At 59.8% G+C, this 54,766-nt stretch carries 60 protein-coding genes and 1 riboswitch (2 of these 61 only partly in view); of the genes, 23 read left to right on the forward strand and 37 right to left on the reverse strand.

The window, feature by feature from the left end; all coding sequences use genetic code 11:
• Positions 1-353 carry the 5' portion of a DUF2059 domain-containing protein gene (locus K5D32_RS05240; protein WP_221577489.1) on the reverse strand. It extends 175 nt beyond the left edge of the window, so 353 of the gene's 528 nt are visible here — the first part of the coding sequence; it begins with the start codon at positions 351-353; the stop codon falls past the left edge of the window.
• A 180-nt stretch (positions 354-533) separates the two neighbouring features.
• On the opposite strand from K5D32_RS05240, the gene K5D32_RS05245 reads away from it, so the two are divergent.
• Together K5D32_RS05245 and K5D32_RS05250 are read left to right on the forward strand one after the other, a co-directional pair.
• On the forward strand, positions 534-1,928 hold the full coding sequence (locus tag K5D32_RS05245) for a class II fumarate hydratase (RefSeq protein ID WP_200992624.1): 1,395 nt from the start codon (positions 534-536) through the stop codon (positions 1,926-1,928).
• Positions 1,921-2,535 carry an NAD(P)H-dependent oxidoreductase gene (locus tag K5D32_RS05250; RefSeq protein ID WP_221599417.1) on the forward strand — a complete coding sequence of 205 codons (615 nt, stop codon included), beginning with the start codon at positions 1,921-1,923 and terminating at the stop codon, positions 2,533-2,535. The genes K5D32_RS05245 and K5D32_RS05250 overlap by 8 nt, the downstream gene beginning before the upstream one ends.
• Before the next feature lie 46 nt (positions 2,536-2,581).
• Here K5D32_RS05250 and K5D32_RS05255 read toward each other — a convergent pair whose 3' ends face one another.
• Positions 2,582-3,541 (reverse strand): DMT family transporter, encoded by a 960-nt coding sequence (locus K5D32_RS05255; RefSeq protein ID WP_221599418.1) that lies wholly within the window; start codon positions 3,539-3,541, stop codon positions 2,582-2,584.
• Positions 3,542-3,638: 97 nt separating this feature from the next.
• Positions 3,639-4,235 carry a tRNA-uridine aminocarboxypropyltransferase gene (locus K5D32_RS05260; protein ID WP_221592661.1) on the reverse strand — a complete coding sequence of 199 codons (597 nt, stop codon included), beginning with the start codon at positions 4,233-4,235 and terminating at the stop codon, positions 3,639-3,641.
• Positions 4,236-4,415: 180 nt separating this feature from the next.
• Here K5D32_RS05260 and K5D32_RS05265 point away from each other — a divergent pair, with 180 nt between their 5' ends.
• Entirely contained in the window at positions 4,416-4,673 is a 258-nt protein-coding gene (locus K5D32_RS05265; protein ID WP_221592660.1) for a hypothetical protein, read from the forward strand.
• A gap of 100 nt (positions 4,674-4,773) precedes the next feature.
• On the opposite strand, the gene K5D32_RS26105 is transcribed toward K5D32_RS05265, so the two are convergent.
• Positions 4,774-4,896, reverse strand: a complete 123-nt coding sequence (locus K5D32_RS26105) for a PA1414 family protein (RefSeq protein WP_256327101.1) — start codon at positions 4,894-4,896, stop codon at positions 4,774-4,776.
• 184 nt (positions 4,897-5,080) lie between these two features.
• Entirely contained in the window at positions 5,081-6,445 is a 1,365-nt protein-coding gene (gene rmuC, locus K5D32_RS05270) for a DNA recombination protein RmuC (RefSeq protein WP_221599487.1), read from the reverse strand.
• 1,019 nt (positions 6,446-7,464) lie between these two features.
• Here rmuC and K5D32_RS05275 point away from each other — a divergent pair.
• From K5D32_RS05275 to K5D32_RS05285, 3 genes are all read left to right on the forward strand, one after another.
• Positions 7,465-7,689 carry a hypothetical protein gene (locus K5D32_RS05275; protein ID WP_221599488.1) on the forward strand — a complete coding sequence of 75 codons (225 nt, stop codon included), beginning with the start codon at positions 7,465-7,467 and terminating at the stop codon, positions 7,687-7,689.
• 251 nt (positions 7,690-7,940) lie between these two features.
• Entirely contained in the window at positions 7,941-8,426 is a 486-nt protein-coding gene (locus K5D32_RS05280; RefSeq protein ID WP_221577484.1) for a hypothetical protein, read from the forward strand.
• A 146-nt stretch (positions 8,427-8,572) separates the two neighbouring features.
• Positions 8,573-9,856, forward strand: a complete 1,284-nt coding sequence (locus K5D32_RS05285) for an OmpP1/FadL family transporter (RefSeq protein WP_221599419.1) — start codon at positions 8,573-8,575, stop codon at positions 9,854-9,856.
• An 87-nt stretch (positions 9,857-9,943) separates the two neighbouring features.
• Here K5D32_RS05285 and K5D32_RS05290 read toward each other — a convergent pair whose 3' ends face one another.
• From K5D32_RS05290 to cobO, 13 genes are all read right to left on the reverse strand, one after another.
• Positions 9,944-10,495, reverse strand: coding sequence for a glutathione peroxidase (locus tag K5D32_RS05290; RefSeq protein ID WP_221577482.1), 552 nt, complete (start codon positions 10,493-10,495; stop codon positions 9,944-9,946).
• A gap of 57 nt (positions 10,496-10,552) precedes the next feature.
• Entirely contained in the window at positions 10,553-10,675 is a 123-nt protein-coding gene (locus tag K5D32_RS25890; RefSeq protein WP_260407263.1) for a hypothetical protein, read from the reverse strand.
• Positions 10,672-11,880: an MFS transporter gene (locus K5D32_RS05295; protein WP_221577481.1), complete on the reverse strand. Its 1,209-nt coding sequence runs from the start codon at positions 11,878-11,880 to the stop codon at positions 10,672-10,674. Before K5D32_RS05295 ends, K5D32_RS25890 begins: the two co-directional genes overlap by 4 nt.
• A gap of 137 nt (positions 11,881-12,017) precedes the next feature.
• Positions 12,018-12,782 carry an adenosylcobinamide-GDP ribazoletransferase gene (locus K5D32_RS05300; protein ID WP_221599420.1) on the reverse strand — a complete coding sequence of 255 codons (765 nt, stop codon included), beginning with the start codon at positions 12,780-12,782 and terminating at the stop codon, positions 12,018-12,020.
• A gap of 1 nt (position 12,783) precedes the next feature.
• Complete coding sequence (cobC, locus tag K5D32_RS05305; protein WP_221599421.1) at positions 12,784-13,356, reverse strand: alpha-ribazole phosphatase family protein; 573 nt, start codon at positions 13,354-13,356, stop codon at positions 12,784-12,786.
• Positions 13,353-14,405, reverse strand: a complete 1,053-nt coding sequence (gene cobT / locus K5D32_RS05310) for a nicotinate-nucleotide--dimethylbenzimidazole phosphoribosyltransferase (protein WP_221577478.1) — start codon at positions 14,403-14,405, stop codon at positions 13,353-13,355. The genes cobC and cobT overlap by 4 nt, the downstream gene beginning before the upstream one ends.
• Positions 14,402-14,923, reverse strand: a complete 522-nt coding sequence (gene cobU, locus K5D32_RS05315; protein WP_221599422.1) for a bifunctional adenosylcobinamide kinase/adenosylcobinamide-phosphate guanylyltransferase — start codon at positions 14,921-14,923, stop codon at positions 14,402-14,404. The genes cobT and cobU overlap by 4 nt, the downstream gene beginning before the upstream one ends.
• A 1-nt stretch (position 14,924) precedes the next feature.
• A complete protein-coding gene (locus K5D32_RS05320) occupies positions 14,925-16,385 on the reverse strand; it encodes a cobyric acid synthase (RefSeq protein WP_221599423.1) in 1,461 nt (486 codons plus the stop codon).
• A complete protein-coding gene (gene cobD / locus K5D32_RS05325; protein ID WP_221599424.1) occupies positions 16,382-17,383 on the reverse strand; it encodes a threonine-phosphate decarboxylase CobD in 1,002 nt (333 codons plus the stop codon). The genes K5D32_RS05320 and cobD overlap by 4 nt, the downstream gene beginning before the upstream one ends.
• Positions 17,376-18,284: an adenosylcobinamide-phosphate synthase CbiB gene (cbiB, locus tag K5D32_RS05330; protein WP_221577474.1), complete on the reverse strand. Its 909-nt coding sequence runs from the start codon at positions 18,282-18,284 to the stop codon at positions 17,376-17,378. Before cbiB ends, cobD begins: the two co-directional genes overlap by 8 nt.
• On the reverse strand, positions 18,281-18,931 hold the full coding sequence (gene bluB / locus K5D32_RS05335) for a 5,6-dimethylbenzimidazole synthase (protein WP_221577473.1): 651 nt from the start codon (positions 18,929-18,931) through the stop codon (positions 18,281-18,283). Before bluB ends, cbiB begins: the two co-directional genes overlap by 4 nt.
• Positions 18,928-20,223, reverse strand: a complete 1,296-nt coding sequence (locus K5D32_RS05340) for a cobyrinate a,c-diamide synthase (protein WP_221599425.1) — start codon at positions 20,221-20,223, stop codon at positions 18,928-18,930. Before K5D32_RS05340 ends, bluB begins: the two co-directional genes overlap by 4 nt.
• A 10-nt stretch (positions 20,224-20,233) precedes the next feature.
• Positions 20,234-20,845 (reverse strand): cob(I)yrinic acid a,c-diamide adenosyltransferase, encoded by a 612-nt coding sequence (gene cobO, locus K5D32_RS05345; RefSeq protein WP_221599426.1) that lies wholly within the window; start codon positions 20,843-20,845, stop codon positions 20,234-20,236.
• A 91-nt stretch (positions 20,846-20,936) separates the two neighbouring features.
• A riboswitch (cobalamin riboswitch) is annotated at positions 20,937-21,159 on the reverse strand.
• 104 nt (positions 21,160-21,263) lie between these two features.
• Here cobO and K5D32_RS05350 point away from each other — a divergent pair.
• Positions 21,264-22,583: a sorbosone dehydrogenase family protein gene (locus K5D32_RS05350; protein ID WP_221599427.1), complete on the forward strand. Its 1,320-nt coding sequence runs from the start codon at positions 21,264-21,266 to the stop codon at positions 22,581-22,583.
• 107 nt (positions 22,584-22,690) lie between these two features.
• On the opposite strand, the gene K5D32_RS05355 is transcribed toward K5D32_RS05350, so the two are convergent.
• The 6 genes from K5D32_RS05355 to K5D32_RS05380 form a co-directional block, all read right to left on the reverse strand.
• Positions 22,691-23,239 carry a C40 family peptidase gene (locus K5D32_RS05355; protein WP_200992642.1) on the reverse strand — a complete coding sequence of 183 codons (549 nt, stop codon included), beginning with the start codon at positions 23,237-23,239 and terminating at the stop codon, positions 22,691-22,693.
• Between the two features lie 84 nt (positions 23,240-23,323).
• Positions 23,324-24,001, reverse strand: coding sequence for a C40 family peptidase (locus tag K5D32_RS05360; RefSeq protein WP_025261328.1), 678 nt, complete (start codon positions 23,999-24,001; stop codon positions 23,324-23,326).
• Between the two features lie 75 nt (positions 24,002-24,076).
• A complete protein-coding gene (locus tag K5D32_RS05365; RefSeq protein ID WP_221592653.1) occupies positions 24,077-24,841 on the reverse strand; it encodes an NAD-dependent deacylase in 765 nt (254 codons plus the stop codon).
• The gene (gene hda / locus K5D32_RS05370; protein WP_025261330.1) at positions 24,835-25,539 is read right to left on the reverse strand and encodes a DnaA regulatory inactivator Hda; all 705 of its coding nucleotides are present in this window, start codon (positions 25,537-25,539) and stop codon (positions 24,835-24,837) included. The genes K5D32_RS05365 and hda overlap by 7 nt, the downstream gene beginning before the upstream one ends.
• Positions 25,540-25,744: 205 nt before the next feature.
• Positions 25,745-26,818, reverse strand: coding sequence for an AI-2E family transporter (locus tag K5D32_RS05375; RefSeq protein WP_221577467.1), 1,074 nt, complete (start codon positions 26,816-26,818; stop codon positions 25,745-25,747).
• A gap of 49 nt (positions 26,819-26,867) precedes the next feature.
• A complete protein-coding gene (locus K5D32_RS05380) occupies positions 26,868-27,944 on the reverse strand; it encodes a DUF2066 domain-containing protein (RefSeq protein ID WP_221577466.1) in 1,077 nt (358 codons plus the stop codon).
• Positions 27,945-28,283: 339 nt separating this feature from the next.
• Here K5D32_RS05380 and purM point away from each other — a divergent pair, with 339 nt between their 5' ends.
• From purM to K5D32_RS05400, 4 genes are all read left to right on the forward strand, one after another.
• Positions 28,284-29,342 (forward strand): phosphoribosylformylglycinamidine cyclo-ligase, encoded by a 1,059-nt coding sequence (gene purM / locus K5D32_RS05385; RefSeq protein WP_025261333.1) that lies wholly within the window; start codon positions 28,284-28,286, stop codon positions 29,340-29,342.
• A complete protein-coding gene (gene purN, locus K5D32_RS05390) occupies positions 29,342-29,992 on the forward strand; it encodes a phosphoribosylglycinamide formyltransferase (protein ID WP_198727062.1) in 651 nt (216 codons plus the stop codon). Before purM ends, purN begins: the two co-directional genes overlap by 1 nt.
• An 8-nt stretch (positions 29,993-30,000) precedes the next feature.
• Entirely contained in the window at positions 30,001-30,714 is a 714-nt protein-coding gene (locus K5D32_RS05395; protein WP_221577464.1) for a DUF3108 domain-containing protein, read from the forward strand.
• Between the two features lie 242 nt (positions 30,715-30,956).
• Positions 30,957-31,136, forward strand: a complete 180-nt coding sequence (locus K5D32_RS05400; RefSeq protein WP_025261336.1) for a hypothetical protein — start codon at positions 30,957-30,959, stop codon at positions 31,134-31,136.
• A gap of 58 nt (positions 31,137-31,194) precedes the next feature.
• Here the strand turns inward: K5D32_RS05400 and K5D32_RS05405 are convergent, their stop codons facing one another.
• The 5 genes from K5D32_RS05405 to cysM form a co-directional block, all read right to left on the reverse strand.
• Positions 31,195-31,734: a DUF2058 domain-containing protein gene (locus K5D32_RS05405; RefSeq protein WP_221577463.1), complete on the reverse strand. Its 540-nt coding sequence runs from the start codon at positions 31,732-31,734 to the stop codon at positions 31,195-31,197.
• A 30-nt stretch (positions 31,735-31,764) separates the two neighbouring features.
• Complete coding sequence (gene mazG / locus K5D32_RS05410) at positions 31,765-32,598, reverse strand: nucleoside triphosphate pyrophosphohydrolase (protein ID WP_221599428.1); 834 nt, start codon at positions 32,596-32,598, stop codon at positions 31,765-31,767.
• A 119-nt stretch (positions 32,599-32,717) separates the two neighbouring features.
• Complete coding sequence (relA, locus tag K5D32_RS05415; RefSeq protein WP_221599429.1) at positions 32,718-34,958, reverse strand: GTP diphosphokinase; 2,241 nt, start codon at positions 34,956-34,958, stop codon at positions 32,718-32,720.
• Positions 34,959-35,116: 158 nt separating this feature from the next.
• Entirely contained in the window at positions 35,117-36,472 is a 1,356-nt protein-coding gene (rlmD, locus tag K5D32_RS05420; RefSeq protein ID WP_221599430.1) for a 23S rRNA (uracil(1939)-C(5))-methyltransferase RlmD, read from the reverse strand.
• Positions 36,472-37,374: a cysteine synthase CysM gene (gene cysM / locus K5D32_RS05425; protein WP_198727074.1), complete on the reverse strand. Its 903-nt coding sequence runs from the start codon at positions 37,372-37,374 to the stop codon at positions 36,472-36,474. Before cysM ends, rlmD begins: the two co-directional genes overlap by 1 nt.
• A gap of 242 nt (positions 37,375-37,616) precedes the next feature.
• Here cysM and K5D32_RS05430 point away from each other — a divergent pair, with 242 nt between their 5' ends.
• The 4 genes from K5D32_RS05430 to K5D32_RS05445 all read left to right on the forward strand — a co-directional run bounded on the left by K5D32_RS05430 (position 37,617) and on the right by K5D32_RS05445 (position 42,328).
• Positions 37,617-40,370 carry a response regulator gene (locus K5D32_RS05430; protein WP_221599431.1) on the forward strand — a complete coding sequence of 918 codons (2,754 nt, stop codon included), beginning with the start codon at positions 37,617-37,619 and terminating at the stop codon, positions 40,368-40,370.
• A gap of 97 nt (positions 40,371-40,467) precedes the next feature.
• Positions 40,468-41,463: a 2-hydroxyacid dehydrogenase gene (locus tag K5D32_RS05435; protein WP_221599432.1), complete on the forward strand. Its 996-nt coding sequence runs from the start codon at positions 40,468-40,470 to the stop codon at positions 41,461-41,463.
• A 26-nt stretch (positions 41,464-41,489) separates the two neighbouring features.
• The gene (locus tag K5D32_RS05440) at positions 41,490-41,927 is read left to right on the forward strand and encodes a hypothetical protein (protein ID WP_117181085.1); all 438 of its coding nucleotides are present in this window, start codon (positions 41,490-41,492) and stop codon (positions 41,925-41,927) included.
• Complete coding sequence (locus K5D32_RS05445; RefSeq protein WP_221577457.1) at positions 41,924-42,328, forward strand: META domain-containing protein; 405 nt, start codon at positions 41,924-41,926, stop codon at positions 42,326-42,328. Before K5D32_RS05440 ends, K5D32_RS05445 begins: the two co-directional genes overlap by 4 nt.
• A 61-nt stretch (positions 42,329-42,389) precedes the next feature.
• Here K5D32_RS05445 and K5D32_RS05450 read toward each other — a convergent pair whose 3' ends face one another.
• The gene (locus K5D32_RS05450; protein WP_221577456.1) at positions 42,390-42,857 is read right to left on the reverse strand and encodes a TlpA disulfide reductase family protein; all 468 of its coding nucleotides are present in this window, start codon (positions 42,855-42,857) and stop codon (positions 42,390-42,392) included.
• Between the two features lie 118 nt (positions 42,858-42,975).
• Here K5D32_RS05450 and arsC point away from each other — a divergent pair, with 118 nt between their 5' ends.
• The 4 genes from arsC (at position 42,976) to K5D32_RS05470 (ending at position 45,071) form a co-directional block, all read left to right on the forward strand.
• Positions 42,976-43,329 carry an arsenate reductase (glutaredoxin) gene (gene arsC / locus K5D32_RS05455; protein WP_221599433.1) on the forward strand — a complete coding sequence of 118 codons (354 nt, stop codon included), beginning with the start codon at positions 42,976-42,978 and terminating at the stop codon, positions 43,327-43,329.
• A complete protein-coding gene (gene wrbA, locus K5D32_RS05460) occupies positions 43,326-43,931 on the forward strand; it encodes an NAD(P)H:quinone oxidoreductase (RefSeq protein ID WP_221577454.1) in 606 nt (201 codons plus the stop codon). The genes arsC and wrbA overlap by 4 nt, the downstream gene beginning before the upstream one ends.
• Positions 43,924-44,322, forward strand: a complete 399-nt coding sequence (locus K5D32_RS05465) for a DUF2069 domain-containing protein (protein WP_221599434.1) — start codon at positions 43,924-43,926, stop codon at positions 44,320-44,322. Before wrbA ends, K5D32_RS05465 begins: the two co-directional genes overlap by 8 nt.
• Before the next feature lie 77 nt (positions 44,323-44,399).
• Positions 44,400-45,071 carry a DNA-3-methyladenine glycosylase I gene (locus tag K5D32_RS05470; RefSeq protein WP_221592647.1) on the forward strand — a complete coding sequence of 224 codons (672 nt, stop codon included), beginning with the start codon at positions 44,400-44,402 and terminating at the stop codon, positions 45,069-45,071.
• A gap of 7 nt (positions 45,072-45,078) precedes the next feature.
• Here the strand turns inward: K5D32_RS05470 and ttcA are convergent, their stop codons facing one another.
• Entirely contained in the window at positions 45,079-45,903 is an 825-nt protein-coding gene (gene ttcA, locus K5D32_RS05475) for a tRNA 2-thiocytidine(32) synthetase TtcA (protein ID WP_025261351.1), read from the reverse strand.
• Positions 45,904-46,129: 226 nt separating this feature from the next.
• Between ttcA and K5D32_RS05480 the strand changes: the two genes are divergently transcribed.
• A complete protein-coding gene (locus K5D32_RS05480) occupies positions 46,130-46,729 on the forward strand; it encodes a Yip1 family protein (protein WP_221599435.1) in 600 nt (199 codons plus the stop codon).
• A 122-nt stretch (positions 46,730-46,851) separates the two neighbouring features.
• Complete coding sequence (locus tag K5D32_RS05485; RefSeq protein WP_221577542.1) at positions 46,852-47,346, forward strand: SprT family zinc-dependent metalloprotease; 495 nt, start codon at positions 46,852-46,854, stop codon at positions 47,344-47,346.
• A gap of 69 nt (positions 47,347-47,415) precedes the next feature.
• Here K5D32_RS05485 and K5D32_RS05490 read toward each other — a convergent pair whose 3' ends face one another.
• The 4 genes from K5D32_RS05490 to K5D32_RS05505 form a co-directional block, all read right to left on the reverse strand.
• Complete coding sequence (locus K5D32_RS05490) at positions 47,416-48,759, reverse strand: dicarboxylate/amino acid:cation symporter (protein ID WP_221577450.1); 1,344 nt, start codon at positions 48,757-48,759, stop codon at positions 47,416-47,418.
• Positions 48,760-49,171: 412 nt separating this feature from the next.
• On the reverse strand, positions 49,172-50,515 hold the full coding sequence (locus K5D32_RS05495; protein ID WP_221592645.1) for an ATP-binding protein: 1,344 nt from the start codon (positions 50,513-50,515) through the stop codon (positions 49,172-49,174).
• A complete protein-coding gene (locus K5D32_RS05500) occupies positions 50,512-51,189 on the reverse strand; it encodes a response regulator (protein WP_221599436.1) in 678 nt (225 codons plus the stop codon). Before K5D32_RS05500 ends, K5D32_RS05495 begins: the two co-directional genes overlap by 4 nt.
• 10 nt (positions 51,190-51,199) lie before the next feature.
• Positions 51,200-51,550, reverse strand: a complete 351-nt coding sequence (locus K5D32_RS05505) for a hypothetical protein (RefSeq protein WP_221592643.1) — start codon at positions 51,548-51,550, stop codon at positions 51,200-51,202.
• A gap of 172 nt (positions 51,551-51,722) precedes the next feature.
• Here K5D32_RS05505 and K5D32_RS05510 point away from each other — a divergent pair, with 172 nt between their 5' ends.
• Positions 51,723-52,511 carry a dienelactone hydrolase family protein gene (locus tag K5D32_RS05510; RefSeq protein ID WP_221577447.1) on the forward strand — a complete coding sequence of 263 codons (789 nt, stop codon included), beginning with the start codon at positions 51,723-51,725 and terminating at the stop codon, positions 52,509-52,511.
• Between the two features lie 73 nt (positions 52,512-52,584).
• The gene (locus K5D32_RS05515) at positions 52,585-53,310 is read left to right on the forward strand and encodes a 4'-phosphopantetheinyl transferase (RefSeq protein ID WP_221599489.1); all 726 of its coding nucleotides are present in this window, start codon (positions 52,585-52,587) and stop codon (positions 53,308-53,310) included.
• 1 nt (position 53,311) lies between these two features.
• Here K5D32_RS05515 and fhuF read toward each other — a convergent pair whose 3' ends face one another.
• Complete coding sequence (fhuF, locus tag K5D32_RS05520; protein ID WP_221599490.1) at positions 53,312-54,037, reverse strand: siderophore-iron reductase FhuF; 726 nt, start codon at positions 54,035-54,037, stop codon at positions 53,312-53,314.
• A protein-coding gene (locus tag K5D32_RS05525; RefSeq protein ID WP_221577446.1) for an ATP-binding protein crosses the window boundary here: on the reverse strand, positions 53,995-54,766 show its end. It continues 839 nt past the right edge of the window; only the last 772 of its 1,611 coding nucleotides appear in the window; the start codon falls outside the window, past its right edge; its stop codon occupies positions 53,995-53,997. The genes fhuF and K5D32_RS05525 overlap by 43 nt, the downstream gene beginning before the upstream one ends.

Here is a 54,766-nt window from a genome sequence, read left to right on the forward strand (position 1 = left end):
GACTGGTAGAACACGACCAGATCCTTCAACTCGCTTTCGGTGAAGTTGGCGGTGTAGAGCTTGACCATGTCCGGCTTGAGCTTGTTCCAGCCGATTGCCTGATCAACAGCGGCGTTGGCCTTGGCCTGATAGGTTTCCAGCAGGGCCTTTTTCGATGCAGGGGCCTTGGTTTCAGCGAAACGCTGGGCAAACATCTGCTGGACCTGCGCGTATACCGGAGCACCCAGCTTGTCAGCGTTGGCAAGCTTGAGGAAGGTTTCGGCACTGGCATTGTGGCTGGCGGTGTCGGCGAGAACCTGACCGCTGGCACAAACCAGGGCTACCGCAGTACAGATGGCACGAAGACGGGTCATCGAATTTCCTTAATCTGACAAACGAGGCATGACCTCAAGGCCGACCATTCTGCGCTTATGTTCGCTTTTGGCTCAACCCCCGCTTAACTCAGTGGTTGAAAACCCGCTAACACAGACCGTATGGGAACCCTGAAGAATTAAAGGCACCTAACCCTTACGCACCTTAAAGGAGTAAGACCAGTGAGCCGTACAGAAACTGACAGCATTGGCCCGATAGAAGTCCCTGAAGACGCTTACTGGGGTGCACAGACCCAACGGTCGCTGATCAACTTTGCGATTGGCGACCAGTCCATGCCGCTTGCCGTGCTGCATGCCCTGACCCTGATCAAGAAAGCCGCCGCCCGGGTCAATGATCGCAATGGCGACCTGCCTGCCGATATCGCCCGGCTCATCGAGCAGGCCGCCAACGAAGTGCTCGACGGTCAACATGACGCCCAGTTTCCGCTGGTGGTCTGGCAGACCGGCAGCGGCACGCAAAGCAACATGAACGTCAACGAAGTGATTGCCGGACGCGCCAACGAACTGGCTGGCCAGGGCCGTGGCGGCAAGAGCCCGGTGCATCCCAACGATCACGTCAACCGCTCACAGAGTTCCAATGACTGCTTCCCGACAGCCATGCACATCGCGGCGGCACAAGCGGTCAAGGAGCAATTGCTGCCCGCAATCGCCGAGCTGTCCAATGGCCTTGCCGAGCAGTCGGCACGGCACATCAAACTGGTGAAAACCGGCCGCACCCACATGATGGATGCCACACCGATCACCTTCGGCCAGGAGCTTTCGGGCTTCGTTGCGCAACTGGATTACGCCCAGAAAGCCATTCGCGCCACCTTGCCTGCGGTCTTCGAACTGGCTCAGGGCGGCACCGCCGTGGGCACCGGGCTGAATGCTCCCAAAGGCTTCGCCGAGGCCGTGGCTGCGGAACTGGCGGCCCTGTCAGGACTGCCGTTCGTCACGGCACCCAACAAGTTCGCCGCGCTGGCGGGCCATGAACCACTCACAGCCTTGTCAGGGGCGCTCAAGACCCTGGCCGTGGCCTTGATGAAAATCGCCAATGACCTGCGCCTGCTGGGCTCCGGCCCACGCGCCGGGCTGGCAGAAGTCCGGCTGCCAGCCAACGAACCGGGAAGCTCGATCATGCCGGGCAAAGTCAACCCGACCCAATGCGAGGCGCTGTCGATGCTGGCCTGCCAGGTCATGGGCAACGACGTAACCATCGGTTTCGCCGCCAGCCAGGGCCATCTGCAACTGAACGTGTACAAGCCGGTCATCATTCATAACCTGCTGCAGTCGATCCGGCTGCTGGCCGACGGATGCCGCAACTTCAACGAGCACTGCATCGCCGGCCTGGAACCCGATGCCGCAAAAATGGCCGAACACCTGGAGCGAGGCCTGATGCTGGTCACCGCTCTCAACCCCCATATCGGTTACGACAAGTCGGCGCAGATCGCCAAGAAAGCCTACAGCGAAGGGCTGACCTTGCGTGAAGCCGCCCTTGCCCTGGGCTATCTCACCGACGAGCAGTTCGACGCCTGGGTCCGACCGGAAAAAATGCTGGAGGCGGGTAGCAATGGCTGACCCAAAGAGTGGTGCAACACCCCTGGAAGGCAGTGGGAAACGTATCCTGATGATTTACGGCACACCGAAGACCGTCAGTTTCTGCCACGCTCTGGGTGATGCCTACTCGCAGGGAGCACGCAGCAAAGGTCATGTGGTGAGGATGCTCAAGCTCAGCGAGCTGGACTTCGATCCGATCCTGCATAACGGCTACGAGCAGAGTCAGAACCTGGAACACGACCTGCTCGAAGCCCAGCGCCAGATCCACTGGGCCGAGCATCTTGTCTTCGTCTACCCGGTTTCCTGGGGTGGTCTGCCAGCCTTGCTGAGTGGTTTCTTCGACCGGGTGTTCATGCCCGGTTTCGCCTTCAGGACCCACGGCCGTAGACACCCGTCCAACGAACTGCTCAAGGGCAAGACCGCTGAGCTGCTGTCAACCCTGGACACCCCGCCCCGCTACTTCCGCTGGATCTACGGCGCACCGGCACATCGTCAGATGATTCGTACGATCCTGGCCTTCTGCGGAATCAGAACAAAACGCCTGACCGAATTCGCCCCGATCCGCACTTCCACCGAAGAACAGCGTCAGCAATGGCTGACGCAAGCAGAAGAACTGGGAAAACGCTAACCCTCTCAGCCCGTAGGAGCGAATTCATTCGCGAATGAATTCGCTCCTACGGGCTGGCCAAGCGTTGTTTGCGAGCCTTCAAACCGGCCAGCAACGACGGCCCAAGGGCGGTCAGGGCCGAGCCCAGCACCACCAGCACTGCCCCGCCATACCCCAACGCATTGATTTCTTCGGCCTGCACATAGTCCGGCCACAACCATGCGGCAAAAGCCACCGCAGCCAGGGTCACCAGCGGTGTAATGGCCAGGGTTGCGCTGACACGCGAAGCTTCCCAGTGCGCCAAAGCCTCGGCAAATGCGCCATAGGCCACCAGCGTGTTCAGGCAGCAACCCAGTAATAGCCAGCCCTGCAACGGGCTCAACTGCAAAGCCTCCATCGGATGCGCCCAAGGCGTGATCAGCAGCGCGCAGAACAGGTAGATCACCATCATGACCTGCAACGAGTTCCACACCGTCAACAATTGCTTCTGGCTCAGGCCATAGAAAGTCCAGACCACCGCAGCCAGAAAGACGATCAGCACACCGGCGGTGTAATCGCTCAATGAGGTGAAAAGCTCCACCAGACGCTCATTGAAGAACAGGCCAAAACCGGTCAACAGCACAAGCAGACCAATGCCCTGCCCAAGACTGAATCGCTCCTTGAACAGAAAGATACTGCCGAGCAACAGCAGAATAGGGCCGGTCTGGATCATCAACTGCGTAGTGCCGGGGCTCAACAGACGTAACCCCACCAGATACAGCACATAGTTGCCCACCAGGCCAAACACTGCCAGCGCCACCAGAATCCTGCCTTTGACCCCAAGCACCTTGAAGCTCGGCAAGCGCTTGACCGAAGCCAGCCATATAAAGAGCAGGACGCCGGATACCAGCAGACGGAACCAGGTCACCGTCACCGGATCCATCACTTGCAGCACTTGTTTGAGCTTGACGGGCAGGATGCCCCAGAGAAAAGCGGTCAACAGGGCAAGACAAAGACCATACACCCAGCGGCCAGAAGAAATGTGCATCGGTCATCCCGGATCAGACAAAGCAGAGTTATCAGTCTAGGCACAGATTGGCGCTGCTCACAGATACAGCTGGAGACGCATAACGGTCCCAATTGTTTTAATTTTCGCTGTGATTGCGCTGATAAGTCTCATGGCCCATGGCTTTGATCTGCCCTTCGATCAAGGCATCGAAAGGCCGCAGCAGTGCGGTGAAAGAGTGCCCGGGCTCAAGGGTTTGCAAGGCGTGAGTAATCGCCTCAAGCGTCGACAACGCATCTGGTCCCGGTGCCTTGCGCAGGCGATAACGTGAAACCGGAGCAGAGCCCAATGTCACTCTGGGCAACGCGGCCAACAACGGGTTGAGATGCAGCAGCTTTCTCGCCTTGCGCCAGGTGCCATCCGGAACCACCAGCAGCAGGGGCTGATCCTGATCGGCATAGGTCTTCAACGCTTGCGCATCTTCGCCCGGAAACAACAGGCGTGCCTGATAACCGGGCTGATTCAGCAGCGCGTCCAGATCCTCGAACACTTCACCCACCACAAGTTGCGCATTGACCAGCCCAAGGGCAGCCAGACGTGCAGTATTCAAGGCGTGACTGACTTCACTGGGATGTTGCAGCAGCAACACGCGGGTGCGGCTGTCCAGTTGTGGAATCAAGGCGCAAAGACAGTGGTTGTCAGGCCGCAGGCAGCGCTCGCAGCGAGCACGGGACATGGTTTTCTCTTTAATTGCAGACAAGGCGCGCAGTCTAGCCGATCACCCGAGCGGCCTGAACCCGCTATCGGGCACCCGTCGCCCTGCACAGGCCGCCAGCAAACTTCAGCTAGCCTGAAACCGAGGGCTGGTTTATCCGAAGTTCCCGTAATCCTGACATGATTAAAATCCGGGGCTTCCATGAATCGCGAGGACATCAACCAAAGGGTTCTCGACGTTCTGGGAGTCATTCTGGTGGACAAATCCGCGCTGCGCGACGATGTGGCCTTCGAGGATCTCGTGCTGGATGAGCAGGACATCAACGAGCTTTTCGGGCGTCTGGAAGAAGAGTTCGGATTCGCGTTCCCGGCCTCCATAAGAGAACGCGCCATCCACAAACCCGAGCATCTGTCGCTGCCCGTGGTGGTGGATCTGATCGTACTGATGCGCCAGGTATAGCGGCAGGAAAAAGACAATTGAAAACAGATAACGGGACACGGCCTTGCGTCCCGCTCGGATGGAGCGCCAATACAGGTGACCGACAGCGGTCAACCAAGGCTTATCGACGTGGGCGGCGACGCTCGTCCTCGGCGCGCACAGGTATAGGTTGCAGTTTGGGCCGTTCAATCAAACCCAGCGCAACACCCAGATCATGGAGCCAGTCTTGCAATTTGCTATTCATAACGCCCCCTTGAGGGAAAACCGGGCAACAGGCAATGCACCGATTGCTAATACTGATCATAGAAGCAAGTTTTAATTTAGCAGAGCATCTCGGAAAACATTTTTCCCGATGGAATCAATGTGACACCTCTGCGCGTTTCCTTCTAGTCTTTACGACAGACGGCTTTGCACTGCCGCGACCTCGACTATTCAGGTAAACGCAGCACGCCATCTTCGTCCGTCATGGCCCGCTCAAGCAAATCAGGCGGCAGGTTTTTGCTGGCCCGCGCGCCCAGCAGCTTGAGCTGTTCGCTGCGGCTGACCAGATTACCGCGACCATCCGTTAATTTGTTACGAGCAGCAGAATAAGCTTTATCAAGTTGTTGCAAGCGACTGCCTACTTCATCCAGATCCTGAATGAACAACACGAACTTGTCGTACAGCCACCCTGCCCGCTCCGCAATCTCACGGGCGTTCTGGCTCTGGCGCTCCTGCTTCCACAGGCTGTCGATAACCCGCAAAGTGGCAAGCAGCGTCGTCGGGCTGACAATCACGATATTACGGTCGAACGCTTCCTGAAACAGATTGGGCTCAGCCTGCAAAGCCGCCGAAAACGCCGCTTCTATAGGTACGAACAGCAAAACGAAATCCAGGCTGTGCAGCCCTTCAAGACGCTTGTAATCCTTGCCGGACAAGCCTTTTACGTGATTGCGCAAGGACAGTACATGCTGCTTCAAGGCCGCCTGACCGATCACCTCGTCGGCCGCCGACACATATTGCTGGTAGGCCGTCAGACTGACCTTGGCGTCCACTACAACCTGCTTGTCCCCTGGCAGCATGATCAGAACATCCGGCTGGAAGCGTTCGCCGTCCGGCCCCTTGAGGCTGACCTGGGTCTGGTATTCGCGCCCTTTCTCAAGCCCGGCATGCTCCAGCACCCGCTCCAGAATCAGCTCACCCCAGTTGCCCTGGGTTTTCTGGCCCTTGAGGGCGCGAGTCAGGTTGGTCGCTTCATCGCTCAGGCGCAGGTTCAATTGCTGCAGGCGCTCCAGCTCCTTGCCCAGGGAAAACCGTTCGCGGGCTTCGCTCTGGTAGCTCTCCTCCACGCGCTTCTCGAATGACTGGATGCGCTCCTTCAGAGGATTGAGCAGTTGCCCCAACTGCTGCTGACTGGTTTCAGCGAAACGCTGCTCACGCTCATCAAAAATCTTGCCTGCCAGTTCGGCAAACTGGGCGCGCAATTCATCACGCGAACCCTGGAGATCGCTCAAGCGTTGCTGATGGCTTTCCTGCTGTTCACGCAACTCGGCATTCAAGGCGGCGCACTGGGCATCCAGACGGCGCAGCTCGTTTTCCTTGCTGGCCCGCTCAAGGTTCCAGCCATGGGCGGCATCACGGCCGTTATCGCATTCCAGACGCAGCAGCTCGACTTCGCGGCGCACCGCAGCCAGATCGGCCTGACGGGCAGCGTTGGCCTGGCTCAGGTCGCTGATCTCGTCGCGGCTGGCGTCCAGTTGGGCGTTGAGGCCATCCTGAGCCATCTGCGCCATGCTCAGGCGCTCATCGAGCAATGCCGTGTCGGCCTGCTGACGCGCCAGACGCCGCTGCAACTGCCAGACCCACGCCAGCAAAGGCAGCGCCGCCACACCAAGCCCCAGCAACAGGCTGTTCAGGTCCAAAGTCATAACGACTCCCTACATGCCGGATCATTGCCTGCGGCATTGTGAACAAAAGAAGATTCAGAAACGTCTGCGCGACAGAGGCAGCGACTCAAGGCAGGCATGATAGGCATTGCGGGGAAAATCGGGGGACATAACTCTACTCTCTTTTAGTGCAAGGTAAACCCTGCATATAACCGCCTGATATGACGGGACAATCCACAGAAGCTGTGGATAACTCAGTGGACAACCCCCCTTTAACCTCCGCAAACCCATACAGAACGGGGGCTGCGCTCAAACTGACGATTTTTTCACCAGTAAAAAAAGCGATGTTTTTCATTGACTTAATAATTCACCACAGTAAATCAAACTCTTAGGGCCGTATGTGACAGTGATGTGGCAGCTTGTGCCGCTAATGTGAACAAGTGGATTTTACGTCCCCCGGACAAACCACCCGACAAGAAAAAATATTTGTAAATATCCCTTTCATTTTTCCGGATATTGCATTAGTGTTGTCGCCGTTAGTACCAAGCTGAAAATCAATTCCGGTCGATAAGTCCCCCGACAAGCGCCAATCCATATGGAAGCGGTGTCGACAACAAGGGATCGACCAACTCGATGGTTTCCAGACATGTCCTGCGCAACATGGCCCACAAAGGGCAAAGCGCAATCATGGCCTGCATTGACCAGCCTGCAATTGATCAGGATCTGCACCCCGAGCGTCGAACCTTTGCTCCTGTTGTGTTGCCTGCCCTCCTAAGTACCTACCTGTCAGCCAGGGCGCCATACGATAAAGCGCGCTTCAACTGACGGCCTTGTTCCAGTCAGGTTCTTCGCCCGGCCCGCTTCGACATTCAAGCCAGCCCGCGTTTACTGGAGCTCTTATTGATGCACGGTATTGTTCCGTGTCGTTTCAGGAAACACTTTCAATGATGACTACTCATATCCAGACTCAGGATGCCATCCGCACCCTCACCCACGCTTTCGCTCCAATGGACTGCCTGATCATGGCAGCCCGCAAAGACTCCTTCAGCTTTACCATCGTCAATGAACACGGTATTGCCCGCCACAGCGAACGCCTTTACCCCGATCAGTACTCCAGCGCCGAACCGCTGCAGGCCGTGATCGAGCGGACCCGCCAGGCCCTGACGGCCTGAAGCCAAAAGCCGCTACCAAAGCCCTGCCGTCAAAGCAGGGCTTTTTTGTTTCTGCGCGCCCCATCTAATCGCCAACCGATCTATAGCGCCGGGTGCAAATCCTAAAACGATGTAAAACATAATTTTACATTCCAATTATGAGACTACACTTCAACTCAAGCGGCCCTGGGCTGCTTCCAGTGGGCCCTGTCCGATTCACCGCTGCCACGCATCAGGGTCCGCTGGTCATTATCTAGCGAGCTGACTGTATTATGGGTATTGCAGCCATAGAATTATGCCGCCACGTAATCCGCCCCACCCTGGTTTATCTGGATCGCCAAAACCCCTGCGCCGAATCGCTACTCCTGGGCATCGCGGCCAGCCAGTCATCACTGGGCGATGCGCTGGGCAGCAGACGCGGACATGGCCTGTACCGCATTCCCGAGTTGCGGCACCGCCAACTCTGGGACAACTACCTCGCACACGACCCGGACCTCGCCAGCCGCGTGCGCGGCCTTGCGAGCCAGCATGCCTTCCTGAGCGGACCGAATCTGGAACTGGCCGTCAACCTGCGCTACTCCACCGCCATTGCCTGGATGATGATCGAAGCCCAGACCGTCACCTTACCCACCGAAGACGATGCCTTGGCCATGGCCAGAATCTGGCGACAGATCTTCCAGCCTCAAGGTCGATTACGAGACTTCGTAACGGCTTGGCATTCTTGCGTAGCACCTATTTATTTACCGCAACAAACATAATTGCGAAAAAACAAAGTTACGGAAAATCCCTACAAGATTATCGGATTGTCCTACAAGAATGGCTCTAAATCGGGCTCTTCAGGCCACTAGCGCGTTCTTGAAAATGTTGGTAATTTCCGACCCGTGATCAACAAGGAGTTCTAATAATGAAAATAACGACAAAATCGATCCAAAGGACAACACTTGGTTTAGCCATTGGCCTGGCATCTTCACAACTTCTCGCCTCTGGTTTCGCCGTCAACGAGCAAAGCATCAGCGCCATGGGCACTGGTTTTGCCGGACGCTCCTCTTCCGCCGAAGATGCCAGCACGGTGTTCGGCAACCCGGCCGGCATGTCCCGCCTCAAGCGCGAACAAGTCAGCGTTGGCGCAGCAGCCATCATCGCCAAGACCGATATCGACAACGGTCGCAGCACGTTCCCCGGCAGCAATGACGGCGACATGGTCCCTCTCATCGGCGTGCCCATGGGCTACTACGTCAAACCACTGGACGATCAATGGGCCGTAGGCCTGGGTGTCTATGTGCCGTTCGGCCTGGTCACCGACTATGAAAACGGTTTCGCGGGCCGCTACTGGGCCGACAAGAGCCACGTCCAGGTCGTCACCTTCCAGCCGACCGTGAGCTACGCCTTCAACGACAAGGTTTCCATCGGTTTTGGCCCGACCATCAACCGCCTCGAAGGCGAACTGACCTCTTCGACCATCAACACCGCTTCTCAGGGCACAAACGACGGCAAGGTCAAGATCAAGGGTGACGACGTCGCTCTGGGCTTCAACGTCGGCATCCTGGTCCAGGCAACAGACACTACTCGCCTGGGCCTGACCTACCACTCCAAGGTCGACTACAAGCTCGAAGGCAAGACCAAGGTCGAAGGCGTCGGCTTCGGCCCTTTCAACGGCCAGAAGTACGACGCCTCGCTGGATATCAGCACACCTGAGTCGGTGGACTTCTCCATCACTCAGCAACTGGACGAAAACTGGACCGTCTACGCAGGCAGCACCTGGACTCGCTGGAGCCGCCTGAAAGACATCACCGTCAACAACAGCGGTGTTCCCGCTCTCCTCGGTGGTGCCAACGGTCCAATCGGACGCATTTCCGAAGAGCAGGACTGGCATGACACTTGGGCTCACGCCATCGGCGCTTCGTACAAGGTCAATAAAGAATGGACCCTGCGTACCGGCTACTCCGTCGACCAGTCGCCTACCAACAACGAGCATCGCTCCCCACGCATTCCGACCGGTGATCGTCAGATCGTCAGTTTCGGCGCTGGCTGGACCCCGAGCGATGCGATCACCATCGATGTCGCCTATTCCTACCTGTGGGAAGACGAAGCCAAGATCCGCAACTCCAGTGCCACCAAAGGTACCTACAACGCTGACTACAAGAACAGCGCCCACGGTATCGGTACTTCGCTGACCTATCGCTTCTGATAGCACCGACCGAAGCAGGCTGAAAAGCCTGTCTGCGGCCACGAAAAAGCCCGCGACCATCACTGGTCGCGGGCTTTTTCGTATGGGTCACGGTTTTGAAGCGATCGCTTTCTCGATGGCCGCGATCAGATCAGGATCGTCCGGCTTGGTCATGCTGGAGAAACTGGCGACCACCTTGCCCTGGCGATCCACTACATATTTATAGAAATTCCAGCGCGGCGCACTGCTCTGCTCGGCCAGCACCTTGAACAGATGCGTCGCATCATCGCCTCTGACCGGCTGCGGCTCGGTCATGGTGAAGGTCACGCCGTAATTGACGTAACAGACCTTGGCGGTTTCCTCGCCATCCCCGGACTCCTGCTTGAAGTCATTGGAGGGCACGCCGAGCACTTCCAGCCCCTGGGCCTTGTAGCGCTGGTTCAAGGCTTCGAGCCCCTTGAACTGCGGGGCAAAGCCGCAAAAGCTGGCAGTATTGACCACCACCAGAGGCTTACCGGCAAAACGCTGGCAGAGGTCGATGTTTTCCTTGCTGCGCAGCTTCGGCAATTCGCCCTGCAGCAACGGCGGGCAATCGGCAGCCAATGCTGCGCCACTCATGGCGAGCAATAGAACAGGGACAGAAATCCAGCGTATTTTCATCAAGGCATCCCTACATTATTGTCTGGCCACACACGCTACTCCTTGAAGCGTCTGCACTCAACAGGCACCCAGCCCCAACTGCAAGGCCGCCAGACCGACCTGCTGCCAGGCCCACCAGAGCAACGCCAACACCACGGTGCCACCCAGCACCGCAGCCAGCACCGGCCATGACAGATTCACGCCACGCTACCTTGTGGTTGCAGCCGAGCCACCGGCCGCTCACGCACGGGCCAGTTCAGGGCCGCCGCCATCAGACTGAGCAGAATGGAAACCTGCCAGATCAAATCGTAACTCCCGGTATGGTCATACACGAGCCCGCCCAGCCAGCCTCCCAGGAAGGAGCCCAACTGGTGGAACAGGAAAACAATACCACCGAGCATCGACAGGTTGCGTACACCGAACATTGTAGCCACGGTGCCGTTGGTCAGTGGCACCGTCGACAGCCACAGCAAGCCCATTGCCACGCCAAACAGATAGGCCGTCGTCTCACTCAGCGGAATCCACAGAAACAGCACGATCACCACTGCACGCAGCAGATACAGCGTGGTCAGCAAGCGTGGCTTGGACATGCGCCCGCCCAGCCAGCCTGCCGTGTAAGTGCCGAAGATATTGAACAGCCCGATCAGGGCGAGCACCGTGGTCCCGACCTTGGCCGGCAAATGCTGATCCACCAGATACGCAGGCAGGTGAATACCGATGAAAACCACCTGGAAACCACAGACGAAAAAACCCAGGGCCAGCAGCCTGAACCCGGAATGGGAACAGGCTTCGCGCAAGGCCTCACCCAGGGTCTGCTCACTGCCGAGCGAAGCCGCCGGGCTGTCCTTGAGCATGCTGACCAGCGGCAGAATCAAGGCGACCAGCAAACCCAGAACCAGCAAGGTACTGGACCAACCCAGCCAGCCCAGCAGCCCCAAAGTCCCCGGCAGCATGGCGAACTGCCCGAAGGAACCCGCAGCACTGGCGATCCCCATGCCCATGCTGCGTTTTTCGGGAGGCAAGGCGCGGCCGACGACACCCAGGATGACCGAGAAAGAGGTGCCGGACAGACCAATGCCGATCAGGATGCCGGCACTCAGGGAAAGGCTCGCAGGAGAATCGGCCATGCTCATGCAGATCAGGCCTGCGGCATAAAGCACACCGCCGATAAACACCACTTTCGCCGCACCGAATCGATCCGCCAAGGCACCGGCAAACGGCTGCGCCAGCCCCCACATGAGATTTTGCAGGGCAATGGCAAAGGCAAACACCTCGCGGCCCCAGCCAAAATCGGCACTCATGGGTGCCAGAAACAGCCCGAAGCCATGCCGGGTACCCAGGGAAAGCGCAAGAATCAATGCACTGCCCAATAGAATCCAACCACTGGTACGCCAGACCGATGTCATTGTTTTTATACTCCCCGAGGCTCGACGAAGGCTATTTACGTGGATATACCCGCAAATAATTACAACGCGAAATTACGCCTCGCGGGATGGGAGTGTCAATAGATTACGGAGATCATCTTTCGCGAATGAATTCGCTCCTACGCGATTTGCAGGAGCGAATTCATTCGCGAAGAACCCAACACAATCGCCAGCAATACCAGAACCTCCAGCAACTCCAACAAGGCCCCCGCAGTATCACCGGTGGTCCCGCCCAACCGGCGCAGCATCAACTGGCGCAACCAGAAGAAACCGGCAGTTGCCGCAACCACAGCAATCAATCCGGCCCAGCCGCCCAGCAGCACACAAGCACCTGCACTGATCAGCAAGACCCACTGCCCGGCACGCCGTGGCAGGTGATCGGCGAGTGCCTGACCCAGACCGCCCGCACGGACATAAGGCGTGCCGAGAAACAGCCCAAGCATGGCGCTGCGCCCGATCAGCGGAGCCAACAGCAAGGCGATGCTGTTTTGGTTTTCGATCAAGGCCAGAATGGCGGTGAACTTGAGCAGCAGGACCAACACCAGTGTCACCACGGCAATAGGCCCGCTGCGTGGGTCTTTCATGATGGTCAGGGTTCGTTCTCGGTCGCCAAAGCCGCCCAGCCAGGCATCGGCGCTATCCGCCAGGCCGTCCAGGTGCAAGCCACCACTGAGCAACACCCAGGCCGTCAGCAGCAACGCGGCATGCAACATGAGCGGCGCTCCGTCGAGCACGGCGTTCAGCATCATCAACAGCAAGCCGAACAGCACGCCGACCAATGGATAGAACAGCAGCGAGCGCCCCAACTCCTGAGGCTGCGGCATGCCCGGCAGCCGAATCGGCAGGCTGCTGAGAAATTGCAGGGCAATCCAGAACGGCAGCATCTCAGTTCTCCGTCAGCACGCCGCCAGCGGCGACCTTGATGGACAGCAATGCACCGTGACCGACCACCACCTGCAACAACTGCTCGCGGGGCAAGCCACGGGCCTGAGCCAGCAAAAGACGCATCACCCCGCCGTGACTGACCAGCAGCACCCGCTCACCGTCATGGCGCTGCTGCAAAGCCTGAACCGCGCCCAATACCCGCGCCGAGAAGTCCGCAACCCGCTCGCCATTGGGCGGCGTGAAAGCGTAAGGATCTTCCCAGAACAGCCCCAGCCCTTCGGCATCGGTTTCCATCAATTGCGCCGCGCTATGCCCTTCCCAGTCGCCGAAATGCAGTTCCTGAAAGTCCGGCTCAAGATGTAGCGGCAACGCCAGTTTGTCCGCAAGCTCTTCGGAAAAACGCGCACAACGCTGCAAGGTAGAACTGTAAATCCGGTCCCACGGCCCTGCTTGCGCCACGGCCTCGCGCATCTGCTCCCAGCCCGTCTCGGTGAGGGCATCGTCCAGACTGCCGCGCAGGCCGCCGCCCAGTTCGGTTTCACCGTGGCGCAACAGATCCAGATGCAATGTCATGCCGGACGATCCGCCACTGCCGCTTCGGCGAACGTCGCCATGCCGTTGTGCAGTTCACAAGCCAGCCGCACCAGCGGCACCGCCAGGGCGGCACCACTGCCCTCGCCCAGGCGCAGGCCCAGGTCGAGCAGAGGTTCGGCCTGCAAGGCTTCCAGCAGATGCCGATGCCCAGGCTCCGCGCCACGATGGCCGAACAGCAGCCAGTCGCGGCAGGACGGGTTCAAGCGCACAGCCACCAGCGCGGCCACGCTGCAGATGAAACCATCCACCAGTACCGCGATGCCTTCCTGGGCACAGGCCAGATAAGCACCCACCAGTGCAGCAATCTCGAAACCGCCCAGGCAGAACAGGCTTTGCAACGGGTCACCCGCCTGCTCGGCATGCAAGGCCAGGGCACGCTCGATGACTTCGCTCTTGTGTCGCACACCGTCGGCGTTCAGGCCGGTGCCGGGGCCTACCAGCAATTGCGCCGCGCACTCCAGCAACGAACAGGCGACCGCACTGGCTGCCGTGGTGTTGCCGATCCCCATCTCACCGCCGATAAACAGTTCAGCGCCCGCCGCCTTGGCGCGCAGCACGCTATCACGTCCGGCCTGCATGGCCGCCAATCCTTGCTCGGCGGTCATGGCCGGGCCCTGGGTGAAGTCGGCGGTGCCTGCGCCGATGCGCAGATGACGCACACCGGGGAAGTCCACTGGCGACACGGTGCCCAGATCGACCACGTCCAGTTGCGCCGACAACTGCCGGGCCAGCACGCTGATCGCGGCGCCGCCATTGACGAAGTTATGCAGCATCTGCCCGGTCACTTCCTGCGGGTAAGCCGAGACGCCTTGGGCAACGACGCCATGATCGCCAGCAAAAATCGCGATCCACAGCTGATCGGCCTTGGGTTTGACGCGCCCCTGCAAACCTGCGAGCTGAACCGCCAGCCGCTCCAGTTGCGCCAGGGAACCGGCCGGTTTGGTCAGTTGCTGCTGGCGGGCCAAAGCGGCTTCGCGCATCGGCACATCGATGGCCTGAGCGGGCTTGAGCCACCAGGAATTACTCATAATGCGGTTCCTTTCAAAGTCAGAGGCAGGCCGGCAACGGTCAACACCACACGCTGGCAACGCTCGGCCAGGGCTTGATGCAAAAGCCCGGCTTCGTCGACATAGCGACGGGTCAGCTCACCCATCGGCACCACGCCCAACCCGGTTTCGTTGCTGACAAAAATGATTTCGCCCGGCAGTTCGCCCAGGCATTCCAGCAGCGCCTCGCGCTCCCGAGCCAGACGCTCGGGGTCATCGAGCATCAGCAGATTGGTCAGCCACAGCGTCAGGCAATCCACCAGCAGGCAGTGCCCGCTTGCCGCGTTTTCACGCAGGATACGCGCCAGCTCGACAGGCTCTTCGACCAGCCCCCAGCTGTCAGGGCGACGCTGACGATGAGTCGCCACACGCTGGTTCATCTCGCCATCCAGCGGCTGGCTGGTGGCGATATAAATGACGCTCAGCCCCGATTCCGCCGCCAGCTTTTCAGCCAGACGACTCTTGCCGGAACGGGCGCCACCCAGGATCAATTGCAGCATTTCACTTCACCTCCAGGCCGCACAGCTCGCGCAACAGCGGGCCATCAAGGTGTTTTTCCACCAGGTCGGCCAGACGCTCGATATCCCGCTCCCGCAGCCCGTGATAATCCACCTGCTGCACATCCTGCAAACCCGCCCAGCGCAGCAAGGCGCTACAGGCCGCAGGCGACTCGAACAGGCCATGCAGGTAAGTGCCGAAAATCTGCCCGTCCGCACTTTGCGCACCATCACAACGACCATCGTCCAGATGCACGGCAGCTTTTTCCAGAGCCGCGCCGCTGGTGACACCCGCGTGAATTTCATAGCCACAAACGTCGGCATCTTCCAGTGCCAGACGCCCGCGCACATTACGCAACTGCTTCTCGGCTTCCAGTACCGTGCTCATGTCCAGCAAACCCAGACCGGGGCTGGAGCCTGCCGCGCCCTCAAGGCCCAACGGATCATGCAACTGCTGGCCCAGCATCTGCAGGCCACCGCAAATACCCAGCAGCTTGCCGCCATAGCGCAGATGCCGGGCAATGGCCGTATCCCAGCCGTTGGCGCGCAGGTAAGTCAGGTCGCTGCGCACGCTTTTCGAGCCCGGCAGGATGATCAGATCGGCAGGCGGCACCGCCTGACCGGGACCGATGAATTGCAGATTGACCTGCGGGTGCAGGCGCAGCGGATCGAAATCGGTGTGGTTGCTGATGCGCGGCAGCACCGGCACCACGACATTCAGCACTTGCTCGACCTTGTCGGTCTGGCGTCGATCCAGGCCGTCTTCGGCTTCCAGATGCAGGTCCATCACATACGGCAGCACGCCCACCACCGGCTTGCCGGTACGTGCCTCAAGCCAGTCCAGACCCGGTTGCAGCAGCGCGATATCGCCACGAAAACGGTTGATGACAAACCCTTTGACCCGCGCCTGCTCGCTGGGCGACAGCAATTCCAGCGTGCCTACAAGATGCGCGAACACGCCGCCGCGATTGATATCGGCCACCAGCAGCACCGGGCAATCCACCGCTTCGGCAAAGCCCATATTGGCGATGTCATTGGCGCGCAGATTGATCTCTGCGGGCGAACCGGCACCTTCCACCATGATCACCGGGTAGGTCTTGCCCAGACGCTGGTGCGACTCCAGCACCGCCTTCATCGCGATCTCTTTATAGCCGTGATACGCCACCGCATTCATGGTGGTGACAGCGCGGCCATGGATGATGACCTGCGCGCCGGTATCGCTATTGGGTTTGAGCAGCACCGGATTCATGTCGGTATGGGGTTCAAGCCCGCAAGCCTGAGCCTGCACGGCCTGAGCGCGACCGATTTCGCCGCCGTCCGCCGTCACAGCACTGTTGAGCGCCATGTTCTGCGGTTTGAACGGAACCACCTTGACGCCCTGACGGGTCAGCCAGCGGCAGAGCGCGGTTACCAGCGTGCTTTTGCCGGCATCGGACGTCGTGCCTTGCACCATCAACGTGGTCATGGGGTTTCCTTGCGGTATGCGAGCAGTACATGTTCCAGACGCGACCAGTCGGCCTCTTCGCCAGGCAAGCCAAAGCGCAGGCTGCTGACCGCCCCCTGGCCTTCGAACAGACGCAGCAAGACTCCGCGTCGAGCGCAGAAGTCATGCAGGGCCGTGGCCTGCTCGGTAACCACCCACTGAAACAGCGCGCAGCCGCCTTGGGGGTTCAGGCCGTGATTGCTCAGCAATGCCACCAGACGCTCACTGGCCTGATCACAACGCTGGCGCTGGCGGGCATGGCCTTCAAGGTCTGCAAGACACGCCTGCCCCAGAATCCGTGTCGGCCCGCTGACCGCCCACGGGCCAATTTCTGCCGCCAGTGCCTTGAGCAGACCGGGCTCCGCCAGCACGAAGCCCAATCGCACGCCGGCCAGACCAAAGAACTTGCCGAACGAACGCAGCACGATCAGGCCGACGCGCCCCGTCTCGGCCGCCAGACTCGTGTCCGGCGTGTTGTCCATGAAAGCCTCATCAACCACCAGCCAGCCGCCGCGCTCGGCCAGACGGGCGTGCCATTCCAGCAAGCGCTCCGTGGTCAGGCGCAGGCCCGTGGGATTGTTGGGGTTGACCACCACCAGCACGTCGAGGCTGTCCAGAAAGTAATCCACTTCCTGTTCTTGCACTTCACGCACCAGAAACCCGCTTTTACGCCAGGCATGGGCATGCTCTGCATAGCACGGCGACAGGACGCCGACGCGACAAGCGCTGCGCACACGGGGCAAGGCCTGGATCGCGGCTTGCGAACCGGGCACCGGCAAGAGTTGAGGTACACCGTAATAGGCGCAGGCGGCGGCCTCCAGGCCGTCGTCGGTTTCCGGCAGACGCGCCCAGGCCTGTGCAGGAATCTCTGGGATCGGCCACGCCCAGGGCGCAATGCCGGTGGACAGGTCCAGCCAGTCGGCACGATCGATGCCGTAATGCTGCGCTGCCGCCCGCAGGCGACCACCGTGCTCAAGCATAGAACTCGGCCCCCACGCACAGGACCAGCAGCCACAGCCAGACGCCTCTTTGCACCAGTTGCCAGCCACGATCGATGGCATCCGCATCGGCGGGCACGCCTTCGCCCAGTTGCGGGCGCTGATGCACTTCACCGTGATAGATCGCCGCGCCACCCAACTCGACACCCAGGGCACCGGCACCAGCCGCCATTACAGGCCCGGCATTCGGGCTGTCCCAGGTCGGCCCTTGGGTGCGCCAGCAACGCAAGGCAAGGCGAGTCTTGCCCAGCAGCGCGTAGGTCAGGGCTACCAGACGCGCAGGAATGTAGTTGAGCAGGTCGTCGATTTTCGCCGCCGCCCAGCCGAAGCGCTCGAAACGCTCGTTGCGATAACCCCACATGGCATCCAGCGTATTACTCAGTCGATACAGCACCACGCCGGGCGCACCGGCCACCGCAAACCAGAACAGCGCGGCAAACACCGCATCGCTGCCGTTTTCCAGTACCGACTCGGTGGCTGCACGGGCGACTTCCGTCTCGTCCAGTTCGCTGGTCTGGCGGCTGACCAGATAACCGACCCGCAGCCGCGCTTCATCCAGATTGCCCGAGCGCAGGGCCTGGGCAACCGGTTCCACATGCTCGCCCAGGCTGCGCAAGCCCAGTGCGCAATACAGCGCCAGGATCTCCACCAGCCAGCCGATATAAGGCAGCCAGCTCAGGATGGTTGCCAGCAGGGTCAATGGCACCACAGCCACAAACCAGGCCGTGACCCCATGACTGCGCCAGCCACGTCCGCCGGAATTGAAACGCTGCTCGATACGGTCAGCCAGACGACCGAACGCCACCAGCGGATGTGAGCGTTTCGGCTCGCCGAGCAACGCATCCAGCGCTACCCCGGCAACGCTCAACAGCGCCACACTCATGGACTCACTCCCCATTGATTTTCATACAGCAATTCATTGAGTGGCCGCGCTTGCGCCCAGCCTTCCAGCACCAGCATCGGTGCCGGATAAAATTCTTCCACAGGCCCCAGGCACAGAATCGCCAGAGGTTTTGCGCCTTCGGGCATGCCCAGCAGGCTGGCCAGCGCCTGAGGATCGAACAGCGACACCCAGCCCATGCCCAGCCCTTCGGCCCGGGAGGCCAGCCACAGGTTCTGGATTGCACAGGACAAGGACGCCATGTCCATTTCCGGCAAGGTCCGACGACCGAAAATATGCTTCTCCCGATCGTCCATCAGCGCGGCCACCAACACTTCGGCGCAATCGGTGATGCCCTCGACCTTGAGCTTCATGAACTCGTCGGCACGCTCGCCCAGGGCTTCGGCGGTACGTACCCGCTCCTCTTCAACCTGAGCCTGCATTTTCACGCGCAGGGCCGGGTCGCTGATGCGGATGAAACGCCAGGGCTGCATCAGGCCGACACTGGGCGCCTGATGCGCAGCTTCAAGCAAACGTGCAAGCAGTTCGGGTGCCACGCTGCCGCCACTGAAGTGACGCATGTCGCGGCGCTCGGCAATTGCCCGATAGACCGCGGCCCGTTCCTGGGGACTGAACGCCTGATCGGTCATGGTGTGAACAGCGCCGCAACCGCCTGAGGATTGGAAGGGAAATAGAAGTGTACGTAGGAAGCCGTCAGACGCCCATCGCGATACACCGCCTCCGCGCCTCGCCCGCCATTGGGGCTGATGCCACGGGCAATGGGCTGCAACTCGGTGCTGGTCAGGGAGTGGTGATACGTGTGCCCGCGCAGCAAGCCTTCAGGCAGCTCGACCACTTGCAGGGCCAGGGCCGCCAGACGTTTTTGCATGACCGCCTCGCCACTGAGCAGGCCCACCAACTCGGCACGCTGCCCTTCGACATCGGTCAAGGCGTCGAGCAGATACAACATGCCACCGCACTCGGCCAGGATCGGCTTGCCTGCCTGATGATGAGCACGAATCGCCGCCAGCATCGGAGCGTTTTCGGCCAGCGCTGCATGATGAAGCTCAGGATAACCACCAGGCAGATACAGGCTGTCAGCTTCGGGAAGCTGGCTATCGCGAATCGGCGAGAAGAACGACAGCTCCGCGCCCATGGCCCGCAGCAGGTCCAGGCTTGCCCCGTAGGCAAAAGCAAAGGCCTCGTCACGGGCGATAGCGATACGCACACCGGCCAGCAGGGGTTCGACAGGCACAGGGTCAGGCGCATTGAAGGTCACGGCAGGCGGCAAGAGCACGTCGCAAGTGCTGGCCAGCGCATCGGCGGCAGCGTCCAGGCGCAGGTCCAGATCGTTGAGTTCACTGGCCTGCACCAAACCCAGATGACGACTCGGCAATTCGATACCGGTTTCACGGGACAGCGCGCCATACCAGCGCAGGCCTTCGGTCAGGCTGCCTTCGAGCAACTGCGCGTGACGCACGGTGCCGACCCGGTTGGCCAGCACCCCGGCGAACGGCAGGTCCGGTTGATAACGCGCCAACCCCAAGGCCAGCGCACCGAAGGTCTGAGCCATGGCAGTGCCGTCGATCACACCCAGTACCGGCACGCCAAAGTGACGGGCCAGATCGGCACTCGATGGCGTACCGTCGAACAGCCCCATGACGCCTTCGATCAGGATCAGGTCCGCCTCGGCGGCGGCTTCCCACAGCAGACGTCGGCTTTCGTCGGCGCCCACCATCCACAGATCCAGCTGGTAAACCGGCGCACCACTGGCCCGCTCCAGAATCATCGGGTCCAGAAAGTCAGGCCCGCACTTGAACACCCGGACTTTGCGGCCCTGATTACGGTGCAGGCGTGCCAGCGCAGCGGTGACCGTGGTCTTGCCCTGCCCGGAGGCGGGCGCGGCAATCAATACTGCCGGGCAATGACGCGGCGCTCTCATACAGGGTTACTCACAACTCGATGCCTTTTTGCGCACGGATTCCGGCCTGGAACGCATGCTTGACCACGCCGATCTCGGAAACGGTATCGGACAGGTCGATCAATTCGGGTTTGGCGCCACGGCCGGTCACCACCACATGCTGCATTGGTGGTCGGGCCTGCAGGTCGCTCAGTACTTGTTCCAGATCCAGATAGCCGTGCTTGAGGGCGATGTTCAGCTCATCGAGGATCACCAGGCCGATGCTGGAGTCGCGGAGCATTTCACGGGACACTTCCCAGGCGGCTTCGGCGGCGGCGATATCACGCTGGCGGTCCTGGGTTTCCCAGGTGAACCCCTCGCCCATCACGTGGTAGCGCACCTGCTCGGGGAAACGCCGGAAGAACAACTCTTCACCGGTGCTGTTGCGGCCCTTGATGAACTGCACCACGCCACACTGCATGTCATGCCCCATGGCCCGGGCGAGCATGCCGAATGCCGAACTGCTCTTGCCCTTGCCATTACCGGTCAGCACCAGCAGCAGGCCACACTCGTTGGGAGCGCTGGCAATGCGCTCGTCCATTACCGCCTTCTTGCGCTGCATGCGCGCCAGATGACGTTCGTCACGTTCGGGGGATTCGTTCATCTCAGCTCTCCGCTTGAGGGCACGCGAAAGCAGACGGAAGGACAGCATCAGGCAGCACGGCAAAGCCCTGCGCAGAGCATCGCCCGCCGTGATGCTGTTGAGTGGATCAGGCCGGTCTCCGGGCTCATGAGCAGGCATCTGCCTGGCCTGCGCGCCTTCCCGTGTTGTGAAACACAGTGGCATCGAGCGCAGTCTTGACTCATTTACCGTTGCGGGGGCAGCGCCGGGATCGGAGTTGCAGTGCGTCCTCACCGGCTTCCCTGTTTCACTCTGCCAATCGAGGATTGCAAAGCACCTGAAACAAGCCGCGAAGGGTAGAGGGTTGGGCTGGGAGCGTCAATCGACACAACATGATTGAACCTCGACAGTTCAGGTCCCTCCTATCTTTATCTGGCCACTGACCGTTATGGAGATCGGCATGTTCACACTCAGACCCCGGCTTGCCTTGCTGCTTCTGGTTGCAGGAGGCCTCACCGCCTGCGGCGAGTCTTCGACGCTGCAAGTCTCGGATGGTACCGGCCCTTCGCCCAGACTGCCCGAGCCGAACAAGACCCTGATCCCGACCGTCAACATCGCCCCAGCCGTGGGCTGGGAAAAGAACGCCAGACCAGTCGCCGCGCCCGGCACCCAGGTCGCCGCCTTTGCCGAAGGGCTGGATCACCCGCGCTGGCTGTACGTGCTGCCCAATGGCGACGTGCTGGTCGCGGAAACCAATTCACCGCCCAAGCCTGACGACTCCAAAGGCATACGCGGCTGGGTCATGGAGAAAGTCATGGGCCGCGCCGGAGCCGGCGTGCCCAGCGCCAACCGCATCACCCTGCTGCGCGACAAGGACCACGACGGCGTGGCCGAAACCCGCACGGTCTTCCTGCAAAACCTCAACTCGCCGTTCGGCATGACGCTGGTAGGCAACAAGCTGTATGTGGCCGATACCGACCGCCTGATCAGCTTCCCTTATGAAACCGGCCAGACCACCATCAGCGCCCAGGCCACCAAGGTCGTCGACTTGCCTGGCGGCACGCTGAATCACCACTGGACCAAGAACGTGATTGCCAGCAAGGACGGCAGCAAGCTGTACGTGACGGTCGGCTCCAACAGCAACGTGGGCGAAAACGGCATGGACCAGGAAGAAGGCCGCGCCGCGATCTGGGAAGTGGACGCTGCCAGCGGCCAGCACCGGATTTTCGCCTCGGGCCTGCGCAACCCCAATGGCATGGATTGGGAGCCCAACACTGGCAAGTTGTGGACCGCCGTCAACGAGCGTGACGAGATCGGCAGCGATCTGGTACCTGACTACGTGACCTCGGTGCAGGATGGCGGTTTCTATGGCTGGCCTTACAGCTACTACGGCCAGCATGTGGATGAGAGGGTCAAACCGCAGAAACCGGAACTGGTCGCCAAGGCCATATCGCCCGATTACGCAGTCGGCCCGCACACCGCATCCCTGGGTCTGGTGTTCGCCGACGGCAAGACGCTTGCAGCGCCGTTCAACGAAGGCCTGTTCATCGGCCAGCACGGCTCATGGAACCGCAAGCCACACAGCGGATATAAAGTGGTGTTCATCCCCTTCAGCGGCGGCAAACCCAATGGCGCGCCTGTGGATGTGCTGACCGGTTTCCTGAGCGCAGACGAAAAAGCCCAGGGTCGCCCGGTGGGTGTGGTCAATGACCAGCATGGCGGATTGTTGGTGGCGGATGATGTGGGCAACAAGATCTGGCGGGTGACGTCGGTGAAATAACCCACGCCCCGGTAGGAGCGAATTTATTCGCGAGAGGCCTGTACATCCGAAGAAAATGTATAGGCCTTCAATGACGTCTCGCGAATGAATTCGCTCCTACGCAGAAGTCAGTTATGCAGCTGTGCGTTCTGCGCCAGATTCGAGGGCTGGATCACGCGCTTGGCGTTGAGGTAGGACTTCTGCCAATAGGGCTTGTCCAGGCTGTCCAGCTTCACCGTGCCACCGGTTGCCGGTGCATGCACGAAGCGCCCTTCTCCGACGTAGATACCCGCATGGGAAACCTGCGAGCCACCGGAAGTGGCGAAGAACACCAGATCACCGGATTGCAGCTGTTCACGCCCGACATTCGGAGCGCCCATCACAATCATGTCGCGAGTCGAGCGTGGCAACGAGATACCCGCCGCGTCACGATAGACATAGCCGATCAGACCACTGCAATCGAAACCCGAATCCGGTGTATTGCCACCCCAGCGATAAGGCGTGCCAACCAGCCCGAGCGCACGAAACAGTACGTCTTCAGCAGCCTGAGAGAGAATTTGCGGGGGAGCAGAAAGCACCGGGCGCTGAACGACACGGGGCTGAGGAGGTGGCGAGCTGGCACATGCACCCAGCAACGCAGCGATGGAAATGACCGCCAGACGTAACGTAATCGACATAACCACAACAACCTGATCTGGATGCGGCCAACACTGCCGAGAAGCTGAAAATGCAGACAGGCTCATGCCTGTCTGCGCACTACATCATTTATGGCGCTTGAGTGTAGTCGATGTCATGGCAGTGGTCTGCACAGGCTCGCTGGAAGGAGCCATTGCCAGAGCACGCTTGGCCTCGATGAACGTCTTGCTCCAGTAGGCGTCATCGAGGCTGTCGATGCGCACACCACCACTACGGCGGCTGCTGGAATGGATGAACTGATCGTCACCCAGGTAAATGGCTGCATGGCTCACACGACCGCGACCACGGGTGCTGAAGAACAGCAGGTCACCGGGCTTGAGGTCATTGCGCGACACCAGAGGCGCATTCACGTTGATCATTTCGCGAGTGGAACGCGGCAGGCTCATGCCAGCCTCTTCACGAAACAGATAACCGATGAAGCCGCTGCAATCGAAACCCGAAGTGGTCGAAGAACCACCGAAACGGTAGCGAGTACCGATCAGGGATTTGCCACGCTCCAGGATGCTGTCGGCCAGAACCGGCAGTTGGTAAGGCTTGTTGTCAGCAAAACCGGCCAGTTCTTCTTCGGTGGCGAGTTCTTCCTGCAACATGGCTGCATCTGCACGGCGAGCCGGAGATTGCGAGCTGATCGAATTCTGGTACTGCGGTTGTTGCTCTTGAGAAACCGGTAAATTGGCAGAGCAACCAAACAAAAAAGTAACGAGTGCGAGAGGCACGAGGGGTGCGAAGCGTACTACTTGCATGGGCACGACCGTGGCTGAACTGTTAAGAAGGCGAGACTATGCCCGCTATCAAGATGATTTGCAAATTCAATCGAATCAAATGTGACTTATGAGTTTTTCCATGACATGTGCTGCCCGGCACTGCAGAAAAACGTCCATCTGACCACTGTGATCGGTGGGCGCCGGATTGATTTCTGCGGTGAATCCCCCGCAAATACGGGTGCGCAGCACGGGTTCATGGATGTAGGGGAAGCTGGCGGTGGTGCCGATACTCAACACAGCATCAAAGCCTTTGGCCATCTCTTCATAGAGTGTTTCAAGAGCTTTCTCGGGCAACATCTCCTGAAACAGCACGACGGACGGTCGCAAAACGCCACTACACTTCCGGCACAAAGGCGGCAGCGGCCGCAGCAGATGCTCACTCAGATGAGGGTCTTCTTCGCCACAGGACTGACAAAACAGTGGAGCCATTTGCCCGTGGATCTCGATCAGGCGTTCCGGCGGGCTGCCAGCGGCACGATGATAGCCATCGACGTTCTGGGTCAGCACCCAGCATTCGGGCTTCATCCGCTGCAATTGGGAAATGGCGTAATGCGCTGCATTGGGCTGGCCGCCCAGACACGCCCTGCCCAGTTCGGCGATGTATTTCCAGCACAGCTCCGGATCACGGCGCAGCATCGGCCCGGACAACGCCACCTCAATGGGCAGGCCGTCATCGGTCTTGCCATTATAAAGGCCGCCTACACCGCGATAGGTGGGCAGACCCGAATCCGCCGAAAGCCCCGCACCGGTAATCACCAGAATCCGCTGCGCATGACGCAATGCTGCCGCCGTCTGCATCAGCAAGGCCTGATCTACCAACCCAGGGTTTCCTTGAGGAAGGGAATGGTCAGCTTGCGCTTTTCCTGAAGAGAGGCCTGATCCAGACGCTCAAGCAATTCGAACAAAGCGTTCATGCTGCGGGTGCCACGGGTAAGAATGAAATGCCCGACTTCATCGGTCAGGTGCAGACCGCGACGGGAAGCGCGCAGTTGCAGGGCGCGCAGCTTGTCTTCATCGGACAGAGGACGCATCTGGAACACCAGCGCCATGGTCAGGCGAGACTTGAGGTCCGGCAACTTGACCGGCAGTTCGCGAGGCGACTGAGAAGCCGCGATCAACAGGCGACGCCCGCTGTCACGCAGACGATTGAACAGATGAAACAGCGCCTCTTCCCATTCCGGCTTGCCCACCACCGCTTGCAGATCATCCAGACAGACCAGCTCGTACTGCTCAAGGTGATCGAACAGCTCGACGCCTTCATCGATGACTTCGGCCAGTGGCAGATAAACAGAAGGTTCACCCATCTGCTCGAAACGAAGGCAAGCCGCCTGCAGCAAGTGCGTGCGCCCTACCCCATCCTTGCCCCACAGATAAATCAGGCTTTCCGTCCACCCCGCGTCGGCCTCGCACAGGCGCTCGACATAGCCGAGAGCCGCAGCATTGGCGCCGGGATAGTAATTGATGAAAGTGGCGTCATCACGCAGACGGACACTCAGGGGCAGCTGAATCGGTTTCATGCTGACGGGCACGGTTCAGGCGAACCGTTAGGGACCTCTGGGAAAGTGCGCAAAGTTTATACCCGTGGCGTCGACGGCACAATGCGCCATACCCCAAGCAAAATCAAAGACTTGCGCTTTGGCAGCGCAAACCTTCGCCAACAGGGCCCGGGCTGCCCTGCTGGCGAAAACGTCTGAACACAGAATTCAGACACGTTGCAAAGCCTTATAGATCAGGGTCTTCCATGCCGCTGTAGACTTCAGAACCTTTATAAAGGTCATGAAGATGGCGCAACAAGACCATGATCACCGCCGCCACCGGCAGCGCCAGCAGAATGCCGGTAAAACCGAACAGTTCGCCACCCGCCAGGATCGCAAAGATCACCGCCACCGGGTGCAGGCCGATACGGTCGCCCACCAGCAACGGCGTCAGCACCATGCCTTCGAGCATCTGGCCGATCATGAACACGGCGACGATGCCCAGCAGCGGATACAACTCACCGCCGAACTGGAACAGACCGGCCACCAGCGCAGCGCCAATACCGATCACGAACCCCATATAAGGCACGATGGCAGCCAGCCCGGCGATCACGCCGATCAGCAGACCAAGCTCAAGGCCCACCAGCATCAGACCGGCGGCGTAGATCACGCCCAGACCGACCATCACCAGCAACTGGCCACGAATGAACGCGCCGAGCACTTCATGACATTCGCCAGCCAGTTTCACCACCTGGTCTTCACGATGGCGCGGCAGCAGGCCGCGAACCTTGCCGGTCATCAAGTCCCAGTCGCGCAGCAGGTAGAAACACACCACCGGGATCAGCACCAGATTGGTCAGCCAGCCGATCAGCGCGAGGCTCGACGCCGTGGCTTGGGACAGCACCACGCTGACGATATCCCCCGCCTGCCCCATATGCTCGGAAAGCGCGGTCTTGAGCTTGTCGAATTTCCAGAACCCGTCAGACAGGCCGAACTTGGCCTGCACCCACGGCAAGGCCGTATGTTGCAGCCAGTCCAGAATCTGCGGCGCTAGCTCATAAAGGCGGAACAACTGTTTGGCCAGCATCGGCACCAGCACCAGCAGCAAGGCCATCAGCACCAGTGTGAACAGACCGAATACCGCCACCACGCCTAGGGTTCTCGACATGCCGAGCCTTTCCAGGCGATCCACCAGGGGATCGCCCATGTAGGCCAGCAGCAGCGCTACCAGAAAAGGCATCAGGATCGGATGCAGCATGAATATGAACACAGCCAGCAGGACAATCCCGACAGGCAAGTACCAACGCTTTGTATCAGTCATCAATGACCCCAACCCCAAGAGAAAACGTACTCCGGCACGCTTTGCCGGACTACCAACGGAAATACAGTTGCGGTGCAGACACCGGGACAATCATTGGCGCATCCGCAGCAGGAGCCGGTGAGGCGGCGGCATCGACTGGCGCTGCTGGCGGTGGTGTAGCAACTGTCGCTTCGCTGGCGGGCACTTCCTGCAATTTTGCCAGGGACAATTGCGAGCGTAGCTGCTCCGGGCTGCTCGTGACTTCAAATGTCACGCGATCAGCCTCGACCGACTTGAGGCGGGCGCCGAACGGTTCGAGCAGATTGAGCAATTGCGCGTAACGCTCCAGATTCATGCCCTGCACCTGGAAGACCAGACCGGTGGATGCGCCGGGCTTGGCGGCAAAACGCGGAGCCAGCCGCTGGCTCACCGCCAGGAGAATGGAATCGGCCAGCGCTTCAGGGTTGGCACCCGTGGCGCTGCCCTGCTCGCGCTGATCACCCAGCCACAAGCGCCATTTGCCTTGCCACTGCCCGGCTTCTTCCTTGGCGTGCACAGCAAGAATCGCGTCGGCACCATAGCGCTCGGAAGCTTCTTTAAGCGGCGTGACATCGGTGCTTTCAAGATGCTGCGCGGTGCCGACGCCCTGCTCGCTCAAGTCAGCCAGCGGCAAACGCAAAGGCAAGCCACGATGCTGGGCGGCGCGGCGCAGGGGTTCGGCAGACGCCTGGCCATCGCCCACCAGATTGGAGCCCTCGGTGGAATCCAGCAGCCACCAGCCCAGGATCGACGGACGATTGCTGCCCCATATCGCCAGACCGGCCTGACGCAGAGAGCGGTCAGTGGTAGCCGGATCGAAATCCACCAGCAGGGTTTCCGGCGGTCCGGCTTCATAGCCGTACTGGCTGATGATCTGTTGCGGGTCCTTGCGTAACCCGGCCAAGGCCGAACCTTGCGCAGCCTTGGTATCGCCGGTCAAACGCACGACCAGGGTTTCCAGAGCCGCCTGAGTGGCGCGGGTACGCTCCTCGGGCGACTGACCGCTGACGGTTTCACGGACTTGGTACAAATTGCTCACGGTCTCGGCAAGGCCGGGCAGACTGAACAGGGAAAGGCAGCCGACGAAAAGGAATCTAGAAAAACGCATGGACGGTTCCCGAACGGAAAAAACGGCATTGGCAGGCCGTTGAAAACAGGATGAAGATGTTCAACATGCCTCAGACAGCAGGTCGTTGCCAATCATTCACATAAAATTACAGCTTATTAAGGAAGGCCTGAATCGCCGATCCGGATTTTATTTTTGCCTGATACCCCCCTGCCCGTCGGCCCAAGGATGGCTCACGGGCAGCAAGCCTGATAAAATCGCGCGCCTTCGCAGACTGGCGATGGTGGCGGCCTGAAACGGCACTGCGCGAAAGCGTAACCCTGAACCGGCCCCGCCGCAGCGGTCGATACCCCCGAATCCCCCCTAAAGGCCTGGATTTTTATGAGCAAGCAACCCTCCCTGAGCTACAAAGACGCCGGTGTAGACATCGACGCCGGTGAAGCATTGGTCGAACGCATCAAGAGCGTCGCCAAGCGCACCAAGCGTCCGGAAGTCATGGGCGGCCTGGGAGGTTTCGGCGCCCTCTGCGAAATCCCGGCCGGCTACAAGCAACCGGTTCTGGTTTCCGGCACCGACGGCGTCGGCACCAAGCTGCGTCTGGCCCTGAACCTGAACAAGCACGACAGCATCGGCATCGATCTGGTCGCCATGTGCGTCAACGACCTGGTGGTCTGTGGCGCAGAGCCGCTGTTCTTCCTCGACTACTACGCCACCGGCAAACTCAACGTCGACACCGCGGCCCAGGTCGTGACCGGTATCGGCGCTGGCTGTGAACTGGCCGGCTGCTCGCTGGTTGGCGGCGAAACCGCTGAAATGCCTGGCATGTACGAAGGCGAAGACTACGACCTGGCCGGCTTCTGCGTCGGCGTCGTGGAAAAGGCCGACATCATCGACGGCTCGAAAGTGGCTGCCGGTGACGCCCTGCTCGCCCTGCCATCGTCCGGCCCGCACTCCAATGGTTACTCGCTGATCCGCAAGATCATCGAAGTCGCCGGTGCCGATATCGAAAACATCCAGCTGGACGGCAAGCCTCTGACCGAACTGCTGATGGCCCCGACCCGCATCTACGTCAAGCCGCTGCTCAAGCTGATCAAGGAAACCGGCGCGGTCAAGGCCATGGCCCACATCACCGGTGGCGGTCTGCTGGACAACATCCCGCGTGTACTGCCAGCAGGCGCACAAGCCGTGGTCGACGTCGCCAGCTGGCAGCGTCCGGCAGTATTCGACTGGTTGCAGCAGCAAGGCAACGTTGAAGAAAACGAAATGCACCGCGTCCTGAACTGCGGCGTCGGCATGGTGATCTGCGTTGCCCAGGAGCACGTTGAAACCGCCCTGAACGTACTGCGCGAAGCAGGCGAGCAACCTTGGGTCATCGGCCAGATCGCTACCGCCGCCGAAGGTGCAGCACAAGTCGAGCTGAAAAACCTCAAGGCGCATTGATGTCTGCTACCTGCGATGTCGTGGTGCTGCTGTCTGGCACCGGTGGCAACCTGCAAGCCATGATCGACAGTTTCAAGGACGGGGCCAGCCCCGTCCGCATCCGCGCCGTCATTTCCAACCGGGAGGACGCATTCGGATTGCAACGCGCCAGAGACGCCGGTATCGAAGCCTGCGTTCTTGATCACAAGGCATACGAAGGCCGCGAGGCCTTCGATAGCGCCCTGATGGAACTGATCGACACCTTCGAGCCACAACTCGTGGTACTGGCCGGATTCATGCGCATCCTGACGGCGGACTTCGTTCGCCACTATCAGGGTCGCCTGCTCAATATCCACCCTTCCCTGCTGCCTCGCTACAAAGGCCTGCATACTCACCAGCGTGCGCTTGAAGCCGGAGATACCGAACACGGCTGCAGCGTGCATTTCGTCACCGAGGAACTCGATGGCGGGCCACTGGTCGTACAGGCTGTGATTTCAGTAGAGTTGCAGGACTCGCCAGCCACACTTGCGCAACGGGTCCACGCGCAAGAGCACCGGATCTACCCGCTGGCCATACGCTGGTTCGCCGAAGGCCGATTGCGTCTTGGCGATGAGGGTTCATTACTGGATGGCAAGTTACTTCCGCCCACCGGACACTTGATTCAAGACTAGGAGATACCATGCGTCGTGCCTTGCTCTTCGCTTTCGCTCTGTTCGCACTGCCTGCGGCACATGCAGCAGATCTTCAACCCTTCTCCGCCAGCTATACCGCCGACTGGAAGCAGCTTCCCATGAGCGGTACGGCCGAACGCAGCCTGGAAGCCGGCCCCAACGGTACCTGGACCCTCAGCTTCAAGGCCTCGATGATGATCGCCAGCCTGACGGAAGTCAGCACGCTGAAAGTCGACAAAGAAGTGATGCTGCCCCAGACCTACAACTTCGAGCGCAGCGGCCTGGGCAAGTCCAAGAAGGTTGATCTGGCCTTCGACTGGGCTGCCAAATTCGTGACCGGCACTGATCGTGGCGACGCGATCAAGCTGCCGCTCAACCGTGGCGTTCTCGACAAGTCCACTTACCAGTTGGCCCTGCAGCATGACGTGGCAGCCGGCAAGAAGAGCATGAGCTATCAGGTCGTCGACGGTGACGAAATCGATACCTATGACTTCCGCGTGCTGGGCTCGGAAAAGGTCGCCACCAAGGCCGGCCAGGTCGATGCCATCAAGGTCGAGCGCGTACGTGACCCGACACAAAGCAAGCGCACCACCGTGCTGTGGTTCGCCAAGGACTGGGATTACCTGCTGGTCCGCCTGCAACAGGTCGAAACCGACGGCAAGGAATACAACATCATGCTGTTGGACGGCACTGTTAATGGCAAGGCTGTGAAAGGTAGCTAAGCCTCTTTCGCGAGTAAATTCGCTCCTGAACAGGAGCGAATTTACTCGCAAAATCCTTCATGAAGAATCCTTCATTTCCCCCGCAAAAAACCTGAAAGCCCCACCAGTCAAAGCCTCCAGCCCGGCAAAAAGTTCAATGGGCCAGCACCTCAAAAATTGCCTATTTACTTAGCAAGCTAACCGATTCTATAAAAGAGGCCTGCGACACATCGCCGCAGTTTCTAGAGTCAGGAGCTATCAATATGACCGTTAAAGTTACTGAGCGTGACGAAGCCCACCTCTCTCATGAAGCCGTTGCGGATGGCATTCAGATCTGGGACGTTTACCAACAGGACCAGTTGGTGGGGATGTTTCACGTAGAGTCAGACGCCTATAACTACAAGGCAGAGCTGGAAGAGCAGGAAAACCAGCGCACTCACTGATAATTCGAGCGCAAAACAAAACCCGCCTTGAGCGGGTTTTGTTTTGTTCGCAAGAGACTTACCACATCAGGTCGTCAGGCACCTGATAGGCCGCATACGGATCATCTGCATCCGGCGCTTCGGTCGGGGTGTTGAGCAACACGATACGGCGCGGGTCGCGCTCCTGGATCTTCAGCGCCGCTTCACGGGGAATGATTTCGTAACCGCCGCCGTGATGCACGATGGCCAGCGAGCCGCTGCTCAGCTTGTTGCGCATCAGGGCATTGACCGAGATGCGCTTGACCTTCTTGTCATCGACGAAGTTGTAGTAATCCTCGGTCGTGAGCTTGGGCAGGCGCGAGACTTCGATCAATTGCTTGATCTGCGCGGTGCGGGCCTTGGCCTCGGCCTTTTCCTGCTGCTGACGATTGAGCTCCTGATCGCGCCTGGCCTTTTCGGCCTGGGCCTCCTGGGCTGCACGCTTTTGCGAGTCATCGATCTGGATCTGGCCCTTGTGCGCCAGACGCTGTTCTTTCTGCTTGTCTTTGCCGACCTGCTTGGCCTGCTTTTGGTTGACCAGACCTGCCTTGAGCAACTGGTCACGAAGGGAAAGGCTCATTGTCTACTCGCTTATGCAGATACCACACGCTCAGCCGCAGCCGGGCGTGCTCTTTTCCTGACGTTTGGCTTCGCCCCACAGAGCGTCCATTTCATCGAGAGTGCAATCTTCGATGGGACGCCCGGCCTGATGCAATGCCTGTTCAATAAATCGGAAGCGCCTGTCGAACTTGCCATTGGCCGAGCGTAGCGCAGTTTCCGGGTCAACTTTAAGATGCCGGGCCAGATTGACGACCACAAACAGCAAATCGCCCACTTCCTCGGCCATGCCCTGAGCATCATTCTCTGCCATGGCTTCGAGTACTTCATCCAGTTCCTCACGAACCTTGTCGACCACCGGCAAGGCGGCGGGCCAGTCGAAACCGACCTGAGCAGCCCGCTTTTGCAGCTTGACCGCACGGGACAGCGCCGGCAGAGCCGTGGGCACGTCGTCGAGTAATGAAAGCTGCTCGGGCGCGCCTGCTTTCTCGGCGCGCTCCTGAGCCTTGATCTCGTCCCAGCGCCGGTTGACCTCTTCATCGGTCAGACGCGGGGTTTCCAGCGGCGCATACAACTCGCCGGTGGGGAACACATGGGGATGACGACGCAGCAACTTGCGGACAATACAGTCCACAACGCCCTCAAACTCGAAGCGGCCTTCTTCCTTCGCCAACTGAGCATAGAAGACCACCTGAAAAAGCAGATCACCCAACTCGCCGGGCAGATGATCGAAATCCCCCTGCTCGATGGCATCGGCCACTTCATAGGCCTCTTCCAGCGTATGCGGCACGATACTGGCGTAAGTCTGCTTCAGATCCCATGGGCAGCCATATTGCGGATCGCGCAGGCGGGACATGAGATTGAGCAGGTCGGTGATTGAGTACATGGGGCTCCTTTCAGTCGCAGCTGTAAGCTGAAAGCCACAAGTTTCAAGCTACAAGCTACAAGCTACAAGCTCGTTTTTGCCTTGTAGCTTGTAGCTTGAAGCTTAAAACTTACAGCCTCCTACGGCGTCCTGTTGCGCCTCGTCTCGATGATGTTCGGCAACTGGGCAATCCGTCCCAGCAACCGACCCAGCGCATCCAGGCCCGGAATCTCGATGGTCAGGGACATGAGTGCAGTGTTGTCTTCCTTGTTCGAGCGGGTGTTGACCGCCAGCACGTTGATCCGCTCGTTGAGCAGGACCTGGGTGACGTCACGCAACAGCCCGGAACGGTCGTAGGCACGGATGATGATGTCCACCGGATAGGTGAGCACCGGCACCGGACCCCAGCTGACCTGGATGATCCGCTCGGGTTCGCGCCCCCCCAATTGCAGCACAGAGGCACAATCCTGACGGTGGATGCTCACGCCGCGGCCCTGGGTGATATAGCCGACAATGGCATCCCCCGGCAGCGGCTGGCAGCAGCCGGCCATTTGTGTCATCAGGTTGCCGACGCCCTGGATCTGAATGTCGCCGCGCTTGCCTGGCTTGTAGCCGGTGGCCTTGCGTGGAATCAGTTCAACATCGTTGATACGTTCCGGCTCGACCTGCTGCTGGGCAAGGTTGACCAGTTGCGCCAGACGCAAGTCGCCTGCGCCCAGAGCGGCGAACATGTCTTCGGCGGTCTTGTAGTTGGCCTTGTCCGCCAGCTTCTCGAAATCCACCAGCGACAGTGCCAGCCGTGCCAGTTCGCGCTCAAGCAGGGTTTTACCTGCCGCCACGTTCTGGTCACGGGCCTGCAGCTTGAACCAGTGAACGATCTTGGCCCGCGCCCGGGACGTGGTGATATAACCCAGGTTCGAGTTCAGCCAGTCGCGGCTCGGCGTACCGTGCTTGCTGGTGATGATCTCGACCTGCTCGCCGGTCTGCAGGCTGTAGTTGAGCGGTACGATCCGGCCATTGATCTTCGCGCCACGGCAGTTGTGGCCGATCTCGGTGTGTACCCGATAAGCGAAGTCCAGCGGTGTCGAGCCCTTGGGCAGGTCGATGGCGTGACCGTCCGGGGTGAAGACGTAGACACGGTCCGGTTCGATATCGACCCGCAACTGATCCGCCAGACCGCCGATATCACCCAGCTCTTCGTGCCACTCGAGCACCTGACGCAGCCAGGAGATTTTCTCTTCGTAATGGTTGGAGCCGGATTTGACGTCAGTGCCCTTGTAGCGCCAGTGCGCACAGACGCCCAGCTCGGCTTCTTCGTGCATGGAATGCGTGCGGATCTGCACTTCCAGCACCTTGCCTTCCGGCCCGATAACAGCCGTATGCAGCGAGCGATAGCCGTTTTCCTTGGGGTTGGCGATGTAGTCGTCGAACTCCTTGGGAATGTGTCGCCACAAGGTGTGAACGATACCCAGCGCGGTGTAGCAGTCGCGCATTTCCGGGACCAGTACCCGAACGGCACGCACGTCGTAGATCTGGCTGAAAGCCAGGCCCTTGCGCTGCATTTTGCGCCAGATGGAATAGATGTGTTTGGCACGCCCGCTGATGTCGGCCTTGACGCCGGTGGCCAGCAGTTCGTTTTCCAGTTGCGACATCACATCGCTGATGAAGCGCTCACGATCCAGGCGCCGCTCATGGAGCAGCTTGGCGATCTGCTTGTATTGCTCAGGCTCAAGGTAGCGGAAAGACAGGTCTTCCAGCTCCCACTTGATATGACCGATACCCAGGCGATGGGCAAGAGGTGCGTAGATATCGAAGACTTCACGGGCCACGCGATTGCGTTTTTCGTCGTCGGCATTCTTGACCGCACGAATCGCACAGGTACGCTCGGCCAGCTTGATCAGGGCCACACGCACGTCATCGACCATCGCCACCAGCATCTTGCGCAGGTTTTCCACCTGCGCCTGACTGCCCAGCACCAGAGACTGGCGAGGGCTGAGGCTGGCACTGATGGCGGCCATGCGCAGCACGCCGTCGATCAGCTTGGCGACGGTCGAACCGAAGCGCTGCTCGACATCCTGCAAGGGGATCACGCCTTCGCGCACGCCCCGATAGATGACAGCTGCGATCAGGGAGTCCTGATCGAGCTTGAGGTCAGCCAGGATTTCCGCGATTTCCAGACCGGTCTGGAAACTGGAAGTACCGTCTGCCCAATGATTCTTTAAAGCGTTGTCCTTCTGCTCGGATTGCCGGGCAAATTCACAGGCCTCTTTCATGGCCTCCCGGTCCAGGACCATGTCGACGCTGACAATATGATCAAGCCATGCGTCTAGGTTGATACTGCCGTCTGTGTTTATCGGCTGGTGCGCTCTCACCTGTACCATGCTGCTTACCTTCCCTACGGCGCGATGAATAGCGCCTTCAGTCGCCAGCCTTCTTGAGCGAATGCCACTTGCCGGGCAAGCAAGGACCGGCATTCGCGGGCCAGTCGGATTAAACGAGATTCCCTGTCAGCAGCTGACTCGATCCAATGAACCGCTGCTCACTTACTCGCTTCAAATAAAGCCATCGCCTCGACATGGGCCGTCTGTGGAAACATATCGAGTATTCCGGCACGTTTTAATCGGTAGCCCTGATTGACCAATTCGACCGTGTCGCGAGCCAAAGTAGCCGGGTTGCATGAAACATAAACAAGCCGTCTGGCGCCTGATTTCCTGATCTGGCGCACCACTTCAAAAGCTCCGTCGCGCGGTGGGTCCAAGAGTACCGCAGAAAACCCTTCAGCGGCCCAGCTTGCCTGTGTCAGCGGCTGGGAAAGATCCGCCTGAAAAAACCTGACATTGTGCAGATCATTACTCATTGCGTTGGCCGAGGCACGCTCGACCATGGTCGCAACCCCCTCGACCGCAACCACTTCCTGCGCCATCCCGGCCAGCGGCAGGGCAAAGTTGCCCAGGCCACAGAACAGATCCATCACTCGCTCGTCAGCCTTGGGCGCCAACCACTCCAGCGCCTGCCCGATCATCGCGGTGTTCACCGCCGCGTTGACCTGAATGAAATCCCCCGGCCTCCAGGCCAACTGCAGATTCCATGGATCAAGATGATAGCCCAATGCCTGATCCGGGTCTGCCGGTTGAGGCTCGCCTTCGCCATGCAGCCAGAGTTGCGCGTCATGCTCCTTGCAGAACCCTTGCAGCATGGCCAGATCACCCTCGGCCAGAGGCGCGGTGTGACGCAGCAACACGGCAATGGAAGAGCCGCTGAACAATTCAACGTGACCCAGCGACTGAGGTTTGCTGAAGCTTTTCAACAGGGCTGGCAGTTGCGTCATGATCGGTTGCAAGGCCTGTACCAGCACCGGGCAATGCTCGATGCTGACGATGTCCTGGCTGGCTGCCGCACGAAAGCCCACATCCAGCCGCTTGGCCCTGGCATCCCAGCGCACAGCGATGCGCGCACGGCGGCGGTAGGCCAGTTCAGAACCCGCCAGTGGCGCAGCCCATTCATCCGGCACGACATTCGCGACCCGCTGCAACTGCTCGGCCAGCATGCGCTGTTTCAGGGCAAGCTGTTCGTCATGGGGCACATGTTGCACGCTGCAACCGCCACAGCGACCAAAATGCTCACACGCAGCCGGGCGGCGCATGGCACTGGCCTGCAACACTCGCTCGGTACGCGCTTCGACAATCTTGCCGTGGGCATTGAGCACCCGCGCCTCGACCTCCTCACCTCCAAGGCTGCCTGCTACAAACCAGGTCTTGCCGTCGAGAAAGGCGATGCCGCGTCCGTCACTGGACAGGCGTTCAATGGTCAGCCGCTGTTTCTTGCCAGCAGGGATCTGCGCAGCCTTGACGCCTCCAGCGGGTTGGAAGCGCAGCCCTCTTTGTTGTTTGGCCATCAGTTGGGCGCGTCGTAGACGCCGGTCGACAGGTAACGGTCGCCACGGTCACAGATGATTGCGACCATGACCGCATTTTCGACTTCACGGGACAGGCGCAGCATGCCGGCTACAGAACCACCGGACGACACGCCACAGAAGATGCCTTCCTCACGGGCCAGTCGGCGCATGGTGTCTTCGGCTTCCAGTTGGGCCATGTCGATGATGCGATCGACACGATCGGCCTGATAGATGCGAGGCAGGTATTCATGGGGCCAGCGGCGGATGCCGGGAATCGCGGCGCCTTCCATAGGCTGCAGACCGACGATCTGCACGTCCGGATTCTGCTCCTTGAGGTAGCGCGAGGTGCCCATGATGGTCCCCGTGGTGCCCATGGAACTGACGAAATGGGTGATGGTGCCGCCGGTCTGCTGCCAGATTTCCGGGCCGGTGCTGGTGTAGTGCGCTTCGGGATTGTCACCGTTGGCGAATTGATCAAGCACCTTGCCACGGCCTTCGGCCTGCATGCGCTCAGCCAGGTCGCGGGCGCCTTCCATGCCCTCTTCCTTGCTGACCAGAATCAGTTCTGCGCCATAGGCGGTCATGGCCGCCTTGCGCTCGGCACTGGAGTTGTCCGGCATGATCAGAATCATGCGGTAACCCTTGATCGCCGCGGCCATGGCCAGGGCAATGCCGGTATTGCCGGACGTGGCTTCGATCAGAGTGTCGCCCGCGTGGATCTGGCCGCGCAGTTCGGCACGGGTAATCATCGACAGCGCCGGGCGGTCTTTTACCGAGCCAGCCGGGTTGTTACCTTCGAGCTTCAACAGGAGGGTATTGCTGGTATTACCCGCGATGCGTTGCAGGCGCACGAGCGGAGTGTTGCCGACACAATCGGCAATGGTTTGATACTGCAAGGTCATGGCGTATTCGCGATCCAGACTGCGGGGGGCACTATCATAACGGCAAACGCCCAAAGCCCATATCACGCAAAGTGCGCTTCTTATCACTAAAAGGAATAAGCAATATTTTCGGCTCCAGCCTCACAAGCCTTGACTTCCCGCAACCCCAAGAGCGTATCGGCATGTAATATGCGTTTCAGGGTAAGCGGCTAGACTGCCCTGAAACGATATCGATGGACTGATTCCGACAGGTGGAGAAAGCTGTGCTGACCAAACTGGGTATAAAAGGCCGCGTATTACTGCTGACTATTCTGCCGGCCAGTTTGATCGCGCTGATGATGGGCACTTACTTCACGGTGATGCAGCTTCACGAGTTGCAGGGCCAGTTGCTGCAACGCGGTGAAATGATTGCCCAGGAACTGGCGCCACTGTCCGCCCCCGCGCTGGGACGAAGAGACAAGACACTCCTGAGTCGCATCGCCTCGCAGACCCTCGAACAGGCCGATGTACGTTCGGTGTCCTTTCTCGACCCCGAGCGCAATACCCTGGCCCACGCCGGCCCGAGCATGATCGCCCCCGCGCCCATCGGTAACAGCACCCAGTTGCTCAACACCTCGGCCAACGACGCGACCCGTTATTTATTACCGGTGTTTGGCAATCAGCGGCACCTGACCAGCGAAATCATCCCCGCCGAAGCCGACCGGCTGCTGGGCTGGGTGGAACTGGAAATTTCCCACAACGGCACCTTGCTGCGCGGCTATCGCAGCCTGTTCGTCAGCAGCCTGCTGATCGCCTTCGGCCTGGCGCTGACGGCCATTGTCGCGGTACGCATGAGCCGCACCATCAATGAACCCCTGAGCCAGATCAAGCAGGCGGTGTCGCAACTCAAGGACGGCAACCTCGAAGCACGAGTACCGCCGCTGGGCAGCGCGGAGCTGGATGTGCTCGCCTCAGGCATCAACCGCATGGCTTCGACCTTGCAGAATGCTCAGGAAGAATTGCAGCACAGCGTCGATCAGGCCACCGAAGACGTCAGGCAGAACCTGGAAACCATCGAAATCCAGAACATCGAACTGGATCTGGCGCGCAAGGAAGCACTGGAAGCCAGCCGGATCAAATCCGAATTCCTGGCCAACATGAGCCATGAAATCCGCACGCCGCTCAACGGCATTCTGGGCTTCACTCATCTGTTACAGAAAAGCGAGCTGACCCCACGCCAGCGCGATTACATGAACACCATCGAGAAATCGGCCGACAGCCTGCTGAGCATCATCAACGAGATTCTCGACTTCTCCAAGATCGAAGCCGGCAAGCTGGTGCTGGAAAATGTCCCGTTCAACCTGCGCGACCTGTTGCAGGACACCATGACCATCCTGGCTCCGGCAGCCCATGCCAAGCAGCTTGAACTGGTCAGCCTGGTTTATCGCGACACGCCGCTGTCCCTGTCGGGCGACCCGCTGCGCCTCAAGCAGATCCTGACCAATCTGGTCAGCAACGCGATCAAATTCACCCGCGAAGGCACCATCGTCGCCAGGGCCATGGTCGAAGACGAAACCGAGGAAAGCGCGCAGTTGCGCATCAGCGTTCAGGACACCGGCATCGGCCTGTCCAGCCAGGATGTACGCGCCCTGTTCCAGGCCTTCAGTCAGGCAGACAATTCGTTGTCCCGCCAACCGGGCGGTACCGGCCTCGGGCTGGTGATTTCCAAACGCCTGATCGAGCAGATGGGCGGCGAGATTGGCGTGGACAGCACGCCGGGCATCGGCTCGGAATTCTGGATCACCCTGACGCTGCCCAAGGCCCGGGACGAAGTCGAAGAGCTGCTGTACAAGCCTCTGGAAGGCGTTCGCGCCGCCGTGCTCGAGCACCATGAACTGGCCCGTCAGGCTCTGGAACACCAACTGGAAGACTGCGGGCTTGAAACGTTGATCTTCAATAACCTGGAGAACCTGCTCAACGGGGTGACCGCCGCCCACCAGACATCAACAGCAATCGATCTGGCGGTACTGGGCGTCACGGCTCATGAGATCCCGCCGGAGCGGTTGCGCCAGCATATCTGGGACCTGGAAAACCTTGGCTGCAAAGTGCTGGTGTTGTGCCCGACCACCGAGCAGGCGCTGTTCCAGTTGTCGGTGCCGGATGTCTATAACCAGTTGCAGGCCAAGCCCGCCTGCACCCGCAAGCTGCAAAAAGCCCTGTCGGAGCTGATTGCCCCGAAAGTGGTACGCACCGACGTTGTCCAGCCATTGGCCAGCCGTCCGCCGAAAGTCCTGTGCGTGGACGACAACCCCGCCAACCTGTTGCTGGTCCAGACCCTGCTCGAAGACATGGGCGCGCTGGTGGTCGCGGTGGACAGTGGCTATGCGGCGCTGCATTGCGTGCAGACCGAAACCTTCGATCTGGTGCTGATGGATGTGCAGATGCCCGGCATGGACGGGCGTCAGGCCACTGAAGCGATTCGTGTCTGGGAACTGGAGCGCCAGTGCACTTCCCTGCCTATCGTCGCCCTCACCGCCCACGCCATGGCCAATGAAAAACGTTCCCTGCTGCAAAGCGGCATGGACGATTACCTGACCAAGCCCATCAGCGAGCGGCAACTGGCGCAGGTGGTGCTCAAGTGGACAGGCCTGGCCTTGCGCACGCCGCTGCCGGAACGTCCGTCCGATACCCAGCAGAGCCATACCGGCCCGCTGGTGCTCGATCACGAAGAAGGTTTGCGTCTGGCTGCCGGCAAACCCGATCTGGCGACCGACATGCTGGCCATGCTGCTGGCATCGCTGGATGCCGACCGCGAAGCCATCCGTCTGGCACGAGCCGCCGAAGACATTCAGGGCCTGATCGAACGCGTCCATCGCCTGCACGGCGCCACACGCTACTGCGGCGTACCGCAACTGCGTGCCGCCTGCCAACGCGCCGAAACCCTGCTCAAACAGGATTCGCCAGAGGCTATCGAGGCGCTGGACGATCTGGATAAAGCCATTACCCGGCTGGCCGTTGAGGCACGTGTCACGGCCTGAAGTCGAGCCTGTTCGCGGATGAATCCGCTCCTACGCCATACGCGACAGGAGCGAATTCATTCGCGAAAAACCCAACTCCTCAAGGAAGACCACACCCATGCGCACCCTGATTTTCAGCAGCCAGACCTACGACCGGGAAAGCTTCCTGGCCGCCCAGGCGCCCGATGGCCTGGAACTGCATTTCCAGCCAGCTCGCCTGACCCTGGAAACCGCCACGCTGGCCCATGACTACCCGGTGGTCTGCGCATTCATCAATGACGACCTCAGCGCCCCGGTACTGGAGCGTCTGGCGGCAGGTGGTACCCAGCTGATTGCGCTGCGCTCGGCGGGTTACAACCATGTGGACCTGCAAGCCGCTCAGCGACTGGGCATCGCCGTAGTCCGGGTTCCGGCGTACTCACCCCATGCCGTGGCCGAGCACGCTGTGGCCTTGATCCTGGCCCTCAACCGTCATCTGAATCGCGCCTACAACCGCACCCGCGAAGGTGACTTCAGCCTGCATGGCCTGACCGGTTTCGATCTGGTGGGCAAGACCGTAGGCGTGATCGGCACCGGGCAGATCGGCGCAACCTTCGCGAAGATCATGTCGGGGTTTGGCTGCAAGCTGCTGGCTTACGATCCGTACCCGAATCCGCAAGTCCTGGCCCTGGGTGCCGAATACCTGAGCCTGCCCGCCCTGCTTGAACAGGCGCAGATCATCAGCCTGCATTGCCCGCTCACCGAGCAGACTCGCCACATGATCAACCAGCAATCTCTGGCCACCCTGCAACGAGGCGCCATGCTCATCAATACAGGTCGGGGCGCTCTGGTGGAAACACCTGCATTGATCGACGCCCTCAAGACCGGGCAACTGGGGTATCTGGGGCTGGATGTCTATGAAGAGGAAGCGCAACTGTTCTTCGCCGACCGCTCGGACCTGCCCTTGCAAGACGACGTGCTGGCGCGCCTGCTGACCTTCCCCAATGTCATCATCACCGCGCATCAGGCTTTTCTGACTCAGGAAGCCCTGGGCGCCATTGCCCGGACAACTCTGGACAACATTGCCGCATGGAATGCAGGTACTGCGCAAAACCGGATCGAAGCCCAGGCGTGATAAGATGCGCGCAATTTGGAGGACCCATGGTCGAACACGATTTCCGCTACAGCATGCTCAACCCTCAACACACTCTCACCGAGTGCCGTACGCTGGGGCCCGGGCGTTATCAAGTCACCGGTAACGGCGGCTCGATCCACAACAATGATCAACTGCTGGTCACCATCAAGGGCAGCAAAAGCCTTTACATGCGTCTGTCAGTGGAGAAAGTCCGGCACCTGATCAATCCACCCGGCCAATGGGTCGCAGTGGCCAATGGCCCGGCGTTCGACGAGTTGGCGATCCACCAGTGGAAGGTCAATTGCGACAGTTGCTCTGCCGAACTGGACTTCGAGTTCATGGTCGAGAGCAAGCTTGGCACCAAGGCCCAGAAACCCGCCGCCGTTGCACGCATCGCCGAGCTGGGCTGGAAGACCGAAGGTGAAAAACATACATGCAGAAAGTGTCAGGAGAAAGCGGCATGAAACACCTGGCTGTACTGAGCCTGATCGGTAGCGCCTTGCTGGTCGGCTGTGCGACTGAGCCCAAACCCATCGAACTGGATCAGAGCTATGTGCTGGAGTGGATCGGCGAACGTCCGCTGATCGACAGCAGCCACCTGACCATGACCCTCGGTGCCGATGGCCGGGCCTACGGCAACGCGGGCTGCAACCACTGGTTCGCGCCCTACACCCTGAAAGGCCAGACCATCAGCTTCGGCCCCATCGGCAATACCCGCAAGATGTGCGTACCGCCAGTGATGGAGCAGGAGCAGCGTTTCCTGAAAGAGCTGAGCAAGGTGCAGCGCTGGGATATTTCGCCCATCGAGCAATTGCGCCTGTGGCCAGCCGAAGGCAAGCCATTGCGGTTCTGGCCTGAGGATTGAGGTAGGCCCTGTCGCGAATGAATTCGCTCCTACACGGTGGGAGCGAATTCATTCGCGAAAATCAGCCCTCGCCGCGTAACGCCTTCAACCTGTCCGTCACGCCCTGTGCGCTCTGCTCACCGAGCAACTGCGCGCGCATCTTGCCTTTGTCGTCGATGATGTAAGTCACCGGCAGCGCTTCGGATGGCGGCAGGTTGTAGCGCTCGGCCGGGTCCTGGGCCAGGACGGTGAATTTGATGCCCAGGGCATTGGAAGCATTTTTCAGGTCGTCGCCCTGCAGGTTGTCGAAGTTGACGCCCAGCACGCTGACCTTCTTGTCCTTGAGTTCTTCGGACAAGTGATTGAATTCCGGAATCTCGGTACGGCACGGGCCACACCATTCGGCCCAGTAGTTAATCACCAGCCAATGGTTGTCGATGCGTTCGCTGGACACCTTCTGGCCGTTCTGGTCCACGCCCAGGTCCGCGCCACAACCGCTCAACAGCAAACTGCCGACAAACATCGCTACCGCTGCCAATCGCCTCGCCATCTGTGCTTCCTTCCTCGACTTTCTCTATAAACGGTTCACCGATATGCGCCTGATCATGTCGACCCGCGCCGTCGCGCAGGTAGAATACGCGCCACTCTAGGCAAGATGCGACCTGCAAATGACTGATCTGACGCTTTATCACAACCCGCGCTGCTCGAAATCCCGCGGCGCGCTGGAACTGCTGCAGGCCCGCGGCCTGACTCCGGACATCGTTCTGTACCTCGAAACCCCGCCGGACGCCGCACAATTGCGCGACCTGCTGGCAAAGCTGGGAATTGGCCCACGGCAATTGCTGCGCAGTGGCGAAGATGACTACAAGGCCCTGAACCTGGCAGACCCGAGCCTGAGCGACGAGCAACTGATCAACGCCATGGCTTCGCACCCCAAACTCATCGAACGGCCGATCCTGGTCGCAGGTGACAAGGCAGTTATCGGTCGTCCTCCAGAAAACATACTGGAGCTATTGCCATGAGCGATGCCTACATTCTGGTTCTGTTCTACAGCCGCAACGGTTCCACCAGCGAGATGGCCCGCCAGATCGCTCGCGGCATCGAAATGGGCGGCATGGAAGCGCGCCTGCGCACCGTGCCGGCCATTTCCGCCGACTGCGAAGCCACCGCGCCGCAGATCCCGGAAAACGGTGCGCTGTACGCCACGCTGGACGACCTGAAAAACTGCTCCGGTCTGGCGCTGGGCAGCCCGACCCGTTTCGGCAACATGGCTGCGCCGCTCAAGTACTTTCTGGACGGCACCAGCAACCTCTGGCTCACCGGCGCTCTGGTGGGCAAACCGGCCAGCGTGTTCACCTCCACCGCCAGCCTGCATGGCGGACAGGAAACCACGCTGATGTCGATGCTGCTGCCCTTGCTGCACCACGGCATGCTGGTGATGGGCCTGCCTTACAGCGAAGGCGCGCTGCTGGAAACAGCCGGTGGCGGCACGCCGTATGGCGCCAGCCACCATGCCGGAGCTGACGGCAAACGGCCGCTGGATCGCCATGAAACCGAGCTGTGCCGCGCCCTTGGCCAGCGTCTGGCGAAAACCGCGCTGCAACTGGAGACCCCGCGTGGCTAAAAAGCCCAAAGTGCTGCCGCCCAGGGAATGGCTGGAGCCACGGGTACGTATCAGCCGGGCCGCGAGCCTGATCTGCTTTCTGGGCATGATCGCCCTGCTGACGGTGTATTACCTGTTTGTCGCCGACCTGCATGGCGCCCGCCCACCTGTGATCCTGGCCGTCGAGCTGCTGCCCTTGCTGTTGCTGGCACCCGGCATGCTGCTGGGTAAAACCCGAGGGCACTCCTGGACATGTTTTGTCATCAACCTGTATTTCATCAAAGGTGCCCTGGCGGCCTTTGATCCGAACCGCTGGCTGTTCGGCGTGCTGGAAATGCTGGCCAGTGTGGCGGTATTCATCAGTGCGTTGTTGTATGTCAGGTGGAAATCACAACTTGACCTAACCCCGTAGGAGAGAATCGGGCGGCGCTCCGCTTATTCGCGAATGAATTCGCTCCTACGATATGGCCACTTACTTATGGAGAACCGATGCACGATTACAAATGGCTGAACGAATACTGCCTGAACCGTTTCGGCTCCGCCAAGGCTCTTGAGGCACTGTTGCCGGTGCCGCATACGCCGAAGCAACTGATGGCTTTCGGCGATGATCGCTATCTGTCGACCATGGCCCTGCGGGTGTTTCGTGCCGGCTTGAAACACAGTCTGGTGGATGCCAAGTGGCCTGCGTTCGAGGAGGTGTTCTTTGGCTTCGACCCGGAAAAGGTCGTGCTGATGGGAGCAGACCATCTGGAGCGGCTGATGCAGGACACCCGCATCATTCGCCACCTGGGCAAGCTCAAGAGCGTGCCGCGCAATGCGCAACTGATTCTGGATATCGCTCAGGAACACGGCAGCTTCGCCAAATTCATCGCCCAATGGCCGACGGATGACATCACGGGCCTTTGGCAATACCTGGCCAAACACGGCAACCAGATGGGCGGGCTTTCAGCGCCACGCTTCCTGCGCATGGTGGGCAAGGACACCTTCATCCCGAGCCAGGATGTAGTGGCGGCTCTGAACGCGCAGAACATCGTCGATAAAGTACCGACCAGCAAGCGCGATCAGGCCATCGTGCAGGATGTCTTCAATCAGTGGCATGCCCAGAGCGGGCGGCCGATGTGCCAGCTTTCAGCGATGCTGGCCTTCACCGTCAACCACTGATTGCCGGTCAGATATTCACCACATTGACGAACCGCGAGGCTGCGGTTTCGTCCATGCGCAGGCTGGTGAAGTCGAACAGATTGCGGTCGGCCAGTTGCGAAGGGTGAACGTTCTGCAAGGCGCGGAAGATGCTTTCGGTACGGCCGGGCGTCTTGCGCTCCCACTCGATGAGCATTTCCTTGACCACCTGACGCTGCAGGTTTTCCTGGGAGCCGCACAGGTTGCACGGAATGATCGGGAATTCCTTGAAGTCCGAATACGCCTGAATGTCCTTTTCATGGCAGTAAGCCAGTGGGCGGATCACCACGTTGCGGCCATCGTCGGAACGCAGCTTGGGCGGCATGGCCTTGAGCGAACCGTTGAAGAACATGTTGAGAAAGAAGGTTTCGACAATGTCGTCGCGGTGATGCCCCAGCGCCATTTTGGTGGCACCGATTTCATCAGCGAAGGTGTACAAGGTGCCACGACGCAGGCGCGAGCACAGCGAGCAGGTGGTCTTGCCTTCCGGAACCAGCTCCTTGACCACCGAATAGGTGTCTTTTTCGACGATGTGGTATTCGATACCCAGGGTTGCCAGATAGGCCGGCAGCACATGTTCCGGGAAACCCGGCTGCTTCTGGTCCATGTTCACGGCAACGATCTCGAACTTGATCGGCGCGACCTTCTGCAGATGCATCAGCACGTCGAGCATGGTGTAGCTGTCCTTGCCGCCGGAGAGACAGACCATCACCTTGTCGCCATCTTCAATCATGTTGAAGTCGGTAACCGCTTCGCCGGCCAGCCGACGCAGGCGTTTCTGCAGTTTGTTCTGATTGACTGAAAGGGTGCCCATGATGCTGGTGGTATCCGCTGGTGACTTCGGGGAAAGGGCGGCCATTTTACGCACAACCTGCGGATCGTTAAACCACTGGCTTATGGAACACCGCTATTAACAGACCGTGGTAAATCGCCAAACACTCTAAGCACGTCGTTCATGGCCAGGCCATGCTTTCTATACTGCGTGATGAGGTCGCATTCAGGCTTGTGGCCTTCAATCCACGAGATGAAGGAGTCATCCTATGATCCATCACGTCTGGGGGCTGTTCACGCATCCCGATCGGGAATGGAGACAGATACGTGGCGAAGAAGAAAGCATTGGCCACATGTACCTCACTCACACCCTGATCCTGGCCGCGATCCCGGCAGTTTCCGCTTATATAGGCACCACCCAGATCGGCTGGGCCATCGGTGACAGCCCGCCGGTGATGCTGACCCACGCCAGCGCGATAGGCATGACGCTCATGTCATACATCTCCATGTTGCTGGGTGTCGCGGTAATGGGCGGTTTCATTCACTGGATGGCCCGCACCTACGACGCCACACCCACCCTGGCGCAATGTATTGCGTTTGCCACCTATACGGCCACGCCGCTGTTCATCGGCGGGCTGGCGGCGCTGTATCCGCATATGTGGCTGGGCATGCTGGTGGGGACTGCGGCCATTTGCTACACGGTTTACCTGCTGTATGTGGGCCTGCCGACCTTCATGAATATTCCCCAGGAAGAAGGCTTCATGTTTTCCAGCTCCGTCCTGGCCGTTGGCCTGGTGGTGCTGGTAGCGATCATGGCCTTTACCGTGGTGCTGTGGGGCGTTGGAGTCGGCCCGGAATACACCAGTTGAACAACAGTTCGGCGGGCAGCGCACTGCTGCGGCCCGCCGAGCTGACCGACCATCTGGCAGTCGGGGTTGCCAGCACGCCCCCGCATTACGGCATACTTGGCGCATCTGGAGAGCCACACAGCATGCCCGAGCAACTCAATTCCCGTGTAGAAACCTGTTACCAGCAAGCCGAAGCCTTTTTCAAACGCACCTTCAAACGCCCGGTCGTCAGCCTCAAGCTGCGCGGCCAGAAAGCCGGTGTCGCACACCTGCACGAGAACATGCTGCGCTTCAACCCGCAGTTGTATCGGGAAAACGCCGAAGATTTCCTGCGCCAGACCGTACCCCACGAAGTCGCCCACATGATTGCCCATCAGCTGTTCGGGGACCGTATCCAGCCCCATGGCGAAGAATGGCAACTGATCATGCGCGGCGTATACGAACTGCCGCCCAACCGCTGCCATACCTACGCCATCGAGCGACGCAGCGTGACCCGCTACATCTATCGCTGCCCCTGTCCCGACAGCGACTTCCCGTTTTCGGCCCAGCGCCACGGCATGGTATCCAAAGGCCGGCGCTATCTGTGTCGACGCTGCCGTCAGACGCTGGTTTTCAGCGGTGAAACCCGCGTGGAGTAATCCGCCTCGCAGGAATCGCAGGTATAAAAAAACCCATCCGAAGATGGGTTTTTTATCATTCAGCGCGTGTCAGACGGTTTTGCCAGTGTCGACAGGAGCCGGGCCTTCAGCGACACCCAGGTCATCTTCATGACGGGTTTCGACGATGGAAGTACCACCGGAGGCCAGTTCGGCCTGCAGCTTGTCGTTGTCCAGCTCGCCAACCCACTTGGCAACAACCAGGGTAGCAACAGCGTTACCGACCAGGTTGGTCAGGGCGCGGGCTTCGGACATGAAGCGGTCGATACCCAGGATCAGCGCCAGACCGGCAACCGGCAGGTGGCCGACGGCCGACAGGGTTGCAGCCAGAACGATGAAGCCGCTACCGGTCACGCCAGCAGCACCTTTGGAGGACAGCAGCAGCACCAGCAACAGGGTGATCTGGTGGGAGATGTCCATCTCGGTGTTGGTCGCCTGAGCGATGAACACGGCAGCCATGGTCAGGTAGATCGAAGTACCGTCCAGGTTGAAGGAGTAACCGGTCGGGATAACCAGACCAACCACCGACTTCTGTGCACCCAGGCGCTCCATCTTGATCAGCATGCGTGGCAGTGCGGATTCCGAGGAGGAAGTACCCAGCACGATCAGCAGCTCTTCACGGATGTAGCGGATCACCTTGGAGATGGTGAAACCGTGCGCACGGCAGATGGCGCCCAGTACCAGCATCACGAACAGGAAGCAGGTGATGTAGAAGCAGATCATCAACTGACCGAGCTGCACCAGAGTACCTACACCATAAGCACCGATGGTGAAGGCCATGGCACCGAACGCACCGATAGGCGCCAGCTTCATGATCATGTTGATGATGTTGAACATCACGTGAGCGAAGCGATCGATGAAGTCCAGAACCGGACGGCCGTAGGCACCCAGGCGATGCAGGGCGAAGCCGAAGATCACCGAGAACATCAGCACTTGCAGGATGTCGCCGTTGGCGAAGGCGCCGACGATGGTGTTCGGGATCACGTTGAGGATAAAGCCGACGATGCTCTGGTCTTTACCGGCAGTGACGTAGGCAGCGATCTTGGAGGCATCCAGAGTGCTGACGTCGATGTTCATGCCAACACCTGGCTTGACGACGTTGACCACTACCAGACCGATGATCAGGGCCAGAGTCGAAACGATCTCGAAGTACAACAGTGCGTAGCCACCGGTCTTGCCAACCGATTTCATGTTCTGCATGCCCGCGATACCGCTGACGACCGTACAGAAGATGATGGGGGCGATGACCATTTTGATCAGTTTGATGAACCCGTCACCCAGCGGCTTCAGGGCCTTGCCGGTGTCAGGGTAGAAGTGGCCGATCAGGATACCGATGACAATCGCTACGATTACCTGAAAGTACAGAGTTTTGTAGAAGGGCTGACGAGTCGTCATTGTTGTTATCCTCAAGGGCGTCGTCGGCATCTCACCTGATGCACGCGAGCCTATAAAGCACTAACCCTCCTGCACTGGAGGGATTTGTTGTGTCGAGTTTGCGCAGGGCAGTTCTCTACGACGACAAGTAGCAAGCGGCGTGCCACTCCCGGAAAAAATCTCCTGAAGCCCGGCTCACAAGGCATCGTTGTATAAACAGTAGTAGGAAAAGGCCATGATGGTGGCGGTTTTCCGCCGATAGCCAGTAAAAAAACCGAAAGGGTGGCGGGTATCCGCCTTTGCCCGAACCTCGCAGGAGCGAATTCATTCGCGAGGCGTCATTGAAGGCAATTGATTTTCTTAGGATGTACGAGCCTTCGCGAATAAATTCGCTCCTACGGAAATGTGTGTGGTGGGAGCGAATTCAACATCATCACGCCAGAAAATGAATCCTGAACACTGCCCCGCCCAGCGGCGAGTCGCCAAGGGTCAGGCGGGCGCTGTAGCTTTCGATGATGTCCTTGACCACCGCCAGCCCGATGCCCTGGCCCGGATTCTGTCGGTCCAGTCGCTCACCGCGCTCCAGAATGCGCGCTCGCTGGCGCAGGGGAATGCCGGGGCCATCGTCCTCGACACACAATTCGTCACCCGTTGCAGATGACTGAAAACTGACTCTGACTTCCCCCAGACAAAGCCGGTAGGCGTTTTCCAGCAAATTGCCGAGCATTTCCAGCAACGCGCCCTCTTCCATCGGCACCTGGCAGTCTTCGGGCAGGTCCAGCGTGACCTTGACCTGCTTGTCGCGGTAAACCTTTTCCAGGGTGTTGCACAGGCTTTCGACCACCGGGCGCAGCTTCACGTGATGCCGGACCAGACCGCTCTTGCGCAGGCTGGCGCGCTGCAACTGGTAACCGATCTGCTGGCTCATGCGCTCGATCTGGGATTGCAGGACCCGCGCCTGTTCCACATCCTCAGGCCGTTTGGCGATGTTCTCGCTGACACCCTGCAACACCGCCAGCGGCGTTTTCAGGCTATGGGCCAGATCGTCCAGAGAATCGCGATAGCGAGTACGTTGTTCGCGCTCACTGCGCAGCAGGCGATTCAGAGAGTCAGTAAGGCGCAGCAGTTCGCTGGGATGCTTTTCACTCAGGCTGTCCCGTGCACCGGCTTCCACCTGATCCAGTTCCTGGCTCAAGCCCTTGAGCGCGCGCAGCCCCCAGGTCAGCCCAAGCCACAACAGCCCCAGCAACACCAGCAAGGCGCCGCCGAAGCCCAGGTAAAGTTTTTTCCGTAAATCGGCGATGGTTTCCTGATAGTCACGCAAGGGTTGCAGGGCCACGATACTGAATGCCGCATTGCGGCCACCCAGCAGACGGATCTCGGCGTCGTAGACGAAATACTCATCGCCATTGGCTTCCTTGATCTTGGAGAACTGACTGCCCTGCCCGTCATAGTGCGGGTGGTATTTGATGTTTTCGCCCTCGGTTGCAAGCGATCGCCAGACCAGTTGCCCCTGAAGGTTATAGATGTAGCCCAGCAAGCGACTGCCCGGCAGATTGAACTGCTCGCTGGGCAGGAGCGATGGCATCAGCAGGCGACCGTCTTCGACACGCGCGGCTGAAATCATGGTCGTCACATCCGCCGCCAGACGCTGCTCGATTGCGCCACGCAATGCCAGGCTGAATGCGCCCTGCAAGGCAGGCAGCATCAGCAACATGAAAATCACCGCCAGGGTTGCGGCGGCCAGCATCAAACGCAGGCGCAGCGAACGAATCATGTACAGCGCTCAGTGAACAGATACCCCATGCCACGCACCGTATCGATAGGTTTGAACGCCACGGCGCCTTCCAGCTTGCGACGCAGGCGGCCGACCAGCACTTCGATCACATTCGGATCGCGCTCATCGTCGTCAGGGTACAACTGCTCCATCAGGCGCTCTTTGGGCACCACCTGCTGATGATGAAGCATCAGGTATTCGAGAATCCGGTATTCATAAGCCGTCAGCGCCAAGGGCTGTTCGGCCAGGGCGGCCTGCTTGCGATTGAGGTCCAGCAGCAATGGGCCTGCGGTGATGGTGGACTGGATGAAACCGCTGGAGCGTCGCAACAAGGCATTGAGTCGCGCCTCCAGTTCCTCGAACTGGAATGGCTTGACCACATAGTCGTCCGCACCGGCAGCCAGCCCTTCGACCTTGTCCTGCCAGTTGCCACGGGCGGTGAGGATCAGAATCGGAAACGCCTTGCCCTGGGCACGCAACTGCCGAATGAGGTCCAGCCCGCCAATACCCGGCAAGCCGAGATCGATCACGGCCAGATCATGATTGAACTGGCCGACCTGATACAGAGCCTCCTCGGCATTGGCCACTGCTTCCACCACATGACCGGTTTCGGTCAAGCGGGTCCACAAGTGATGGCGCAGCAGCGCTTCATCCTCGACCACCAACAACTTCATGTAGCTCCCCCTAAGACAAATAATGAAACGACATCGCCGAATCGGTACTCGACAGCCTGGCGCTCAAGGGCAAACGCTGCGTTACATCATATCCGCCCAGCAGGACTTCCCGGCTGACAGACACACCATTGTAGGTGCCCGAGAGACTGCCATAAATAGCCGGTGAATAAAGCGCCCCCGTTGTACCGGCCAGAGAATCCTGCTGCCCCATGCCGTGACTCCAGCCGTTGGCATCATCAAGCCTTTCAGTGGTCTTGCCGAACTCGATACGTGCCGGCTCCAGTCGACCGTCACCGGCCTGTGCTGCAGCACTGCCACCCAGAAAAGCCAACGCCAGGAACAACTTGTTGATGTTCAGCATAAGGACTCCTTTTGCGTTCGGGGACGCTGTCAAAGTACGATTTCACAGTAGCCCCCGCGGCCTGAACTGTTACTGAACGCGCTCTGAACCTGCGCTGAACGGAAGTTCAGGATAAAAAGGCGGAATCGTCTAAGCTGTGCCCTTTATTCCCTCCCGCTAGAAGGAACTGAACATGCGTATGTGGATTGCGTTGATCATGGTTAGCCTGACCGGACTGGCCCAGGCGGCGGTCAAGACCGAACAGATCAACTACCAGAGTGCCGACGGCACCAAACTGGTGGGCTACTACGCCTACGACGATGCCATCAAAGGCCAGCGCCCCGGCGTGCTGGTGGTTCATGAGTGGTGGGGGCTGAACGACTACGCCAAGCGCCGCGCCCGTGATCTGGCGGCTCTGGGTTACAGCGCCATGGCCATCGACATGTACGGCGAAGGCAAGAACACCGAACACCCCAAGGATGCAATGGCCTTCATGCAGGCGGCACTCAAGGACAGCGACGCTGCCGACAAGCGTTTCGATGCAGGCCTTGAGCAATTGAAGAAACAACCCCAGACCAACCCGGCCAAGATCGCTGCCATCGGCTACTGCTTCGGCGGCAAGATCGTGCTTGATGCGGCACGTCGCGGCGAACCGCTGGCAGGCGTGGTGAGCTTCCATGGCGCGCTGGTCACCAACACACCGGCAAAACCGGGGATCAAGATTCCGATGCTGGTCGAGCATGGCGCCAAGGACAGCATGGTCACGCCAGAGAACGTCGCAGCCTTCAAGAAGGAAATGGACGACGCCAAGGCCGACTACAAATTCGTCAGCATCGAAGGCGCGAAACACGGCTTCACCAACCCTGACGCCGACCGCCTGAGCCACGGCGACCATGGCGGCCCGGACATCGGTTACGACAAGGCTGCTGACCAGAGCTCGTGGGCAGACATGCAGGCGTTCTTCAAGAAAATATTTGGTTGATCAACCTTTCGCGAATGAATTCGCTCCTACAGAACTGTGCGAATTCATTCGCGAAGCAAGCACAATGCAGCCCATGACTCGAATCCCGACATTCCCCACCTGCTGCTCCGAACCCACCCGACACTGGCCGCTGCCCCATGCCGTGCCGGGGGCGGTCCTGGTCAGCAGCCATTTCGATCCGCAGAAACTGGCCGAAGGTGATTTTCAGCGCTGCGCCATCGCGCCGCCTGCCAGCATCCAGCGCTCGGTCGCCAAGCGTCAGGCCGAATTCCTCGCCGGCCGGCTCTGTGCCCGTGAAGCCCTGCACCAACTCGACGAGCGTCTGTACGTCCCCACCATTGGCGAAGATCGTGCGCCGATCTGGCCCGGCGATATCAGCGGCTCCATCACCCACAGCACCGGCTGGGCAGCCGCCATCGTTGCGCCCAGGCAGCAATGGCGCGGGCTGGGACTGGATACCGAAAACATGTTGAGCACCGATCGCGCCTCACGACTGGCCGGGGAAATCCTCACCGCCGATGAACTGGCTGTCATGGCCGCTGGCCCGGAAGAAGACATCGCGCTACGGGTTACCCTGACCTTCTCGATCAAGGAAGCGCTGTTCAAGGCCCTCTACCCTATCGTGCAAAAGCGCTTCTACTTTGAAGACGCGCAACTACTGGAATGGTCAGCCGATGGCAGCGTGCGCCTGCGCCTGTTGATGGACCTGTCCAGCGAATGGCACAGCGGCAAGGAACTGGAAGGCCAGTTCAGCCTGCACGATCAACACTTGTTGAGCCTGGTGAGCATCGCCGCCTGAATCAGCCGGGTAACGGGCAATGCTCGCAGCGCCCGACCCACTCCACCTGATAACTCAGGCAGCAGGTTCGGCGCTGACGACGCTGCCCTACATGAGTGACAGCCTGAAACAACGGATTACGCCTGCCGTCCGGGCGCACTCGCACAGCCAGCAAGGCCTGCCCGACCTCCAGCGACACCTCGCTGCACTCGCCCAACTGCACCAGACAACGCTCCAGATAATCCCCGGCGCTGCACCACAACACGCTGCTGGCAAGGCCGCCATAAATGCTCAGTGCGTCAATGAACGGTTGCAGGTTATCGTCCAGCAGACCGGCGAAACGCTCGAAAGGATCGACCGGCAATACTTGATAAGCAGCGCCCTCGCCCAACAATTTCAACCCTGTCGGTACGCCCCGCTCATCCAGCGCCAACGCTACCTGCTCCAGATGCAAAGGCCAGTGCCAGCGATAGACAAGACTGCCCACCACCTGCGGCGCAATCACCTGCATGAAGTAATACTTGGCCCATTGCGACACCAGCACCGGCAAATGATCGGCCATCAATTGCGGCCCATAAAGCCCGGTCAGCAGCGCATCCAGGGATTCTTTCTGCAGCAGATCCGGCAACGTTCTTACCGGCCCGGGATGATCCACCGCCAGCAGCGTCTGCCCGAATCGCTCCAGCGGGCCGGTGAACAATGCGCTCACCGTGGTTCCTGAGTGCGCGGCCACACCAGGGTGAAACAGGCGCCGCCCAGGCTGGTGCTACGGTCGATGGAAGCACGGCCTTCGTGCCAGTTGATGATCCGTCGCACAATGGACAACCCCAGCCCGTGCCCGCCGGACGCTCGGGTGCGGCTGTCGTCCAGACGCATGAACGGCGTGAATATCTGCTCCCAGGCACTTTCCGGCACGCCGGGGCCATCGTCTTCAACATCGAGACGACAACAACCCGGTTCCAGTCGATAGCTGATGCTGACCTGTGACTCGGCATGGCGCATGGCGTTGCTCACAAGATTCTGCACGGCACGGTGCAAGTAACGCGGCTCGGCATCGACCCAAGCCGATTCGCCGTCACCGATAATCACGCACTCTCCACGCCCCACCCGGACATTGGCGCGCAAAGGCGCCAGCTCGGCAATCACCTGATTGATCAGCAGATCCAGATCGATACGCTGGAAGTTCAGGGTCGGCGCACCCTGCTCCAGTCGTGCATAGGTCAGCATCTCGTCCACCAGCTTGTCGAGGTCCTGGATGTCGCTGTCCATGCCGGTCATGTATTTGTTGCGCGCTTCGGGAGTCGTGGCGTCGCGGATCATCTCCAGGCCGAAACGCAGACGCGATACCGGGGTGCGCAGTTCATGGGACACCGCTCGCACCAGTTCCCGCTGGATCATCAGCGAACGCTGCAAGTGCTCGGCCATGCTGTTGAAGGCAATCGCCAGACGCCCGATGGAATCGGAGCCCTCAGTGGGC

This window comes from Pseudomonas cichorii (genome assembly GCF_019719005.1).
GTDB lineage: Bacteria > Pseudomonadota > Gammaproteobacteria > Pseudomonadales > Pseudomonadaceae > Aquipseudomonas > Aquipseudomonas cichorii_E.

Excerpts from the sequence above, each read along its gene's own strand:
- K5D32_RS05255 (WP_221599418.1), bottom strand. The coding sequence starts at position 3,541 with ATGCACATTTCTTCTGGCCGCTGGGTGTATGGTCTTTGTCTTGCCCTG.
- K5D32_RS05510 (WP_221577447.1), top strand. The coding sequence starts at position 51,723 with ATGCGTATGTGGATTGCGTTGATCATGGTTAGCCTGACCGGACTGGCC.
- wrbA (WP_221577454.1), top strand. The coding sequence starts at position 43,326 with ATGAGCGATGCCTACATTCTGGTTCTGTTCTACAGCCGCAACGGTTCC.
- K5D32_RS05360 (WP_025261328.1), bottom strand. The coding sequence starts at position 24,001 with ATGCAAGTAGTACGCTTCGCACCCCTCGTGCCTCTCGCACTCGTTACT.
- K5D32_RS05260 (WP_221592661.1), bottom strand. The coding sequence starts at position 4,235 with ATGTCCCGTGCTCGCTGCGAGCGCTGCCTGCGGCCTGACAACCACTGT.
- K5D32_RS05380 (WP_221577466.1), bottom strand. The coding sequence starts at position 27,944 with ATGCGTTTTTCTAGATTCCTTTTCGTCGGCTGCCTTTCCCTGTTCAGT.
- relA (WP_221599429.1), bottom strand. The coding sequence starts at position 34,958 with ATGGTACAGGTGAGAGCGCACCAGCCGATAAACACAGACGGCAGTATC.
- K5D32_RS26105 (WP_256327101.1), bottom strand. The coding sequence starts at position 4,896 with ATGAATAGCAAATTGCAAGACTGGCTCCATGATCTGGGTGTTGCGCTG.
- cobT (WP_221577478.1), bottom strand. The coding sequence starts at position 14,405 with ATGAGTAATTCCTGGTGGCTCAAGCCCGCTCAGGCCATCGATGTGCCG.
- K5D32_RS05400 (WP_025261336.1), top strand. The coding sequence starts at position 30,957 with ATGACCGTTAAAGTTACTGAGCGTGACGAAGCCCACCTCTCTCATGAA.
- cobC (WP_221599421.1), bottom strand. The coding sequence starts at position 13,356 with ATGACATTGCATCTGGATCTGTTGCGCCACGGTGAAACCGAACTGGGC.
- K5D32_RS05515 (WP_221599489.1), top strand. The coding sequence starts at position 52,585 with ATGACTCGAATCCCGACATTCCCCACCTGCTGCTCCGAACCCACCCGA.
- K5D32_RS05505 (WP_221592643.1), bottom strand. The coding sequence starts at position 51,550 with ATGCTGAACATCAACAAGTTGTTCCTGGCGTTGGCTTTTCTGGGTGGC.
- K5D32_RS05445 (WP_221577457.1), top strand. The coding sequence starts at position 41,924 with ATGAAACACCTGGCTGTACTGAGCCTGATCGGTAGCGCCTTGCTGGTC.
- K5D32_RS05485 (WP_221577542.1), top strand. The coding sequence starts at position 46,852 with ATGCCCGAGCAACTCAATTCCCGTGTAGAAACCTGTTACCAGCAAGCC.
- K5D32_RS05300 (WP_221599420.1), bottom strand. The coding sequence starts at position 12,782 with ATGCTGCCGTTCTGGATTGCCCTGCAATTTCTCAGCAGCCTGCCGATT.
- cobD (WP_221599424.1), bottom strand. The coding sequence starts at position 17,383 with ATGCTTGAGCACGGTGGTCGCCTGCGGGCGGCAGCGCAGCATTACGGC.
- K5D32_RS05480 (WP_221599435.1), top strand. The coding sequence starts at position 46,130 with ATGATCCATCACGTCTGGGGGCTGTTCACGCATCCCGATCGGGAATGG.
- K5D32_RS05265 (WP_221592660.1), top strand. The coding sequence starts at position 4,416 with ATGAATCGCGAGGACATCAACCAAAGGGTTCTCGACGTTCTGGGAGTC.
- purM (WP_025261333.1), top strand. The coding sequence starts at position 28,284 with ATGAGCAAGCAACCCTCCCTGAGCTACAAAGACGCCGGTGTAGACATC.
- K5D32_RS05340 (WP_221599425.1), bottom strand. The coding sequence starts at position 20,223 with ATGAGAGCGCCGCGTCATTGCCCGGCAGTATTGATTGCCGCGCCCGCC.
- K5D32_RS05440 (WP_117181085.1), top strand. The coding sequence starts at position 41,490 with ATGGTCGAACACGATTTCCGCTACAGCATGCTCAACCCTCAACACACT.
- K5D32_RS05495 (WP_221592645.1), bottom strand. The coding sequence starts at position 50,515 with ATGATTCGTTCGCTGCGCCTGCGTTTGATGCTGGCCGCCGCAACCCTG.
- K5D32_RS05350 (WP_221599427.1), top strand. The coding sequence starts at position 21,264 with ATGTTCACACTCAGACCCCGGCTTGCCTTGCTGCTTCTGGTTGCAGGA.
- hda (WP_025261330.1), bottom strand. The coding sequence starts at position 25,539 with ATGAAACCGATTCAGCTGCCCCTGAGTGTCCGTCTGCGTGATGACGCC.
- K5D32_RS05295 (WP_221577481.1), bottom strand. The coding sequence starts at position 11,880 with ATGACATCGGTCTGGCGTACCAGTGGTTGGATTCTATTGGGCAGTGCA.
- K5D32_RS05490 (WP_221577450.1), bottom strand. The coding sequence starts at position 48,759 with ATGACGACTCGTCAGCCCTTCTACAAAACTCTGTACTTTCAGGTAATC.
- rlmD (WP_221599430.1), bottom strand. The coding sequence starts at position 36,472 with ATGGCCAAACAACAAAGAGGGCTGCGCTTCCAACCCGCTGGAGGCGTC.
- K5D32_RS05280 (WP_221577484.1), top strand. The coding sequence starts at position 7,941 with ATGGGTATTGCAGCCATAGAATTATGCCGCCACGTAATCCGCCCCACC.
- K5D32_RS05470 (WP_221592647.1), top strand. The coding sequence starts at position 44,400 with ATGCACGATTACAAATGGCTGAACGAATACTGCCTGAACCGTTTCGGC.
- K5D32_RS05320 (WP_221599423.1), bottom strand. The coding sequence starts at position 16,385 with ATGACCACGTTGATGGTGCAAGGCACGACGTCCGATGCCGGCAAAAGC.
- K5D32_RS05450 (WP_221577456.1), bottom strand. The coding sequence starts at position 42,857 with ATGGCGAGGCGATTGGCAGCGGTAGCGATGTTTGTCGGCAGTTTGCTG.
- cysM (WP_198727074.1), bottom strand. The coding sequence starts at position 37,374 with ATGACCTTGCAGTATCAAACCATTGCCGATTGTGTCGGCAACACTCCG.
- mazG (WP_221599428.1), bottom strand. The coding sequence starts at position 32,598 with ATGTACTCAATCACCGACCTGCTCAATCTCATGTCCCGCCTGCGCGAT.
- bluB (WP_221577473.1), bottom strand. The coding sequence starts at position 18,931 with ATGACCGATCAGGCGTTCAGTCCCCAGGAACGGGCCGCGGTCTATCGG.
- cobU (WP_221599422.1), bottom strand. The coding sequence starts at position 14,923 with ATGCTGCAATTGATCCTGGGTGGCGCCCGTTCCGGCAAGAGTCGTCTG.
- K5D32_RS05290 (WP_221577482.1), bottom strand. The coding sequence starts at position 10,495 with ATGAAAATACGCTGGATTTCTGTCCCTGTTCTATTGCTCGCCATGAGT.
- cbiB (WP_221577474.1), bottom strand. The coding sequence starts at position 18,284 with ATGAGTGTGGCGCTGTTGAGCGTTGCCGGGGTAGCGCTGGATGCGTTG.
- purN (WP_198727062.1), top strand. The coding sequence starts at position 29,342 with ATGTCTGCTACCTGCGATGTCGTGGTGCTGCTGTCTGGCACCGGTGGC.
- K5D32_RS05435 (WP_221599432.1), top strand. The coding sequence starts at position 40,468 with ATGCGCACCCTGATTTTCAGCAGCCAGACCTACGACCGGGAAAGCTTC.
- cobO (WP_221599426.1), bottom strand. The coding sequence starts at position 20,845 with ATGAACGAATCCCCCGAACGTGACGAACGTCATCTGGCGCGCATGCAG.
- ttcA (WP_025261351.1), bottom strand. The coding sequence starts at position 45,903 with ATGGGCACCCTTTCAGTCAATCAGAACAAACTGCAGAAACGCCTGCGT.
- K5D32_RS05285 (WP_221599419.1), top strand. The coding sequence starts at position 8,573 with ATGAAAATAACGACAAAATCGATCCAAAGGACAACACTTGGTTTAGCC.
- K5D32_RS05500 (WP_221599436.1), bottom strand. The coding sequence starts at position 51,189 with ATGAAGTTGTTGGTGGTCGAGGATGAAGCGCTGCTGCGCCATCACTTG.
- K5D32_RS05275 (WP_221599488.1), top strand. The coding sequence starts at position 7,465 with ATGACTACTCATATCCAGACTCAGGATGCCATCCGCACCCTCACCCAC.
- K5D32_RS05355 (WP_200992642.1), bottom strand. The coding sequence starts at position 23,239 with ATGTCGATTACGTTACGTCTGGCGGTCATTTCCATCGCTGCGTTGCTG.
- K5D32_RS05375 (WP_221577467.1), bottom strand. The coding sequence starts at position 26,818 with ATGACTGATACAAAGCGTTGGTACTTGCCTGTCGGGATTGTCCTGCTG.
- arsC (WP_221599433.1), top strand. The coding sequence starts at position 42,976 with ATGACTGATCTGACGCTTTATCACAACCCGCGCTGCTCGAAATCCCGC.
- K5D32_RS05250 (WP_221599417.1), top strand. The coding sequence starts at position 1,921 with ATGGCTGACCCAAAGAGTGGTGCAACACCCCTGGAAGGCAGTGGGAAA.
- K5D32_RS05395 (WP_221577464.1), top strand. The coding sequence starts at position 30,001 with ATGCGTCGTGCCTTGCTCTTCGCTTTCGCTCTGTTCGCACTGCCTGCG.
- K5D32_RS05405 (WP_221577463.1), bottom strand. The coding sequence starts at position 31,734 with ATGAGCCTTTCCCTTCGTGACCAGTTGCTCAAGGCAGGTCTGGTCAAC.